55 protein-coding genes and 1 other annotated feature (1 of these 56 cut by a window edge) are annotated in these 57523 nt (G+C 56.3%); of the genes, 18 read left to right on the top strand and 37 right to left on the bottom strand.

Features of this window, described 5'->3' with window-relative positions; genetic code table 11:
- On the top strand, positions 1-897 hold the 3' portion of the coding sequence (locus HF650_RS00280; protein ID WP_187800717.1) for an AbrB family transcriptional regulator. The gene continues 162 nt to the left of window position 1, outside the view; only the last 897 of its 1059 coding nucleotides appear in the window; its start codon lies beyond the left edge, outside the window; the stop codon is at positions 895-897.
- A 60-nt stretch (positions 898-957) separates the two neighbouring features.
- Here the strand turns inward: HF650_RS00280 and HF650_RS00275 are convergent, their stop codons facing one another.
- A complete protein-coding gene (locus HF650_RS00275; protein WP_187800716.1) occupies positions 958-1851 on the bottom strand; it encodes a dihydrodipicolinate synthase family protein in 894 nt (297 codons plus the stop codon).
- 249 nt (positions 1852-2100) lie between these two features.
- Between HF650_RS00275 and HF650_RS00270 the strand changes: the two genes are divergently transcribed.
- A complete protein-coding gene (locus HF650_RS00270) occupies positions 2101-3273 on the top strand; it encodes a multidrug effflux MFS transporter (protein ID WP_187800715.1) in 1173 nt (390 codons plus the stop codon).
- A gap of 79 nt (positions 3274-3352) precedes the next feature.
- Here the strand turns inward: HF650_RS00270 and HF650_RS00265 are convergent, their stop codons facing one another.
- The 3 genes from HF650_RS00265 to HF650_RS00255 all read right to left on the bottom strand — a co-directional run bounded on the left by HF650_RS00265 (position 3353) and on the right by HF650_RS00255 (position 5823).
- Positions 3353-3763 carry a lysozyme inhibitor LprI family protein gene (locus tag HF650_RS00265; RefSeq protein WP_187800714.1) on the bottom strand — a complete coding sequence of 137 codons (411 nt, stop codon included), beginning with the start codon at positions 3761-3763 and terminating at the stop codon, positions 3353-3355.
- Between the two features lie 109 nt (positions 3764-3872).
- Positions 3873-4826: an aldo/keto reductase gene (locus HF650_RS00260; protein WP_187800713.1), complete on the bottom strand. Its 954-nt coding sequence runs from the start codon at positions 4824-4826 to the stop codon at positions 3873-3875.
- Between the two features lie 61 nt (positions 4827-4887).
- Positions 4888-5823: a LysR family transcriptional regulator gene (locus tag HF650_RS00255; protein ID WP_187802558.1), complete on the bottom strand. Its 936-nt coding sequence runs from the start codon at positions 5821-5823 to the stop codon at positions 4888-4890.
- Between the two features lie 195 nt (positions 5824-6018).
- On the opposite strand from HF650_RS00255, the gene nfsB reads away from it, so the two are divergent.
- The 3 genes from nfsB to HF650_RS00240 all read left to right on the top strand — a co-directional run bounded on the left by nfsB (position 6019) and on the right by HF650_RS00240 (position 7537).
- Entirely contained in the window at positions 6019-6672 is a 654-nt protein-coding gene (nfsB, locus tag HF650_RS00250) for an oxygen-insensitive NAD(P)H nitroreductase (RefSeq protein WP_187800712.1), read from the top strand.
- 157 nt (positions 6673-6829) lie between these two features.
- The gene (locus HF650_RS00245) at positions 6830-7135 is read left to right on the top strand and encodes a type II toxin-antitoxin system MqsR family toxin (RefSeq protein WP_076769309.1); all 306 of its coding nucleotides are present in this window, start codon (positions 6830-6832) and stop codon (positions 7133-7135) included.
- The gene (locus tag HF650_RS00240) at positions 7136-7537 is read left to right on the top strand and encodes a type II TA system antitoxin MqsA family protein (RefSeq protein ID WP_094422700.1); all 402 of its coding nucleotides are present in this window, start codon (positions 7136-7138) and stop codon (positions 7535-7537) included.
- Positions 7538-7594: 57 nt separating this feature from the next.
- Here the strand turns inward: HF650_RS00240 and HF650_RS00235 are convergent, their stop codons facing one another.
- The 6 genes from HF650_RS00235 to HF650_RS00210 form a co-directional block, all read right to left on the bottom strand.
- Positions 7595-8788 carry a zinc-dependent alcohol dehydrogenase gene (locus tag HF650_RS00235; RefSeq protein ID WP_187800711.1) on the bottom strand — a complete coding sequence of 398 codons (1194 nt, stop codon included), beginning with the start codon at positions 8786-8788 and terminating at the stop codon, positions 7595-7597.
- A 73-nt stretch (positions 8789-8861) separates the two neighbouring features.
- Positions 8862-9836: an oligopeptide/dipeptide ABC transporter ATP-binding protein gene (locus HF650_RS00230; RefSeq protein WP_187800710.1), complete on the bottom strand. Its 975-nt coding sequence runs from the start codon at positions 9834-9836 to the stop codon at positions 8862-8864.
- The gene (locus HF650_RS00225; RefSeq protein ID WP_139966572.1) at positions 9833-10816 is read right to left on the bottom strand and encodes an ABC transporter ATP-binding protein; all 984 of its coding nucleotides are present in this window, start codon (positions 10814-10816) and stop codon (positions 9833-9835) included. Before HF650_RS00225 ends, HF650_RS00230 begins: the two co-directional genes overlap by 4 nt.
- Positions 10813-11760, bottom strand: coding sequence for an oligopeptide ABC transporter permease (opp4C, locus tag HF650_RS00220; protein ID WP_187800709.1), 948 nt, complete (start codon positions 11758-11760; stop codon positions 10813-10815). Before opp4C ends, HF650_RS00225 begins: the two co-directional genes overlap by 4 nt.
- 2 nt (positions 11761-11762) lie before the next feature.
- Complete coding sequence (locus HF650_RS00215) at positions 11763-12719, bottom strand: ABC transporter permease (RefSeq protein ID WP_187800708.1); 957 nt, start codon at positions 12717-12719, stop codon at positions 11763-11765.
- Between the two features lie 47 nt (positions 12720-12766).
- Complete coding sequence (locus tag HF650_RS00210; RefSeq protein WP_187800707.1) at positions 12767-14470, bottom strand: ABC transporter substrate-binding protein; 1704 nt, start codon at positions 14468-14470, stop codon at positions 12767-12769.
- A gap of 633 nt (positions 14471-15103) precedes the next feature.
- Here HF650_RS00210 and HF650_RS00205 point away from each other — a divergent pair.
- Both HF650_RS00205 and HF650_RS00200 read left to right on the top strand, forming a co-directional pair.
- Positions 15104-15958 (top strand): hypothetical protein, encoded by an 855-nt coding sequence (locus HF650_RS00205; protein ID WP_187800706.1) that lies wholly within the window; start codon positions 15104-15106, stop codon positions 15956-15958.
- A 47-nt stretch (positions 15959-16005) separates the two neighbouring features.
- A complete protein-coding gene (locus tag HF650_RS00200; protein WP_187800705.1) occupies positions 16006-16845 on the top strand; it encodes a hypothetical protein in 840 nt (279 codons plus the stop codon).
- Between the two features lie 187 nt (positions 16846-17032).
- Here HF650_RS00200 and HF650_RS00195 read toward each other — a convergent pair whose 3' ends face one another.
- From HF650_RS00195 to HF650_RS00185, 3 genes are all read right to left on the bottom strand, one after another.
- Positions 17033-17242: a hypothetical protein gene (locus HF650_RS00195; protein ID WP_187800704.1), complete on the bottom strand. Its 210-nt coding sequence runs from the start codon at positions 17240-17242 to the stop codon at positions 17033-17035.
- Between the two features lie 122 nt (positions 17243-17364).
- Positions 17365-17808: a hypothetical protein gene (locus HF650_RS00190; protein WP_187800703.1), complete on the bottom strand. Its 444-nt coding sequence runs from the start codon at positions 17806-17808 to the stop codon at positions 17365-17367.
- Positions 17809-18008: 200 nt separating this feature from the next.
- On the bottom strand, positions 18009-18965 hold the full coding sequence (locus HF650_RS00185; RefSeq protein ID WP_187800702.1) for a LacI family DNA-binding transcriptional regulator: 957 nt from the start codon (positions 18963-18965) through the stop codon (positions 18009-18011).
- A gap of 293 nt (positions 18966-19258) precedes the next feature.
- Between HF650_RS00185 and HF650_RS00180 the strand changes: the two genes are divergently transcribed.
- The 6 genes from HF650_RS00180 to HF650_RS00155 all read left to right on the top strand — a co-directional run bounded on the left by HF650_RS00180 (position 19259) and on the right by HF650_RS00155 (position 25158).
- Positions 19259-19573 carry a PTS sugar transporter subunit IIB gene (locus HF650_RS00180; protein WP_042715075.1) on the top strand — a complete coding sequence of 105 codons (315 nt, stop codon included), beginning with the start codon at positions 19259-19261 and terminating at the stop codon, positions 19571-19573.
- An 11-nt stretch (positions 19574-19584) separates the two neighbouring features.
- Positions 19585-20916: a PTS transporter subunit EIIC gene (locus HF650_RS00175; protein WP_187800701.1), complete on the top strand. Its 1332-nt coding sequence runs from the start codon at positions 19585-19587 to the stop codon at positions 20914-20916.
- Between the two features lie 12 nt (positions 20917-20928).
- A complete protein-coding gene (locus HF650_RS00170) occupies positions 20929-22320 on the top strand; it encodes a glycoside hydrolase family 1 protein (protein WP_187800700.1) in 1392 nt (463 codons plus the stop codon).
- 5 nt (positions 22321-22325) lie between these two features.
- Positions 22326-22631, top strand: a complete 306-nt coding sequence (locus tag HF650_RS00165; RefSeq protein ID WP_094422682.1) for a PTS lactose/cellobiose transporter subunit IIA — start codon at positions 22326-22328, stop codon at positions 22629-22631.
- A gap of 144 nt (positions 22632-22775) precedes the next feature.
- The gene (locus tag HF650_RS00160; RefSeq protein WP_187800699.1) at positions 22776-24155 is read left to right on the top strand and encodes a carbohydrate porin; all 1380 of its coding nucleotides are present in this window, start codon (positions 22776-22778) and stop codon (positions 24153-24155) included.
- Positions 24156-24255: 100 nt separating this feature from the next.
- Entirely contained in the window at positions 24256-25158 is a 903-nt protein-coding gene (locus HF650_RS00155) for an EamA family transporter (protein WP_187800698.1), read from the top strand.
- 1388 nt (positions 25159-26546) lie between these two features.
- Here the strand turns inward: HF650_RS00155 and nepI are convergent.
- Complete coding sequence (nepI, locus tag HF650_RS00150; RefSeq protein WP_187800697.1) at positions 26547-27734, bottom strand: purine ribonucleoside efflux pump NepI; 1188 nt, start codon at positions 27732-27734, stop codon at positions 26547-26549.
- 83 nt (positions 27735-27817) lie between these two features.
- A complete protein-coding gene (locus HF650_RS00145; RefSeq protein WP_187800696.1) occupies positions 27818-28270 on the bottom strand; it encodes a DUF1198 domain-containing protein in 453 nt (150 codons plus the stop codon).
- 156 nt (positions 28271-28426) lie between these two features.
- Between HF650_RS00145 and HF650_RS00140 the strand changes: the two genes are divergently transcribed.
- Complete coding sequence (locus tag HF650_RS00140; protein ID WP_187800695.1) at positions 28427-30460, top strand: DUF4034 domain-containing protein; 2034 nt, start codon at positions 28427-28429, stop codon at positions 30458-30460.
- Between the two features lie 153 nt (positions 30461-30613).
- Here HF650_RS00140 and ilvN read toward each other — a convergent pair whose 3' ends face one another.
- From ilvN to ivbL, 3 genes are all read right to left on the bottom strand, one after another.
- Positions 30614-30898: an acetolactate synthase small subunit gene (gene ilvN / locus HF650_RS00135; RefSeq protein WP_187800694.1), complete on the bottom strand. Its 285-nt coding sequence runs from the start codon at positions 30896-30898 to the stop codon at positions 30614-30616.
- A gap of 3 nt (positions 30899-30901) precedes the next feature.
- Entirely contained in the window at positions 30902-32590 is a 1689-nt protein-coding gene (ilvB, locus tag HF650_RS00130; protein WP_187800693.1) for an acetolactate synthase large subunit, read from the bottom strand.
- A gap of 105 nt (positions 32591-32695) precedes the next feature.
- Positions 32696-32794: an ilvB operon leader peptide IvbL gene (gene ivbL, locus HF650_RS00125; RefSeq protein ID WP_124966939.1), complete on the bottom strand. Its 99-nt coding sequence runs from the start codon at positions 32792-32794 to the stop codon at positions 32696-32698.
- A gap of 728 nt (positions 32795-33522) precedes the next feature.
- Between ivbL and HF650_RS00115 the strand changes: the two genes are divergently transcribed.
- A complete protein-coding gene (locus HF650_RS00115; RefSeq protein ID WP_187802557.1) occupies positions 33523-34356 on the top strand; it encodes a DMT family transporter in 834 nt (277 codons plus the stop codon).
- A gap of 177 nt (positions 34357-34533) precedes the next feature.
- Positions 34534-35718 (top strand): multidrug efflux MFS transporter EmrD, encoded by a 1185-nt coding sequence (emrD, locus tag HF650_RS00110; RefSeq protein ID WP_187800692.1) that lies wholly within the window; start codon positions 34534-34536, stop codon positions 35716-35718.
- Here emrD and HF650_RS00105 read toward each other — a convergent pair.
- From HF650_RS00105 to HF650_RS00090, 4 genes are all read right to left on the bottom strand, one after another.
- Positions 35621-36709 (bottom strand): cellulase family glycosylhydrolase, encoded by a 1089-nt coding sequence (locus HF650_RS00105; RefSeq protein ID WP_187800691.1) that lies wholly within the window; start codon positions 36707-36709, stop codon positions 35621-35623. The two genes, emrD and HF650_RS00105, sit on opposite strands and share 98 nt — an antisense overlap.
- Positions 36710-36803: 94 nt before the next feature.
- Positions 36804-37154, bottom strand: a complete 351-nt coding sequence (locus HF650_RS00100; protein ID WP_187800690.1) for a DUF202 domain-containing protein — start codon at positions 37152-37154, stop codon at positions 36804-36806.
- On the bottom strand, positions 37144-37491 hold the full coding sequence (locus tag HF650_RS00095) for a DUF202 domain-containing protein (protein ID WP_187800689.1): 348 nt from the start codon (positions 37489-37491) through the stop codon (positions 37144-37146). The genes HF650_RS00100 and HF650_RS00095 overlap by 11 nt, the downstream gene beginning before the upstream one ends.
- Positions 37492-37524: 33 nt before the next feature.
- The gene (locus HF650_RS00090) at positions 37525-39195 is read right to left on the bottom strand and encodes a putative transporter (RefSeq protein WP_187800688.1); all 1671 of its coding nucleotides are present in this window, start codon (positions 39193-39195) and stop codon (positions 37525-37527) included.
- Between the two features lie 276 nt (positions 39196-39471).
- Here HF650_RS00090 and oxlT point away from each other — a divergent pair, with 276 nt between their 5' ends.
- Positions 39472-40737, top strand: a complete 1266-nt coding sequence (gene oxlT / locus HF650_RS00085) for an oxalate/formate MFS antiporter (protein WP_187800687.1) — start codon at positions 39472-39474, stop codon at positions 40735-40737.
- Positions 40738-40845: 108 nt separating this feature from the next.
- Here oxlT and HF650_RS00080 read toward each other — a convergent pair whose 3' ends face one another.
- The 4 genes from HF650_RS00080 to ibpA all read right to left on the bottom strand — a co-directional run bounded on the left by HF650_RS00080 (position 40846) and on the right by ibpA (position 43502).
- Positions 40846-41298, bottom strand: coding sequence for a PIN domain-containing protein (locus tag HF650_RS00080; RefSeq protein ID WP_249118855.1), 453 nt, complete (start codon positions 41296-41298; stop codon positions 40846-40848).
- A 14-nt stretch (positions 41299-41312) separates the two neighbouring features.
- Positions 41313-42446, bottom strand: a complete 1134-nt coding sequence (locus HF650_RS25035) for an AAA family ATPase (protein ID WP_223284236.1) — start codon at positions 42444-42446, stop codon at positions 41313-41315.
- 103 nt (positions 42447-42549) lie between these two features.
- A complete protein-coding gene (gene ibpB / locus HF650_RS00070; protein ID WP_042715111.1) occupies positions 42550-42981 on the bottom strand; it encodes a small heat shock chaperone IbpB in 432 nt (143 codons plus the stop codon).
- Positions 42982-43088: 107 nt separating this feature from the next.
- A complete protein-coding gene (gene ibpA / locus HF650_RS00065; RefSeq protein ID WP_042715112.1) occupies positions 43089-43502 on the bottom strand; it encodes a small heat shock chaperone IbpA in 414 nt (137 codons plus the stop codon).
- Positions 43496-43567: a sequence feature (ROSE (Repression Of Heat Shock gene Expression) occurs in the 5'-region of heat shock genes and acts as an RNA thermometer to modulate expression.), on the bottom strand. It overlaps the preceding gene by 7 nt.
- A 248-nt stretch (positions 43568-43815) precedes the next feature.
- On the opposite strand from ibpA, the gene HF650_RS00060 reads away from it, so the two are divergent.
- The gene (locus HF650_RS00060; RefSeq protein WP_187800685.1) at positions 43816-44145 is read left to right on the top strand and encodes a YceK/YidQ family lipoprotein; all 330 of its coding nucleotides are present in this window, start codon (positions 43816-43818) and stop codon (positions 44143-44145) included.
- Position 44146: 1 nt separating this feature from the next.
- On the opposite strand, the gene HF650_RS00055 is transcribed toward HF650_RS00060, so the two are convergent.
- From HF650_RS00055 to dnaA, 11 genes are all read right to left on the bottom strand, one after another.
- Entirely contained in the window at positions 44147-45373 is a 1227-nt protein-coding gene (locus HF650_RS00055) for a DUF3748 domain-containing protein (protein WP_187800684.1), read from the bottom strand.
- Positions 45374-45424: 51 nt separating this feature from the next.
- Complete coding sequence (locus tag HF650_RS00050) at positions 45425-46762, bottom strand: MFS transporter (protein ID WP_187800683.1); 1338 nt, start codon at positions 46760-46762, stop codon at positions 45425-45427.
- Between the two features lie 109 nt (positions 46763-46871).
- Positions 46872-48020 carry a galactonate dehydratase gene (dgoD, locus tag HF650_RS00045; protein WP_187800682.1) on the bottom strand — a complete coding sequence of 383 codons (1149 nt, stop codon included), beginning with the start codon at positions 48018-48020 and terminating at the stop codon, positions 46872-46874.
- The gene (locus HF650_RS00040; protein WP_094422665.1) at positions 48017-48634 is read right to left on the bottom strand and encodes a 2-dehydro-3-deoxy-6-phosphogalactonate aldolase; all 618 of its coding nucleotides are present in this window, start codon (positions 48632-48634) and stop codon (positions 48017-48019) included. Before HF650_RS00040 ends, dgoD begins: the two co-directional genes overlap by 4 nt.
- A complete protein-coding gene (locus HF650_RS00035; protein ID WP_187800681.1) occupies positions 48618-49496 on the bottom strand; it encodes a 2-dehydro-3-deoxygalactonokinase in 879 nt (292 codons plus the stop codon). The genes HF650_RS00040 and HF650_RS00035 overlap by 17 nt, the downstream gene beginning before the upstream one ends.
- Positions 49493-50182: a D-galactonate utilization transcriptional regulator DgoR gene (gene dgoR, locus HF650_RS00030; protein ID WP_042715123.1), complete on the bottom strand. Its 690-nt coding sequence runs from the start codon at positions 50180-50182 to the stop codon at positions 49493-49495. Before dgoR ends, HF650_RS00035 begins: the two co-directional genes overlap by 4 nt.
- Before the next feature lie 243 nt (positions 50183-50425).
- Positions 50426-51238 (bottom strand): sugar-phosphatase, encoded by an 813-nt coding sequence (gene yidA, locus HF650_RS00025; RefSeq protein ID WP_042715125.1) that lies wholly within the window; start codon positions 51236-51238, stop codon positions 50426-50428.
- Between the two features lie 127 nt (positions 51239-51365).
- Entirely contained in the window at positions 51366-53780 is a 2415-nt protein-coding gene (gene gyrB / locus HF650_RS00020) for a DNA topoisomerase (ATP-hydrolyzing) subunit B (RefSeq protein ID WP_187800680.1), read from the bottom strand.
- A 28-nt stretch (positions 53781-53808) separates the two neighbouring features.
- Positions 53809-54882, bottom strand: a complete 1074-nt coding sequence (gene recF, locus HF650_RS00015) for a DNA replication/repair protein RecF (RefSeq protein WP_187800679.1) — start codon at positions 54880-54882, stop codon at positions 53809-53811.
- Between the two features lie 138 nt (positions 54883-55020).
- Entirely contained in the window at positions 55021-56121 is a 1101-nt protein-coding gene (gene dnaN, locus HF650_RS00010; protein ID WP_042715130.1) for a DNA polymerase III subunit beta, read from the bottom strand.
- A 4-nt stretch (positions 56122-56125) separates the two neighbouring features.
- On the bottom strand, positions 56126-57523 hold the full coding sequence (gene dnaA / locus HF650_RS00005; protein WP_187800678.1) for a chromosomal replication initiator protein DnaA: 1398 nt from the start codon (positions 57521-57523) through the stop codon (positions 56126-56128).

Below are 57523 nucleotides of genomic sequence, written 5' to 3'. Positions count from 1 at the left end.
AATAAACAGGGGTTTAGCGCCGCGCAGGCGGTGGTCGGCGCGATGATTGCCCACGCCATTCCGCCGTCGGTGTTTGGTCGCATTGCCGCTGACTGGCCGCTGTTTGTGATCTGTATTTTCTCCGTGATTTTTGCCAGCGCCATTCTCGGCTGGATAATGGCGAAATTGCAGGTTTTTCCCGGCTCGACCGCCATCTGGGGTTCTTCGCCCGGCGCGGCGGCGGCGATGACAATAATGGCAGAGAGTTTTGGCGCCGATGTGCGGCTGGTGGCGTTTATGCAGTATCTGCGGGTGATGGTGGTGGCGCTGGTTGCAGTGCTGGTTACCCGCCTTGGCATGGGGGCGGAGAGCGCCGAGCATGCGGTGGCAGCCTTCACGCTGTTTGGCCCGCTGCGGGCGTGGCCGTTTATCGCCACATTAATACTGATTGCGGTCGGCTTTGTTATTGCCCGACGCGTAAAAATGCCCTCCGGGCCGCTACTGATTACGCTCGCGCTGGGGATTATTGTCGAAGATAGCGGCTTACTGACGCTGGAGTTGCCGCCGTGGCTGCTGGCGCTCTCTTACGCGCTTATCGGCTGGAGTATTGGCCTGCGCTTTACGCGCGAGATTGTCTTCTACGCCGCCCGCGCTCTGCCCCGCGTGCTGCTGTCGGTATTGACGCTGGTGACGATCTGCTGCGGTTTCGCCTTTCTGCTGGTGAAATTCGCCGGCATTGATCCGCTCACCGCCTATCTTGCCACCAGCCCCGGCGGTGCCGATACGGTAGCGATTATCGCCTCATCAAGCCATGTTGATATCGCCTTTGTAATGGCGATGCAGACCGGACGCTTTATTGTGGTGCTGATTACCGGCCCGGCGATCTCACGGTTTGTGGCGAAGCGGCTAAAGCGTTAACGCAGGCGCCTGGCAGCTTTTGTAGGCCGGATAAGGCGCAGCCGCCATCCGGCAATCCTCTCACGCTGTTAATCGCAGTTGCTCAATAACCTGAGCAATCTCGCGCCGCGCGTCGCCTTGCAGCGTCTGCAAAGGCGCGGGTAAACACGGCGCTTTCACCACGCCGAGCAGCTCTGCCGCGGTGGCGATAACGCGCAGGCTGCCGCCATAGCGTTTAAACAGATCCCATAGCGGCTGGAGCGCGGCGGTATGCTGGCGCGCCTGTGCGACATCGCCCGCCATCGCCGCGCGGGAAATAGCCAGTGCCGCCTGCGGGAAAAGCCCGCCGAACACCGAATACCAGACGCTGCATCCGGCATTCAGCGCTTCAACCGCTGTGGCGTCGCCGCTGATGCCGAGGCGGATCTCTGCCGGGATGTGCGCACGCAGCGCGTTTATCCGCTCTGGGGCAAGCTCGGCGGCAAGGGGCGGGATTTTGATCGAGCCAATATTCGGCAACTGAGCGATACGGGCAAGCAGCTCGTCGCTGAAGGTAAAGTGTGTGGCACTGGGGTTGTTATAGATACAGAGCGGCACCGACAGTTCGCGGGTGACAGTGGCAAACAGATCAAAGACCTCATCTTCCGTGAGCGGATGATAGGAGACCGGCGCCAGCAGCACGGCGCTGACGCCCGCTTTCTGCGCATCCTCCGCCAGCCAGAGCACATCGCGCTGGCGCAGTGCGCCAATCCCGGCGATCACCGGCACCGCACCGGAATACTCCGTTGCCAGACGCAGGACGCTGGCGCGTTCGCTGCGGCTAAAGTAGGGATAACATCCCGTAGAGCCGAGCGCGCCGATGGAGTCGACGCCAGCAGCGCGCAGTTTTTCAATGATGGTGATATAGGTCGCCTCATCCAGGCGGTCATCGAGAAGCGGCGTCAGCGCAAAAGCGCTTAATCCTGTGAAGTCCATTCTTGTTCCCTCATTAGGCATTTTTAGTGTGGCAACCCGGCATCATACGGCCTGATCCGCCGACGGGTTCGTTGTGTGCCTCACAAAAAGCGTCAGCAGACTCTCAAGAATAAACCACATTTCGCGCCCTGCGGGACGGAAAAACACGCTGCGTTGAGGCGGGATTTAATGGCGTTACGCTTTGTGTCGCCCTGCTTAAATTAACGCGCCGCGCTGTCGGCACCCTCTTTGTGACTTAATCAGGATTTTATGCAAACCAAGCTACACGGGCCGCTGTTTCTCGCGATCCTCAGCGCGCTGATGGCCTTCACCTCTCTGTCTACGGATATCTACCTGCCCGCAATGCCGCTGATGGCGCGCGAGCTGCAAGGCGATGTCGAACTGACCATCACCGGCTTTTTGATGGGCTTCGCGCTGGCGCAGCTGGTGTGGGGGCCGGTGAGCGATGCGATTGGCCGCCGCAGGCCGCTGTTTATCGGCATGGTGCTGTTTATCATCGGCTCGGCGGGGTGTGCGTTATCGACGGAGATCCACCAGATGGTCTTCTGGCGTGTGTTTCAGGCATTTGGTGCCTGTACCGGGCCGATGCTGGCGCGGGCGATGATCCGCGATCTCTTTGTGCGCACCCGCGCGGCGCAGATGCTCTCGACACTGACCATTATTATGGCGATCGCCCCGATTATCGGGCCGCTGGCGGGCGGGCAGATTATCAAGTTCACCACCTGGCATGCGGCTTTCTGGATCCTGGTGGTGATTGGCGGGCTGATGTTTATCTCCCTCTTTGCGCTGCCGGAGACCCTCCCCGCAGAGAAACGCATTCATGCTTCACTGGCGGGCGTATTTCGCAACTACATCACGCTGCTGCGTAATCGCACGTTTATGCGTTACACGCTGTGCGTCACCTTTTTCTATGTCTCCGCCTACGCTTTCGTTACCGGCTCGCCGTTTGTTTATATCGGCTATTACGGCGTCGCGCCGCAGTATTTTGGCTGGCTGTTTGCGCTCAATATTGTTGGCCTGATGGGGATGAGCGCCGTTAACCGGCGGCTGGTGCAGCGCCATCCGCTCGATAAGCTGCTGAAGATTGCCGTCACGCTGGCCGCGGTCGCGGGCGTGGTGCTGGCGCTGCTGGTGAAACTGCAATTCGGCGGCCTGGTTGCCGTGCTGGTTACGGTGTTTATCTTCTTTTCGATGAACGGCATTATCGCTGCCGCTTCAACCGCTGCCGCGCTGGATACCGTCCCGGCCTTTGCCGGCTCAGCCTCGGCGCTGATTGGCTCCCTGCAATATGGCAGCGGCATTATCTCATCCCTGCTGCTGGCCGCGTTTCGCGATGGCACGCCCTGGACGATGGCGTGGATCATGGCGCTATTCGCCATCGCCAGCGCCGCGATGGCCTGGCGGGTCGGCTCAGCGCAATAAGGGCGATGCCGGATGGTGGCTCACGCCTTATCCGGCCTACAGGGTTTGTAGGCCGGATAAGCATCGAGGTATGGCGGGTTTAAAGCCGGATTTTATTAATCTGATCAATACGCAACGTATTCATATTGAGAACGCAACCTAACATAGCTTCACCAAATGCATGGGTGCCCATCGCTTGTGTGCTCACCAGTTCGCAGTAATTGTTTCTGTACTGAAGCCACTCTTTCTGATTCTGCTTATAGGTTGCCAGCATGCGATCTTTCTGCTCCTGAGAGCCTCGCCACCAGCGCGTGTAGTCAAAAGAGGAGATCTCTTTCAGCTTCGCTTCATAAGCCTTATTCAGCGCAGCCTCAGAGGTATCGTTTACATCCTCTAAACACTCATCATCGTTTTCGCCATATTTTTCGATGCAGTGGGAAAGGCTTTTTTGCGCGGAATAAGCGTGATGACTAAACAGCAGGAGCAGGGAAATTAGGGCGTAAGCTTTCATAATCTTTATTTCAGCCGACAGTGAAGATGGCGCGATTATAAAGCCTTATTTTATGAAGTGGAGAAGTTCGTAGGCCCGGTAAGCAGCGCGCCACCGGGCATTTAGCAGTTTACGCGCCAGCTTTATTCAGCGCGGCGATCTCGTCGGTGGAGAGGTTCAGCGCCACCGCGGTCGCGAAGCTCTCGACGTGCGCGGTTTTGGTCGCGCTGGCAATCGGCGCAGTCACGCCCGGTTGGTTAATAAGCCAGGCGAGCGCCACTTCGGCGGGTTTCACATTATGATGCGCCGCCACCTTGTCGAGGGCGTCGAGAATGGCAAACCCGCGCGGATTCAGGTATTTGGCAATGCCCTGCCCGCGCTGGCTCTGGCTAAGATCGCTTTCGCTGCGATATTTTCCGGAGAGGAAGCCGGAAGCGAGGCTGTAATAGGTCACGACACCAATATTTTCCCGCACCGTTAAATCCTGCAACGCGCCTTCGAAACTCTCGCGATCGTAGAGGTTATATTCCGGTTGCAGCACCTGGTAGCGCGGCAAACCTTTCTCATCTGCCACTTTCAGCGATTCGGCCAGCTGTTGCGCATCAAGATTGGACGCGCCAATCGCGCGGATTTTCCCCGCTTTCAGCAGTTTTTCATAAGCGCTGAGGGTTTCGTCATAAGGCGTTTCGCTATCAGGCCAGTGGGAGAAGTAGAGGTCGATATAGTCCGTTTGCAGACGGCGCAGCGAGTCCTCAACCGCCTGCTCAATCCAGCGTGCCGACAGCCCCTTTTTGCCGGGTTCGCCCATGTCGGCGCCCACTTTAGTAAACAGGGTGATCTTGTCGCGATGACCCGGGTGCGCCGCCAGCCATTTACCAATAATGGTTTCCGATTCACCACCCTTATTGCCCGGTGCCCATGCGGAGTAAACGTCGGCGGTATCGATCGCCGTAAAGCCCTTTTCCAGTAACGCATCCAGCAAACTGAAGCTCTGCTGCTCATCGACGGTCCAGCCGAACACGTTGCCGCCAAAAACCAATGCCGGGATCTGTAACCCCGTGGTGCCTAATGAACGTAATGCCATCGCCACTTCCTCCTGTGAAGGTCAAACTTTAAGCCTGGCGCGTAATGGCGATCGCTTTTGGTTATCCGTGCGGTTTTTCCGTCGCCAGGCTGCGCAGCTGTGCGGTAATGGGTTTTAACGCTTCCCGCAAAACCGCGTGCAGGTGACGAATCGCCGGAGAGAACTGTTTGCGGTGCGGGCAGATCAGGTTAAGCGGCGCAGCCTCGCCGGGATGCTGCGGCAGCAATATCTCCAGCCGCCCGGCCAGTACATCGTCGCTGACGTCGATCCACGATTTATAGACAATACCCATCCCTTCTACCGCCCAGCGGCGGGCGACATCCGCGTCGTCGCACAACATGCGGCTTTTGACAATCAGCTGCCGACGCAGGCCATTTTCCGGAAAGCTCCATTTGTCATACACCTGGTTGTTCATGGTGAAGAGCAGACAGTGGTGATTCACCACCTCATCGAGGGTTTGCGGCCTACCGTGCTGCGCCAGATACGCGGGCGAGGCGGCAAGCACCCGGCGGTTATCTTCAGCAATCGGCAGCGCCACATAGCTACTGTTATCCAGCACGCCGTAGCGGATAGCGACATCCACCGGATCGCGAAACACATCGCTCAACTGATCGGAAAGGGAGAGGCGTAAAGAGACCTTCGGGTACTGGGCGCAAAAACGGGTGATGATCGGCAACAGCACATTGCGTCCCAGATCGGATGGCACCGCCATGCGCAGCTCGCCCTGCGGTTCGTTATCGCCGCTGTGCAGGCTCTCTGCGCCGGCGCGCACCACCTCCAGCATCTCCTGGGCGAAGGGGAGATATTTTTCGCCTTCGGCGGTTAAACGCAGGCTGCGGGTTGAGCGCACAAAGAGGCGCTTATCGAGATCGCGCTCCAGGCGGTGTACCGCTGCGCTGACCTGGCCGGGCAGCAGCCCGGCTTCGCGCGCGGCGTTAGAAAAACTGCCCAGCAGCGCCGAGCGAACAAACAGCGTGACATCTTCCAGCCGAATCATCATCTCTCCGAACGGCAAATAACAAGCGCTTCTGTTGTGCCAGAAAAACGGGCGCAGGCAAACCGCATTTTCACTTAGCGAGTGAAAGTGTTGCCGTTTTTCAGCGATTTATCTTCGAAAGCGTTGCGTTTATCCTCGGCGACTCTACGGGACGGTGCGCCCCGCGTTATTTGAATGTTCGCCAGGAGAGAGAGAATGACCCTTGATGAAGCCGTAATTTCCCGCCATACCGTCAAAGCCTTCGACCCCACTCAGCGCGTGCCGCAGGAGAAGATCGACACCCTGCTCAATGTGCTGCACAACAGCCCCTCTTCCGTTAACTCGCAGCCGTGGCACTTTGTTGTCGCCTCAAGCGAGGAGGGGCGCGCGGCGATGGCGAAATCCGCCACCAGCAACTTCATCTATAACAAACCGAAAATTGCCGATGCCTCGCACGTGATTGCGCTCTGCATGCGCAGCGATCTGGATGAAGCCCACCTGCAAAAGGTGCTGGCGCAGGAGGAGAAAGATGGCCGTTTTGCCTCCGAAACCGCGAAAGCGGGTCAGGATAAGGGCCGCCGCTCTTATGTCGACCTCCACCGCTATGAGCAGCGCGATCTGCCGCAGTGGATGGAGAAACAGGTCTACCTGGCGCTCGGCGGCCTGCTGCTGAGCGCGGCGATGCTCGGCATTGATGCCACACCGATGGAGGGGTTTGACGCGCGTGAACTCGACCTGGCGCTGGGCCTGCGTGAAAAAGGGTTGACCAGCGTCGTGCTGGTATCGCTCGGCGTGCGCAGCGAGCAGGATTTTAATGCCGCACTGCCTAAATCCCGCCTGCCGCGCGACGAGATCTTCACCTTTATCTAAAAATGGAAGCCCGGTTCACCGGGCTTCTTATTTGTTGCATTCTCTTGCAGGCCAACCAGTTCATCACCCGCATTTCCCTACTTTCCCGCTTTGACCAGGACATTGCATGCGGTAGCTTTTTACCCTATTTGCATAATTTAGCTTTTAGGTTAAAACTATGGAGAAAGGAACTCCCCATGTCCGCTTACATATCGTCAAGCGGATGGTGCTTGAGGGAAAGGTCAGAACCACGGCCAGCGCTGTCGCGGGAGCGATTGAATTAGGCTTTAATCCACCACCATTTGACGAGATGTGCGCAGTAATTCAGGCGCTCACTTCAGAAGATTTTTTTAAAAGCATGACGGCATATGTCGATCATACGGTGTGGCACGATGTTTACCGGCCAGTCTGGAAGAGGCAAAAACTTTATCTAAAGTTAATCGTCTCTGACGATGTACTGATCGTGTCATTTAAGGAGAGATAAATGAAATGCCCTGTTTGCGGCGCTGCGGGACTTAAATATGACACCCGCAACATTGAATACCGTTACAAAGGGAAAGTGACTACGCTCACTGCGATCACAGGCGATTACTGCGACGCATGTGGAGAGATCATTTTTGACCGTCTGAACGGTGAACTTTACTCAAAACAGGTTGCGGCTTTTGTCCGCAAAGTTAACGCAGAAGAGGTTGATCCTCAGTTTATTGCCACTATCCGAAAGCGGTTTAATCTCGATCAGCGCCAGGCAGCAGAGATGTTTGGCGGTGGCGCAAACGCCTTTAGCCGGTACGAAACCGGACGTGTTGCACCGCCAAGACCTTTAGTTTTGCTCTTTAAGGCGCTGGACAAACATCCAGAGCTTTTCGAGGAGCTAAAACATGCCTGAAAGCCCGGTTCCCCGGGCTTTTTGCTTGTCTGCCCGGCGAGCCGGGCATCGGCGGCGTTAGATCGTCGCTTTCGCAGCGTTAAGCCCAGGAACGAGGATCACTTTGCGGCAATCTTCCGCATGCTTATCGAAGATCTCATAGCCGCGGGCGGCCTCTTCGAGCGACATATGGTGCGTGACAATCTCTTCCGGTTTGAGATGGCCGGACTCAATCAGCGGCAGCAGATCCGGCAGGAACGCGTGCACATGGGTCTGTCCCATCTTGAAGGTGATCCCTTTATCGAAGGCGTCACCAAACATAAAGGCGTGAATAAACCCGGCGTAGACGCCCGGCACGCTGACAATCCCACCGCGCCGCACGGCGGCAATCGCCTGCCGCAGCACCTTGCCGCTGCTGCCCTCAATTTTCAGGGTGCTGAGCACCGTTTCGGTGGTGCTGCCTTTGGCTTCAAAGCCCACGGCATCAATCACCGCATCGACGCCGCGATGACCGGGCGTGTTTTCGATAATCCACTCAGCCGGATCGTCATTTTTATCAAAGTTGATAGGAATAACGCCGTAGCGGTCGCGGGCAAAGGCGAGCCGGTAGTCGCTGTCATCAATCATGAAAATCTGTTCGGCCCCTTCCAGACGGGCGCACGCCGCCGACAGCAGCCCGACCGGACCCGCGCCGTAAATCGCCACGCTTGAGCCCTGCTTAATTTCAGCGTTTTTCACCGCCTGCCAGGCCGTAGGCAGAATATCGGAGAGGAACAGCACCTTCTCGTCAGTGAGGGTATCCGGCACTTTAAACGGCCCGGTGTTGGCCTTTGGTACACGGACATACTCCGCCTGGCCGCCGGGGATCCCGCCATAGAGATCGCTGTAGCCAAACAGCGCCGCCGGCGGCGTAATGCCTTTTCGGTTTAGCGCCGCACCCTTGCCTTCGTTTGTCTCCGAACAGGCGGAGTATTGATGGAGCTTACAGAAAAAACATTCGCCGCAGGCGATAACAAACGGGATCACTACCCGGTCGCCTTTGCTGACTGCATGCACGCCTGCTCCGGTCTCGACCACTTCGCCCATAAACTCGTGGCCGAAGATATCACCGTGATGCGTGCCGGGAATTTTGCCGTGATAAAGGTGCAGATCTGAGCCGCAAATCGCCGTGGCGGTCACGCGCAGGATAATGTCATCCGCCGCCTGGATAACCGGATCGGGGTGGTTATCAACGCTGACTTTATGTGAACCGTGATAAGTAAGTGCTCTCATGTACCGTGCTCCCAACAGTTTCAGACAGGAGTGATAAGCATAGAACAGCCTGCGGGAGCACGGCGAAGCGGCACTACATCTTACCCACCCAGTGGCAGGCAACGTGATGCCCGGAAGCCACTTCACGTAGCGCAGGTGCCTGCTCACGGCAGATCTCCGTGGCATGCGGGCAGCGCGACGAAAAGCGGCAGCCCGGCGGCGGGCGCGAAGGGTCGGGGATCTCGCCCTGCACCGCCGCTACCGGTTCGCGCAGCGGATCGAGAGTTGGTACGGCGGCCAGCAGCGCGCGGGTATAGGGGTGCAGCGGCTGGTTAAAGAGCGTGTCGCGGCTGGCGGTCTCCACCAGTTGCCCGAGATACATCACCGCCACGTCATCACACAGATGTTCGACAACGCCGAGATCGTGGGAGATAAAGAGAAAGGTAACGCCCAAGTCGTCGCGAAGATCGGCGAACAGGTTAATAATCTGCGCCTGAATGGAGATATCCAGCGCCGAAATCGGTTCATCGGCAATAATAAAATCGGGGTTAAGGATCAGCGCACGGGCAATGCCAATCCGCTGGCGCTGGCCGCCGGAAAACTCATGGGGAAAGCGGTTGTAGTGCTGCGGTGCCAGCCCGCAAATCTTCATCACCGCAATCACTTTGTCATACAGCTCCGCGCGGGTGCAGAGCTTATGCTCCAGCATCGCTTCACCAATCGCATCGCCGATGCGAATGCGCGGGTTGAGTGAGCTGTAGGGATCCTGAAACACCAGCTGGATTTTCGGTCGCAGGGCGCGCAGCGCCTTCGCCGGGAGATCGCCCAGCTCCTGGCCGCGATATTTCACGCTGCCAGCGGTTTTGTCGTACAGCCCCAATAGCGTACGTCCGACGGTAGTTTTGCCGCTGCCGGATTCGCCGACCAGGCCAAAAATAGTGCCAGGGCGAATGTTAAAACTGACGCCATCAACCGCGCGCACCTCTCCGGTCTGCTGACCAAACAGCCCGTCGCGCAGCGGGAAGTACTTCTTCAGGTCGTTAACTTCAATCACATACTCTGCGCTCATGCCTGCGGCTCCGTTAACGCACTGTGAATACAGGCCGCCTGCCGGGTCTCGTCGCCCACCAGCGGCGGAATGCCGCGCCGACAGGCGTCGGTCGCGCGCTCGCAGCGATCGTAAAATGCGCACCACGGCGGCAGTTCAGCCAGATCGGGCACCTGGCCGGGAATCGAGTAGAGCCGACGCCGCCGCTCGCCCGGCACCGGACGCGAAGCGATCAGCCCTTTGGTGTAGGGGTGCAACGGATGACGTAACACGTCGGCGGTTGGCCCCTGTTCAACAATCCGCCCGGCGTACATCACCACCACATGCTCCGCCATCTGCGCGATCACGCCCAGATCGTGAGTGATCAACATCAGCGCCATATGGTGCGCCTGCGCCTGGTCGCGCAACAGCCGCAGGATCTGCGCCTGCACGGTGACATCCAGCGCGGTAGTTGGCTCATCGGCGATCAGCAGCTTCGGCTGGCAGCTCAGGGCCATGGCGATCATGATACGTTGCAGCATGCCGCCAGAGAGTTGATGCGGATAGCTGCTCATCAGGCTCTCTGCCCGCGCCAGACCCACTTCAGTAATTAACTGCGTTGCGCGCTGCCAGGCCGCTTTCGGCGACAGACCACGATGGCGGATCAGCGGCTCGCACAGCTGCTCACCGATGGTCAGCACCGGGTTGAGGGCGGTCATCGGCTCCTGGAAAATCATCGCCAGCTGGTTGCCGCGCAGATCGGCCATTTTCGACGGCTTCAGGCGCAGCAGATCCTCGCCCTGAAAGCGGATTTCCCCTCCATCGATGCGCGCCGCCTGCGGTGGCAGCAAACCCATCAGCGACATCGCCGTGACGCTTTTTCCGCAGCCGGATTCACCGACCACGCCGATAGTCTGCCCGGCCTGAATGGCAAAGGAGACCTCCTGCACGGCGCGCACACGCCCCTGCTCTGCGGCGAAAGAGACGGAAAGTTGGTTAAACGTGACCAGCGGTTCGCTCATTTCAGGCTCCGTTTCATCTTCGGATCGAGCGCATCGCGCAGGCCATCGCCCAGCACGTTAATGGCAATCACGGTAATAAAAATGGCGATCCCTGGCGGCATCCACAGCCACGGACGGCGTTGAAAATCGATCAGGCTGTTGGCGGCATCCATCATATTGCCCCACGACGGTGTTGGCGGCACCACACCCATGCCAAGGTAGCTGAGCGCCGACTCCATCAGAATAGCGTTCGCCACCGCCATCGTCGCCATCACCACCAGAATCGGCACCGTGTTGGGCAACAGGTGACCAAACAGGCGGCGACGCGAGGATAAACCCAATACTTGAGTGGCCAGCATAAAATCGCGCTCGCGCAGGGAGAGGATCTGCCCGCGCACCAGCCGCGCCAGCTTTGGCCACTCCAGCAGGCTGAGCATCACCACCACCATGTAGATGCGCGATTCGGCAGGGAAATCGAGTTCCGACAGCATCGCCCCGGCGACAATCAGTAGCGGCAGGCTCGGAATGGTCATCACCAGATCCGCCAGCCGCATAATCACTTTATCGGCCCAGCCACCCGCATAACCCGAGAGCGCGCCAAGCAGATAGCCAAGCGCCACCGAAAGCAGCATGGTCAGCAGGCCAATAATCAAAGAGATACGCCCGGCCAGCAGCAGGCGGGTGTAGACATCGCGCCCGAGGAAATCGGTGCCCAGCCAGTGCTCCGCACCAGGCGGTTTATTGATCATCAGCGCGTCGGTAGCGTCGTTTTTCCACGGCGACCAGATGGGCCCAACGATGCACCAGATAGCCATCACAATCAGCGCCAGCAGGCAGAGCATCGCCAGCCGGTTATGACGCAGTGCCCGCCACGCCTGGCGCCACGGCGAAGGGGTCGCCTGCGCCAGCGCCGGGATCTCCGCTTTGCGCAAGCGGCGGTTGGTTGAGAAGAGTGAACCCAGCATTATCACCTCACCCGGATACGCGGGTCAGCCCACGCGTAGAGCACATCGGCAATCAGATTGCCGACAATGGTTAATACCGCCAGGAAGAGGGTGAAACCCATCAGCACGGGGTAATCCCGCGCGGCCAGCGAATCGATATGAATATGGCCAGCACCCGGCCAGTTAAACACTTTTTCGGTGATAATCGCCCCGGAAAAAAGCCCCGGCAGCTCAAAACCGAGCAGGGTAATAATCGGCAGCAGCGCATTGCGCAGCGCGTGTTTGAAGATCACCGTGCGCTCGCGCAGCCCTTTAGCGCGGGCGGTGCGGATAAAGTCCATCTTCACCACATCCAGCATGCTGGCGCGGAAGTAGCGCGTCAGGCTGCCCGCCTGCAACATCACCAGCGCCAGCACCGGCAGCGCCAGATGCGCGGCAACCTGCATCACCCACGCCCAGCCGCTTTCATCGCTGCCGGTATTGGTCATGCCGCCCACCGGCAGCCAGTGCAGATCGACGGCGAACCACTTAATCAGCAGCAGGCAGAGGAAGAAGGTGGGAAAGGACATAGCGGCAAAAACCACCACGCTCACCACGTGGTCAAAGAGTGAATTGGGTTTCAGCGCTGAAGCAATGCCGACTGCGAGGCCAATCCCCCAGTAGAAGACCAGCGCCACGCTTGCCAGCAGGAAGGAGTTCCAGATGTACTGGTTCAACAGCTGGCTGACCGGGATCTGGTATTGCAGCGAGAAGCCGAGATCGCCGCGCAGCAGCTGGCCGAGCCAGTGCAGATAGCGGGTAAAAAGGGGCTGATCGAGGCCGTAAATCGCTTTCAGCTCCGCGGCGCGCGCGGCAGTCAGGGTGATATTGCCATCGATAAAGTCGCCGGGTGTTTTGGCAAATAGCATAAAGATAATCAGTGAAGCCAGCAGCAGCATCGGCACGGTCTGCAGCCGCCGCCTGAGGATAAAGTTTCCCATAGTGCTCTCATGCCCGCCGCCGGGCATTTCCGGCGGCGGTGAAGGACTTACTTAACGATTTTGACATCCGGCAGGCTGCCGGTCAGGCCGTTATAGATATCCGGTTTAAAGCCGGTCACGCGGGCACTGCTGGCTGACAAGATCTCACGATAACCGAGGAGGATCACCGGCGGATCGTCGGCCAGCACTTTATAGAGCTGGTGATAGATCGGTTTGCGTTTCTCGGTATCCAGTTCGGCGTTGCCTTCGTTAATCAGCTTATCGACCTGCGGATTGTTATAGCCCGACTCTTTCGCTTCCGTGCTGTAGTAATCCCAGACGCCATCATGGGGATCGTTCAGCGTGCTGGTGCTAAAGGAAGCAAGATCATAATTACCCGCTTTGCGCTGGGACATCAGGGCGTTGAAATCCACCACCTGCGGCTTCAGCAACACGCCAATCTGCTGCCAGTTCTCTTTAGCGATGGGGATCAGCGCATCATTCAGCACTTTCTTGCTCACCAGCAGTGTCAGCTCAAGACGTTTGCCATCTTTTACGCGGATGCCGTCAGGCCCCGGTTTCCAGCCAGCTTCATCCAGCAGCTTTTTCGCCTGGGCCGGATCGTATTTATAGGGGTTCACGCCATCGGCGTTATAGGCCCAGGAGATGGGCGCGATCGGCTCAATCGCGACTTTGCCGTAACCCTGATAGACCACATCGATCAGCTTCTGGCGATCGAGGCCGTAGATCAACGCCTGGCGCACTTTCGCATCCTGCAACGCCGGGCGATGCACGTTGAACTCCACTTTGCTGTAGTCGCTTGAACCGTAGAGGTTGATATTGGCGAAGCCCAACATTTTGAGCTGCTCAATATCATCCGGCCGCGAGGTAAAGGCGTCGTAATCGGTCTCGCCGGTCTGGAAAAGCTGGAAGTTGGTCGACGGATTGGTTACACGATAGATAAAGCGCGGCGTCGGCGGTGTACCACGGTAGAAATGGGTGTTGGCGTGGAAACGGATCTCCTGACCAGGGATGTACTTGTCGTAGATATAAGGCCCGTTGCCAAGCGGTTTGCCATGCAGCGTGCGTAAATAATCGAGATTGCCGCGCTGATACCCTTTGCCGTAATAGGCTTTCGACAGTACCGGCCCGCCAATTTTCGCCAGCGTCGTTGCGCCCGGCTGGCTGGTGGTCACTTGCAGCGTCTGGGCATCGATCACTTTCAGGCCGCTGACGCTCTCCGCTTTGCCCGCTTTGTACTCCGCGCCGCCCGCAATATTCGCCAGCGTGATATCGGTATCGCCATCATATTTCGGGTCATAGAGTACGGTTAAGGTGAACGCCACATCTTCCGCAGTGAGCGGTGAACCGTCGCTAAAGGTCAAATTGGGGCGCAGCTTGATGGTGTAGACCTTATTGTCCGGGCTGATGGTCCAGCTCTCTGCCAGACCCGGTACCAGCTTGCCGTGGCTATCCCAGTCAATCAGGCGCGAGAAGATGACGTTAGTGACGTTCTCATCCCACCCGTTCACGAAGAAGTAGGGGTTAAAGATGCCCTGCGGCTCGGAGATACCGGCCACCACGGTCTCTTTACGTAATTTCGCTGCCGTCGGGATCTGGCTGGCATCCGTGGCGGGTGTGATGCCCTCTTTTAAGGGTTCATCGGCGAAAGAGGCGGTCGAGAACGCCACCATGCCGCTGAGCAACGCAATTTTCAGCGCAAGGGTGAAGTGCGTGGGCTGTGTTGTTAAGCGATTCAGTAACCTGGCCAAAATTGCTCCCTCATCAAGTCATTGCAGTAAATTTACAAATCATGACGAAAGATAAGAGTCGCACATCAGCCTGTCTAACAACGAAAAAATATGGCTTATAGCAAACTGACCTTAGCAATCTTATGGCTAACCAGGTGATTTTTTTAGCTAAGGATTAACCTGGTGCTTCTTTAATAAAGAAAAAATGCATTAAACCGCGCGTATGAGTGCCCGGCCGACCGGTGGGAGAGTGTGACAATGGCTTAGCAAGCTGGTTAGTCAGCCAGGCAAAATAAAAATAACCGTTTGAGATTATTTATTGAACAGGCCATTATTATTTGCAGACAAAAAGAAAAAACAGAAGAATATTCTTAACGCTAGCGTAATTCCTGCTAATTATCCACACAGAGATTATTATCACTAAAAGCATTTTTAACTGAGATAATAAATTCCTGGTTTTACTTATCGCTTTATTACTGCCTGAATCACGCTATTCTGAGATCGAATACACATTTTTATGTGACGCAGATCACATAAAATTCTCTTTTTGCTGCTAACCCTTTTTTTGCCGATTTGAAAAAAGCAGCAACAAAAAATATCTTACTTAACAGACCAGGAGGTTGCTTTAACCATTTAACAACGAGGGTTAAATAAATGGCATCACAACAGTGCCGCATGGAGAATAGTAATAAAAGCAATCACACTTCAGGATTATTAATTACTCTTTATCACGCCCGCCGCGACATCATTTGCTCTGGTATAGTGGGTTTTATGTTAGCGATACTGAGTACATTTTATTACCCTCAACAATGGCTAACATCACTCACCATCAGTTCTGCAGAAAAATTTTCTCTTTACCCGCTGATGGCCTGCATACAAAACTTTTATGGAGCTGAAGTAGTGATTGAGGCTGACGATTTTTTTAATGATTATCTTATTTACTTAAAAAAAGTTATTGCTCGCGGCGAGTGGCAAGATATCAATCTTGATGACTCTAATCCTCATCAGATTAGAATATCCCTTCTTTCTTGGTTCGCCGGCGCGCAAAATACGTCAATTCAGCTTGTGCTGCAGCAAGCTAATAATGAGCAGCAGAGCATGATCAACGAAATCAGCAAATGTTATTTAGAAGATATTAACCACACGTTTTACCGTATTGATAGGGAGTCTTATCAACTCTACCCCGTGCGTATGCGCTACAGCTTACGGATGTTCGTTGCTACTGCTATGGGGGTGATTAGCGTCAGCTTATTTGTTCTTCTCAGGGAAAAATGGCGGCAGCTTGCGAGATCCTTTTACTATCAAAGAGACGAGGACGTTATGGAACAGAATAACCATGAGCTGGATAGGTTCAAAGAAAATTGTTCAGAAGAAAAATACTGGCAAGATCAGGAGAATAATAAGAATAAAAAGTTCGCCGATGGAACGGTTGCGGCAATAACCATCTATTTGATTATGCTGGTTGTCAGCTTGATTTGGCTCGGTCTGGAGATTTATACCGGGCTTTAAAAGGAAGTACCCCTCGTACTTGCAGGTGTAAATAAAGGGAGTTTTGTATGTCTGCTGAGATCATCGTCTTTAGCTATTCGTGGCCTGCGCTCCTGGCCATCACTGCTTTTTTTGAAAAAAACAGTTATATCGTTATAAAAATATATCAGGATGAGCAGAAGCTTTTAGAGGTTCTGCATAAAAACACCTCCCTCCCTTTAATTATTGATGCTTCACCACACCGCAAAGTATTACTTATTGCGGCGATTGCCTCGACTTCACGCCTGCGCGCGGTTTTCTTTACCGCGCGGAAAATCCATCTTAATGACAAAGTTGTTGCTGAATTTTATTTTGAAGAGAAGCGCTGCATAACGCATTCGAAACTGATTACTCTGACGCGCGCGGAGATAGAGACCGCAATGCGTGTGGATCGCTCGCCGGTCTGTCTCTCACCAGGCATTATGCGCCCAAGAATGATGAATCTGCTCTATGACAGGCAAACGTTATATAAAGAGATTCAGGATAAGATCTATCACCGACTTTATTTACTGGGCGCCACGCCTAATGAAATTAACACGCTGCGACTGCTTATTGCTGGTTTCTCCATCCAGAAAATCGCGGAGTTAAAAAGTCTGCAAATCAAAACGATTTACGCCTATAAATCGCAACTCGCGCAAAAAATTGAACATACCATGTCTTCACGCGAGTTAATCAGGGTATTAAGCGTCGAGGATAAAAACCAGGATAACGAATGCCTTAATCATATTTACAAAACGCGTTGTAACAATGAGAGAGCGCTTTGCGAAACCTGTCCGCTATACCATTTCTGTTACGATTCAGAATCTGATAAATGTAATTTACCCTGTCATGAAAGGTGTAAAAAAGATAATGATGAGAACGCTCACTGAGCAGGTTATTTTGTCTGATAGTGAAACCCAGGGCTTTATGGCATACGGGTATGTCGCTATATTTCAATAATCTTTTTTGTGCTTTCAGAACGCATTCGTCTGGGCATTGTGGGTCATTCCCAGCCTTCGTTTTACGCTGAAGGTAGTGCCCAGACGAATGCATTTTATTTTTGCATATTTGCCTGTTTCAGGATTTCTCATCTGCCTGATTTTTAATCAGACTTACTGCCACCACCTCTATCTCGCGTAACGTCATATATCTCAACCGATCCCCATCAAGCTCCAGCCGGACGGTGCGAAATACGCGACCATCCGTCAGGGAGACCAGCGGACAATAGAGGCGGCTGGCGAGATTAGTTATGCCGGCAACTTTCCAGATGCTCTCTCTCTTTTCCACGACACTTCTCCTTGGCTCTGCGGCGACCTGCCAAAAAAAAGCCGGTCCACAGACCGGCAAATCTAACAAGTCGTACAAGTCAGACCATCAACGCAGGGTATATGAAAAAACGCACTCTCAATTCAATAACACGCCGCCATTCGCACAGTGTGGCAGCAGGGGGAAAACCATTCGATATCACCGGAATAACTTCTCTTCTCTGGTTTTAACGGCACGCTGTAGCTGGTCAGCCGTGAAAGACGAACGCCAGAGCCTATAAAACAGGTGCAGCAGGATGCGCACAGATCGCATGAGAGAGGGCACTCCGTCAGGTTACGGAAATAATCCCGATGCCTTAGCCCATCATGGTCGATATTTTTTTGCTTTTCGCCAGCGATACGCAAGAAAGGTCTGGCTGCGGTATTACGGCCAGCAAAAGGAAGGGCGATGGATGAATCCGTTGACAGCTGAACGATGGCGGCGGATGCAGGCTTCTGAATATGTGAATCCGCAGGCATGGCGACCGTTATTATAATAAAGGCGAACAGGATTTTTATTCCTGACTCACATATAGTCGAGTACCGCATAGCTACCTTCCTTATAAAAAGAATGGATTTTACTGGTATCACTCGATAGCGATTAATTCTCTTAAAATCGTTGTGTTATAGATTTGTTTATTTAATTTTATATTTCAATAGTGAAAGGAGAGTTTGGGAGAGGTTAACCGCCGGAAAGAGTATTCTTATTCGATATAACATTAAAAAGCCTCCCGCTGGAGGCCTGTTATTTAGCGCTTTCTGACATCCGGAATAATTAAATCCCCGCGGACACGATATGTCCCTAATACGCTCTGCGTTTTCTCATTAAGCCACGACACAATACGCGCTGCCATCGCATCCATTGAATATTCAATCGCCGGTATTGTCGGAATACCCGGCAGATGCAGCGAGCCGGCAAGGCTAAAGACCATAATATCTTCCGGTACCGATTTATTAAACGCCTGTAACTGAGGGATCACACGCTGCGCTTCCTGCTCATCGGCAACCAGTAGGGCGTTGAAATTAAGCGTGGTGGCGTTGTTCAGCAGCACCTGCAGCGCCACGGATGATGAGGTGTCATCCATAAAGACCAGGTTGCGGTTAAAGGGTAGGAAATTGTTTTCCAGTGCCAGCTTATAACCGTGCAGCACCTGTTCGGCGGCGGCATTATGCGGATGAATAAGCGCGATCTGACGGCGGCCCTGGCTTGTCAGGTAATTACAGGCGGTTTCGGCGGCAAAAGCGCGATCGAACTGAATGCTATTGAGGGTGGTATCGGCAGACTCGACGCAATCTACGAGGATCACATTCTCGTCATCAATGGATAGCGGAAAACGGGCGCCAATGATCAGCACATCGTCACACAGCCCGCAGGTGAGCTCGTCCAGCGCGCTCATCACCTCTGCCTGGGTGTTAGCGAAGCGGAGCAGCAGGTGTTTCTGGCTCTGGCTGAGATGCTTCTCCAGCGCGTAGAGGTAACCGGTGGTCTGGTTAACATTCTCTTGCGCGCAGATCACACCGATGCAGCCTGTCGACTGGCTGAGCAGCGACTGGGCGATAACATTGGGCCGATAGTTCAGCTCGTCGACCGCTTTCAGTACTGCGAGGCGGCTGGCTTCCTTAACGCCGCGCGAACCGCTCAACACCCGTGAGACTGTGGCTTTCGACACCCCAGCTAAACGTGATACATCGTTGATTGTAGACATCTTTCTCCCCTGGCTGGCGCAAGGCGCGCCCGCAAAAAAACAGACACTGCAATGGCTAATCTATAACCATCGCGAGTATAGCCGTTTCTTTTTTTCATGGAAACCGATTTTCCATTTGCGTCGTTTCGCTTATTAAAAAGGCGCAATTTCGTGACGGAAATCCAATAACTCAGCCTTATTATTTACAGATATTGATAGCTATCACACTTCTACGGCGAATTCATGGAAACCGGTTTCCATATGATATCCAATCGTCTCCGCAATAACTTTTTACACTTCGAGGACGGTTAACGATGTTCAGGATCATGTTGTGTTGCTCAGCCGGTATGTCCACCAGTCTGCTGGTCAGAAAAATGGAAGAGGCGGCGAAAGCCCGCGATATTCCGGTTGAGATCGACGCGTACGGCGTAGCGGAGTTTGATTTGCAGTTCCCGCGCTACCAGGTCGTGCTTCTCGGTCCACAAGTTAAATACATGTTAAAAACACTGGCAGAAAAGGCCGCCGCCCAGGGCATTCCGGTTCAACCCATCAACCCGATGGATTACGGCATGCAACGTGGCGACGAGGTACTGGACTATGCTCTGTCGCTGATTGAAGCGGCACATTAAAAGGTGTTCTTATGCGTTCCCTCTACCAATCCATGATTACGGTGATTGAACAAAGCATCACGCCGCTGGCCGGTCGCCTGGGTCAGCAAAAGTACGTTATCGCCATTCGCGACGGCTTTACCGCCGCGCTGCCGTTTATGATCATCGGCTCGTTTATGCTGGTGTTTATCTTCCCGCCCTTTTCAGCGGATACCACCGTCGGCTTCGCCCGCGCGTGGCTCGATTTCTCCACCGAATACCGCGAACAGCTGATGTTGCCGTTTAACCTCAGCATGGGGGTGATGACCTTTTTTATCTCTGTCGGTATTGGTGCCAGTCTCGGTCGCCAGTTTAATCTCGACCCGGTGATGACCGGCCTGCTGGCGTTTATGGCCTTTCTGCTGGTTGCCGCGCCTTACAAAGATGGCACCATCTCGACGCAGTATCTCTCGGGCCAGGGCATCTTTACTGCGCTGATCACCTCGATCTACTCGTCACGGGTTTATGCCTGGCTGAAGCAGCACAAAATCACGATTCGCCTACCGAAAGAGGTCCCGACCGGCGTCGCCCGCTCGTTTGAGATCCTCATTCCGGTGTTGGTGATTATCGCCACGCTGCACCCGCTCAACCTCTTTATCGAAGCGCAAACCGGCATGATTATGCCGCAGGCGATTATGCACCTGCTGGAGCCGCTGGTATCTGCTTCCGACTCGCTGCCTGCGGTGCTGCTCTCTGTGCTGCTGTGCCAGATTTTCTGGTTCGCCGGCATCCACGGCTCGCTGATTGTCACCGGCATCATGAACCCGTTCTGGATGGCCAACCTCTCCGCGAACCAGGCCGCTCTGGCGGCGGGCGCAGCGTTGCCGCACGTCTATCTGCAGGGCTTCTGGGATCACTATCTGCTGATTGGCGGCGTCGGCTCCACGCTGCCGCTGGCCTTCCTGCTGCTGCGCAGCCGCGTTACGCATCTGCGTACCATTGGCAAAATGGGTGTGGTGCCGAGCTTCTTTAACATCAACGAACCGATTCTCTTTGGCGCGCCGATCATCATGAACCCGATGCTGTTTGTGCCGTTTGTCTGCGTTCCGCTGATTAATGCCGTACTCGCCTGGACCGCCACCAAAATGGGGCTGCTGGCACAGGTGGTCTCCCTGACGCCGTGGACAACGCCTGCGCCAATCGGTGCTTCATGGGCGGCAAACTGGGCCCTTAGCCCGCTGGTGATGTGCCTGGTCTGTATGGTGATGTCCGCCCTGATGTATCTGCCTTTCCTGCGCGCTTACGAGCACTCGCTGATGAAAGCAGAAGAGGAAAAAGCCGCGCAGAGCAGCGCCCCGATGGCGGAAACCGTCAGCAGTAATTAAAAGGAGCCGGTAATGAAATATCAATTTCCCGCAAACTTCTGGTGGGGCAGCGCCTGCTCTGCACTGCAAACCGAAGGGGAAAGCGAACAGGGCGGCAAAAGTGCCACCACGTGGGATGCCTGGTTTGCCCGTCAGCCGTGGCGTTTTCATCAGCAGGTGGGGCCGCAGCAGACCTCGACTTTCTACCGCCACTGGCGGCAGGATATCGCCCTGCTCAAACAGCTTAAGCACAACAGCTTTCGCACCTCGCTGAGCTGGGCGCGCCTTATCCCGGATGGTACCGGCGAGGTGAACCCGCAGGCGGTAGCGTTTTATAACAGCGTGATTGACGAACTGCTGGCGCAGGGTATTACGCCGTTTATTACCCTGTTCCACTTCGATATGCCGATGGTGATGCAGGAGAAAGGCGGCTGGGAGAGCCGCGAGGTGGTCGACGCCTTCAGCCGCTATGCACAGATCTGCTTTGAGCTGTTCGGCGATCGCGTGCATCACTGGTTCACCTTCAACGAGCCGATTGTGCCGGTGGAAGGCGGGTATCTTTACGATTTCCACTACCCGAACGTGGTCGATTTTAAACGTGCGGCCACGGTGGCCTACAACACGGTGCTGGCTCACGCCAGCGCGGTGCGCGCCTTTCGCGCCGGGCATCATCCCGGTGAGATTGGCATTGTGCTCAACCTGACGCCCTCCTATCCGCGTTCGCAGCACCCGGCGGATGTGAAAGCGGCGCACTACGCTGACTTACTGTTTAACCGCAGTTTTCTCGACCCGGTACTGCGTGGCGAGTATCCCGCTGACCTGGTGGCGCTGCTGAAAGAGCACAATCAGCTGCCCGCCTGCCAGCCGGAGGATATTGCGCTGATCGCAGAAGGGAAGATCGATCTACTCGGCATCAACTATTACCAGCCGCGGCGGGTAAAGTGCCGGGAGAGCGCGGTCAATCCCGAATCACCGTTTATGCCGGAGTGGTTGTTTGATTATTACGATATGCCGGGCCGTAAAATGAATCCTTATCGCGGGTGGGAAATTTATGAACCGGGTATTTACGATATTCTCACCAACCTGCGCATTAATTACGGTAACCCGCGCTGTTTTATTTCTGAAAACGGTATGGGTGTCGAGAATGAACAGCGGTTTATTGAAAATGGCCAAATAAACGATAGCTACCGAATTAATTTCGTTCGCGATCACCTTATCTGGCTGCATAAAGGGATTAGCGAAGGCAGCAACTGTCTTGGCTACCATATGTGGACCTTTATTGATAACTGGTCGTGGTGTAATGCCTATAAAAACCGCTACGGTTTTGTGCAATTAGATCTCGACACCCAACAACGCACCGTTAAAAAAAGCGGAGAGTGGTTTGCCACCACCGCTGAGAATAATGGTTTCACTACTCAGGATTGAAAATTATGGTCGCACTTGAAGAGGCGGTAATGGAGATTATCGTCAACGCCGGGCAGTCGCGCAGCCTCTGCTTTGAAGCCCTGCGCTCCGCGCGCGAAGGCAACATTGATGAAGCGAAACTGCTGTTGAAAGAGGCCGATGGCTATGCGCGCCAGGCGCACCAGATGCAAACCAAATTAATCGAACAGGATGCTGGCGAAGGCCGCCAGCCGATGACCTTAATTATGGTGCATGCGCAGGACCATTTAATGACGTCGTTATTAGCTCGTGAATTATCTGAGGAGATCGTTCAGCTTTATCAGCGTAACTGAATGGAGAAGTGATTACGGTAAATCTTAATACGTCTGTACCCAACTTAATAAAATAAAGCAGTCTGTTTTGATGATGGCAATATTCCTCTCTGTAACGGAGCGGAAGGTTATTGTCTGAGAACAACTTACTATATTGAGATAACCATGAAGATAAATAAAAAACTTCCAGTGGCGCTGGCGGTTGCGGCTACACTTTGCTCTGGTTCCGCCCTCGCCCAGGAGTTTACGCAAGAGCAAATTGACGCCATTGTCGCAAAAGCGGTGGATAAAGCGCTGGCGGAACGCCAGGCGAAAATGGACGCCGCGATGAATAAAAAAGCCGATGTGGTGGTTGAGCCGCAAAGCGCGGCGCAAACGCCCGATATGGCGATCCCTTACGGCGTGAAATTTACCGGTTATGCCCGCTATGGCGCGCACTACCAGTCCGGCGATCAGAAATATGTCGGCGTTGACGGCTCCTACAACGGCGCGTCGGCAATTGGTCGTCTTGGCAACGAAGGCAACGGCGGCGAATTCCAGCTTTCGAAAGCGTTCAAAGGCGATAACGGCGCGATCTGGGACATCAACGTGATGTTCGATCACTGGGGCGATGAAGTTAACCTGAAAAAAGCCTACGCTGGCGTGACTAATCTGCTGGCCTCCAACCCTAACGCCTACTTCTGGGCGGGGCGTGATTTCCACCAGCGTCCACAACAGGGAATCAACGACTACTTCTGGATGAACCACGATGGCCAGGGCGCGGGGGTGAAAAACTTCGACATTGGCGGCGTGCAGTTTGACGTTGCCGCCGTTGGCTCCATCGAATCCTGTAGCCCGGAAGTGCTGGAGGATGAATCTAATCCGTCGCGCATCACCTGTACCGGCAGCTCTAACGTTGGCGATAAAGGCAACTATGCGGTCACCTCCAAAGTGCACGGCATGAAAGTCGGCCCGCTCGATCTGGAGATTTATGCCAACTACGGCTTTGACTCGAAAGCGGTGGATCGCGACGAGCGCCTGCACGCCTGGCAGGGCGGCGCGGTGCTGAGCCATACCTACGACAGCGGCATCAACAAGCTGATCGCCCGCTACTCCGATAACTCGGACAACAGCGTCTTTAACAAAACCGACGATCTGAAAACCATCTACACCAGCTTTGAAGGGACCTATAAATTCACCCAGCAAACTCAGGTGGATTACCTGCTCGCCTTCCATGATTACGACAACAGCAGCATACAGTCGGACAACCGCCGCAACTACGGTGCAATTGTTCGCCCGATGCACTGGTGGAACGATGTGCACTCAACCTGGCTGGAGCTGGGCTACCAGCGCGTGGATTATGATGATGGCGGCGACAACCACGGCTGGAAAGCTACGCTATCGCAGAATATCTCTATTGCGATGGGGCCGGAGTTCCGCCCGATGCTGCGCTTCTACGTGACCGGCGGCGAAGTGGATAACAAACGCACCGCACGCGTCAACGGCACCAACGATACCTCCCTCGACTCGCTCAACATCGGCGCGATGTGGGAAGCCTGGTGGTAAGGTGACAACCCGGGGGCGGTTCCCCTCAAGCCGCCTCCGGTTCCCGCCCGGGCCTGTGTTATGCTTCTTGACCTGTTAATAAGTTATCAACGGGTTAGCGATGAGTTCGATGAAAAAAGGGATGCTCTGCGTGCTCGCAGCGGCAGTGTTGTGGGGCAGTTCCGGCGTATGCGCGCAGTTTATTATGGAGAAGAGCACCATCTCTGCGCAGTGGTTAACCATGACGCGCCTGCTGTTTACCGGTGTGATCCTGCTTACGCTGTCGTTTTTCCACGGCGACAAGATTTTTACCATTCTGAAAAACCGTAAAGACGCGCTGAGCCTGCTCTTCTTCTCGCTGTTTGGTGCGATGGTGGTGCAACTGAGCTTCCTGGTGACCATCGAGAAATCCAACGCCGCCACCGCCACGGTGCTGCAATTCCTCTCGCCGACGATTATCGTCGCGTGGTTTGCGCTGGTACGCAAAGCGCGGCCGACGCTGCTGGTCTCAGCGGCGATCATGACCTCGTTAATCGGCACCTTCCTGCTGGTGACGCACGGCAATCTCACCTCACTCTCTATCTCCTCCGGCGCGCTGGTATGGGGGATTATTTCCGCCTTTTCCGCCGCGTTTTACACTACTTACCCTTCGGCGCTGATTGCCCGCTACGGCACGCTGCCGATTGTCGGCTGGAGTATGTTGCTGGCAGGGTTAATGCTGACGCCGTTCTATGCCGGGCAGGGGAGTGACTTTGTGATCGACGGCGCGCTGTTGATCGCCTTTTTCTATCTGGTGGTGATTGGCACGGCGGTGACGTTCAGCCTCTATCTGAAGGGGGCGCAGATGATTGGCGGCTCGAAAGCGAGCATTTTAAGCTGCGCCGAACCGCTCAGCAGTGCCCTGCTATCGGTAGCGCTGCTCGGCGTGGTCTTTACGCTGCCGGACTGGCTCGGCACGCTGCTGATTGTCTCGTCGGTGTTGCTTATCGCGCTGGATTCACGCCGCAGGGTGCGCGCCGCATAACAAATATCGGCATATTGCCCGATGGCGGCTGCGCCTTATCGGGCCTACGCAATAGTGCATCAGGCAGAAGCCGTAGGCCGGGTAAGCGCAGCGCCACCCGGCACATTGCCCGATGGCGGCTGCGCCTTATCGGGCCTACGCAATAGTGCATCAGGCAGAAGCCGTAGGCCGGGTAAGCGCAGCGCCACCCGGCACATTGCCCGATGGCGGCTGCGCCTTATCGGGCATACGCAATAGTGCATCAGGCAGAAGCCGTAGGCCGGGTAAGCGAAGCACCGCCCGGCATATTGCCCGATGGCGGCTGCGCCTTATCGGGCCTACGAAGTAGTGCATCAGGCAGGCACCGTAGGCCGGGTAAGCGCAGCGCCACCCGGCACAATGCCCGATGGCGGCTGCGCCTTATCGGGCCTACGAAGTAGTGCATCAGGCAGGAACCGTAGGCCGGGTAAGCGCAGCGCCACCCGGCACAATGCCCGATGGCGGCTGCGCCTTATCGGGCCTACGCAGTAGTGCATCAGGCAGAAGCCGTAGGCCGGGTAAGCGAAGCACCGCCCGGCACATTGCCCGATGGCGGCTGCGCCTTATCGGGCCTACGCAATAGTGCATCAGGCAGAAGCCGTAGGCCGGGTAAGCGAAGCACCGCCCGGCATATTGCCCGATGGCGGCTGCGCCTTATCGGGCCTACGCAATAGTGCATCAGGCAGAAGCCGTAGGCCGGGTAAGCGAAGCACCACCCGGCACATTGCCCGATGGCGGCTGCGCCTTATCGGGCCTACGAAGTAGTGCATCAGGCAGGCACCGTAGGCCGGGTAAGCGAAGCACCGCCCGGCACATTGCCCGATGGCGGCTGCGCCTTATCGGGCCTACGCAATAGTGCATCAGGCAGAAGCCGTAGGCCGGGTAAGCGAAGCACCGCCCGGCACATTGCCCGATGGCGGCTGCGCCTTATCGGGCATACGCAATAGTGCATCAGGCAGGAACCGTAGGCCGGGTAAGCGCAGCGCCACCCGGCACAATGCCCGATGGCGGCTGCGCCTTATCGGGCCTACGCAATAGTGCATCAGGCAGAAGCCGTAGGCCGGGTAAGCGCAGCGCCACCCGGCACAATGCCCGATGGCGGCTGCGCCTTATCGGGCCTACGAAGTAGTGCATCAGGCAGGAACCGTAGGCCGGGTAAGCGCAGCGCCACCCGGCACAATGCCCGATGGCGGCTGCGCCTTATCGGGCCTACGCAATAGTGCATCAGGCAGAAGCCGTAGGCCGGGTAAGCGAAGCACCGCCCGGCACATTGCCCGATGGCGGCTGCGCCTTATCGGGCCTACGAAGTAGTGCATCAGGCAGGAACCGTAGGCCGGGTAAGCGCAGCGCCACCCGGCATAAAGCGGCGTTTAGGCTGATTTGACCTTCACTTTGGCCGCCACCAGCAGCGCGGTGAGCAGCATCAGGCCGCCGGAGAGCATTAACGGCGAGAGCAGTCCGTAATGATCGAGGGCGAAACCGCCAATCGCCGCGCCGCAGGTATTCGCCAATTGAATAACCGCCACCTGAATTGAACCAGCCTTCTCTGCCTGGTCGGCAAGGGTACGGGTGATCCACGTTGACCAGCCCACCGGAATCAGGGCGAAGCCCAGCCCCCAGACAATGGCAATTCCTGCCGCCACGACCTTATCGTTGCCCCACAAAATCAGCACCAGCGCGCTTATCGCCAGCGTCAGCGGCGCAAGGGCCAGCGTCATTTTCACCGAGCGCTTCATCACCACCGACGAGAACGAGGTACCGACAAAGCTGGCGATACCGAAACTGAGCAGCACCAGCGTCAGCCCATCAACACTGAATCCGGCGAGGGTCGTATAGACCGGGCGAATGTAGGTAAAGAAGGAGAACTGCCCGGCGAAAACCATAAAAATCGCCAGCATCCCCGCCGTAACGCCGGGGCGTTTCAGCAGGCCAAACATATTCTGATGCTGCTCGGTCTGCCCGGGCAGCGACGGCAGCGCCATCCACACCCAGATAATGCAGGCCACGCCCATCAGCGCTGCGCCGTTAAAGACGTTACGCCAGCCGATAATCCCGCCAAGAAAACTGCCCAGCGGCGCGGCAATCACCAGCGCAATCGACACCGCGCCAAAGATAACCGACAGCGCTTTCGGCACCGTGCGCATCGGCACTAAACGCATGGTCAGCGAGGCGGACATCGCCCAGAAGCCGCCGAGCGCCAGCCCAAGACAGGCACGCCCGATTAACAGCAGGGTAAAACTGGTGGCAAACGAGACCAGCAGGCAGGAGAGGGTCAGCAGCAGCGCAAAGGCGAAGACCACATAGCGGCGGTCGGTGGTGCGAATGATGCTGGTGATAAAGAGGCTGGCGAACATCGCCACAAAGGCGGTCACGGTGACGGTTTGCCCGGCAAGCCCTTCGGAGACACCCAGATCCAACGCCATTGGCGTCAGCAGGCTGACCGGCAGAAACTCAACGGTGATCAAGCATGCTACACAGAAGGCCACGGCGAAAACGGCGGACCAGTTCGGCCGCGTGACCGGATCGGCTGAAGATTGCGCCATACTTTGCTCACTCATTGATTACCTGCTTAATTGTTAAACGTGAAAGTCGCGCAGTGTAACATTCATAAAGTGTGACGCAATTAACAATTCAGCAACTCTCACTGCAGCCAGTAGACACCCTCTTGCGGGGCGAAGAGCGCGTTATAGCGCATCTGGAAATTGCTCAGTTCGGCTTTATCCGGATCGATTTCACGCAGAAAGCCGAGCACCAGGCGTAATTGCGCATCGGTAATCGGTGCCGCAAGCCGCGCTTTCTGCATCAGACGGTGCCAGTAGTGAAAATTTTGCTCACCGCTATCGACAATCGCCACCTGCCAGATCAGCAGCAGCTGCGCCGCGTTTTGCAGGTGCGCCTCATCGGGACGCGCTAAGTAGCGCAGAAATTCGTTGCCTGCGGTTTTGCCCATCTGATCAATCATCGACTCCACCGGCACGGGTTGAATATTCAGCCGATCGGTAAGACGGCGGATCGCACGGCGGGAATCGGAGGTTAACACCCGAAAACCAATCACAAAGACCACCACCAGCGTGGCCAGCATCAACCAGATCATACGTTCTCCCGCAGCGAAAAGAGGCTCATCATACGGGCAAAACGGCGTCGACTAACAGCGCTAAGTGCGCTCAAACACCTAAATCAGGGGTTTGTTCCTGCCGCTTTTTTCTGGACAATGGGCAACATTTTTCTTACATCTCCCTTATGAGGCACCATGATTTCACTGGATGAGATTTTTTCTGTCCGCCAGCAGCTGCGCGATTTGATGCAGGCCGGGGAGTTTGAAGCCCTTACCCGCTACTATGCGGCCGCCGAGGCCCGCTGGCAGCAGGATCGCGATGATGCGTTTTTTCCCATCATCAGCCAGTACACCTTTCTCTTTACCCCGCAGCTGTTTAGCGAGAAGAAGATTGTTGAGCTACTGACTGCCTGGCATCAGCAGCAGCCGCAGGCCCACTATCCCTGTGCGATGTTGGCGCAGCGCTGGCTTAACATTGCTGGTGACGCGCGCGGCGGCCATTACGCAGACCGGGTGACCGCAACCCAGTGGAGCCGCGCCCGCATCAGCAGCGATCTGCTGTTTTACTGGGCGGCAAAAGCGATCTCCCTGAATAACCAGACGTCCTGGCTCTATTATTTACTGCTGACGGCGAGCGGGCACTTTAATCAACCCGCGTGGTTCGAGGAGCCGCATCAGCCGATAGCGCTCGATCTGAACGCTTATTCAGACGCGGCGCTGGCCTTCGCCCGCGAAAAAGGCGGTTTACCGCTCTCCAGTGAGCCGATTTACACCGGTCTGCCCGTCGCCGATGAGCAGGAAGCGGAGATGCCGCCGCTTTACTGGCTCAACCGCGCGCTTGAGTGCGACCCACAAAGCATGCCGGTGCGCGAGCAGTTTATCTATTACCTCTACCCGCGCTGGTATGGCGATGATGAGCATCTCGCCATCGATAACTTTTTAGCCAGTAACTACTGCACCGTGCTGCCGGAGCTTAAGCGCAACAAACTCTACAGCGTGAAGTGGCTGGATAAGCTCGGTAATCCCGAGCACTGGCCCGATAAGCACAGCGGCAAAGCGATCGGCGCATTCGATGAGGAGTTCCAGCAGATGCTGGCCCTGCCGATGGAGCCGGAAGATAAGGCGGCGCTGCACCTCACCTGCCTGGACACCTACGTCCATTTCCTGCTGGACGACGATTACACTTTCTACGCCCATAGCCCGCTTTTCGCACGGCGCATTTATGAAAGTATTGAGTTTATGCTCAACCACGGTTCAGTCCGCTTGCTGTTTGCCCAGGAAGGGGCATTACTCTTCTGGCTGCTGTCGGTGCTGTGCCATAAAGAGTACGCGCTGCAAGATGAGAAGGGGCTCTTCCCGCGCTATATCGCGCTGACCGGCGCGCGCTGCGAAAACGACACCGAGCTGCTGCTAAGCGCCTATTTGCGTTTGCAGACGCTGGAAGGTGTGCATCTTCCTGGTCCGGCGGAGCCGTGGCTTGTGCGCCTGAAGCAGACAAAGGATCGCATCGGGCCGGACAAGCTGAACGTGCTGCTCAACCGTCTCTGCTTCTTCCAGCAGAAAGCGCAGGCGCAGGCGTTTTTAACCCTGCTCGCCGAACATGACGTGATCCCCGCTCTGCTGCTGTTAAGCGATATTCACAGTGGCCTGGCTCCGGTTGCGGCGACCAACTTGCTGATTACCCCCTCCGCAGAGACGGCGGCTGCAATGCTTGATCGCGCCTGCCAGAACCGCTCGCCGGAAGCGCTGTTCCGTAAAAGCCGCATTCTGGAAGCGCAAAACGAGAGTGCTACGCTGCCGGAGCGCCTGACGTTGTTAGAGGAGGCGACTCGCCGCGGCCACGCGCTGGCGCATTATGATTATGCCTGCGCGCTCTTCTGGTCCCCTGATGCGGAGCATCAGCGGCTGGCGGTGGAAAAAGTGTGTGCGGAGGTGCTGCTTGAGGCGCGTGTTGAAGAGGAGAAGCGAGCCTATATCGCCTATCTCTACGCGTTTGGCGTGCTGAACCAGCGCGGCGGTATGCGTAAAAATGTCTGGCTGTTTATCCGCTGGATCAACTATGCCATCGAGCTTTGGCCAGACGAGCACTACCAAAAAATGCAGCAGTTCTTCGAATCGCGCTACGTTAACTTTTTAGTGGTTCGCTTCCTGGCGAAGCGGGATAGAAAAAGGGCACCCGAGTGGCAAGTGGAACTCCTGGGCAAGCTTGGCATACTGGAGGATGAGTAATGTCTTATATCGGTTATATTCTGTTTATCGCAGCGCTGGTGGTCTTCGGCGTGAGAACCAATAAGAAGTCGCGCTACTACCTCAGCACTCCGCTGCCGCGCAAAAAATAGCGTGTAGCGCGCCGCCTTAACGGGCGGCGTGCCGCTTTAGCGCTTACTCAAAAAAGAGCCCCAGCTTGTTGAACACGCCGGGATCGCTCTGATGACGGATGATGTTCACCACATCTTCCAGCTTGTCGATCTGGCTTATCATCTGCTCGAGGCGCTGATCGTTGGCGACCTGAAGCCAGATGCGGCTCTGCTCGCCGTTTTGGAGCGGTAAACAGAGAATGCCCTCCACGTTGAATGCCCGCCGGGCAAATAGCCCGCAGACGTGGGTCATTACGCCCGGGTGGTTACGCACGGTGAGTTCAAGAATGACGTTATCACTGCTCTGCATGGCTTATTCCCCCACCATTTCTGTATTCGCCGCGCCCGGCGGCACCATCGGGTAGACTTTCTGTTGTGGATCGATGCGCACATGCACCAGCGCAGGGCCTGGGCGGTCAATAATCTCCTGCAACGCGGCCTGCGGATCGGCGGCGGCGTTTAAATCGCAGGTATGGAGGCCAAACCCGGCGGCAATCTGCATAAAGTTAATCATGCCTGGATAGGTGGCGGCAAAGACGCCGGATTTATAGAACAGGCTCTGCTGCTGATGCACCAGCCCCAGCGCCTCGTTATTCATCAGGATGATTTTGACATCGAGATTGTTCTCCGCCGCCGTCGCCATCTCCTGAATATTCATCATCAGGCTGCCGTCGCCGGAGAAGCAGATCACCTTCCGCTCCGGGTTCGCCAGCGCCGCGCCGATCGCCGTCGGCAGGCCAAAGCCCATAGTACCGAGGCCGCCGGAGGTGAGCCACTGGCGTGGGCGGTTGAGCGGATAGGCCTGCGCCGTCCACATCTGATGCTGTCCGACGTCGGTGGTGATAATCGCCTCATCATCAACGCAGGCTGCCACCGCGTTAATCAGCCCATAGTGGCTTAAGGGATCGCTGTTCTGCGCAATGGAGGAAGGGAACTCCGCTTGCAGCTGTTCGACGGTGTTGCGCCAGGCGTGGCGCGCGTTCGCCTCAATCTGCGGGATCAATACATCCAATACTTCACCGACATCGCCCTGGATCGCGACATGTGCCTGCTTCACTTTCCCCAGCTCGGCGCGGTCGATATCGACATGAATAATCTTCGCGTTCGGGCAGAACTGCTCGGTTTTGCCAATCGCCCGGTCATCAAAACGTGCGCCCAGCACAATCAACAGATCCGCCTCTTGCAGAATAAAGTTGGTGCTGCGCGCGCCGTGCATGCCGAGCATGCCGAGGGAGAGCGGGTGGTGTTTTGGCAGCATACCGAGCGCCATCAGCGTCATGGTGGTCGGCAGGCTGGCTTTCTCCGCCAGCAGGCGAATTTGCTGCGGCGCGTTGATTACTCCGCCGCCCAGGTAGAGCACCGGGCGCTGCGCGGCGTTGATCATCTCCGCTGCGGCACGAACTTCCTGCGCATTCCACGCTGGGGCCGGGGCTTTAACGCCCGGTTCCGGCAGCTCGCTTAAGATGATCTCCGCAGTCTGCACATCTTTAGGAATATCTATCCACACCGGGCCAGGGCGGCCAGACTGCGCAATGCGAAACGCATCGCTGATCACCTGCGGCAGTTCGGCAATGTCGCGGACCAGATAGTTGTGTTTGGTGATGGGGATAGAGATGCCGTAAGTGTCCACTTCCTGAAACGCGTCAGTGCCGATCATTGAAGCAGGCACCTGGCCGGTAATGCAGACCAGCGGAATGGAGTCGAGGCGCGCGTCGGCGATGGCGGTGACCAGGTTGGTTGCTCCCGGCCCGCTACAGGCGAGACAGACCGCCGGTTTGCCCTGCGTGCGCGCCATCCCCTGGGCGATAAAACCGGCTCCCTGTTCGTGGCGTGCCAGGATGTGGCGAATCTGTGTGCTTTGACTCAGCGCGTCATAGAGCGGCAGCACGGTGCCGCCCGGAATGCCGGTAACGGTGGTGATGCCCTGTCGCTCGAGTAAATGAACAATCAGCTGTGCGCCAGTGTAGCGCGTGGATTGAGGCGTACTTTCCGAACTTGCCATGCTCCAGTCCTTCTTATTCTGGGCCGACTTTCCGGGAGGGATAAAACTAGAAACCCCGCCCGGTTTGCGCCGGCGGGGTTTTGGAATCGTGTGTTGTTCCGGACCCTACGGCGCATTGCCGACGACCACCACCACACGCACGACGACCACCGCGGCGTTGTGCGCGGTTTTTAGTAGGTTCATCGGTTTAGTGGCAGCGTTCATGGGGGACCTGTTGTTGTGTGAACAATCGTTTTGTCTTAACGAGATTTATACAAACACAGGAATGATTCGCCGACAACTGCTTTTTACGCACCGGCAGCGAAGTGGGCCATTGATCACATTTCTTAGTGTGGCGATGAAAACAAAAAACCCCGCCGGAGCGAGGTTTTTTTTGCAGCTTTTGCGGCTGGTGACCGCAATCACACTGCGTTACGTCAACAGCGGAACTATACGCTATATCGTCTGATTGCGCAATTTCCAGGCGTAATCATCCGCATTAAGTATGGTTCAACGTCGCAAAAACAACCAATAATTACTGTATATAAATACAGTGCTCGCATATACTGATGTTGCGCATCTGTGTGGGGGCCGCAACTACGGCGCGCTAAGTCCTGGCTGAAACGGGTGGTGCCGTCAGCGCCTTAACCCCTTGAGAGCACACTGCGTTACGCCAACAACACGGCTGATAACAGGCAGCGGAAAGGTAAGTCAGCCGGTGCTCCTTTACCTGAGGAGATGCGTATGGGCCAGACGGAGATGGTTATCCTGATCCTGAAACTCATTGTTGCCTTGTTGCAACTACTTGAAGCAGTCCTGAAGTTTGTTCGTTAACTCAGGTTCAAGTCGCACCAAAGGGGGGTGGGCAACCGCCCCCCTTTCACATTCGCGTTCTGGCGCGCCTTGCGCCGGTCATGTTACATTTTGGTGACATTTCCCGTGCGCAGGTCGCCATGACGCTTTCGGTTTTCTGCATACTGCTCTTCGCCGCGCTGCTCCACGCCAGCTGGAATGCCATCGTCAAAGCGGGCAGCGACAAGCTCTACTCCGCCATTGCCGTGAGCGGCTTCGCTGCGCTGATCGCGCTGGTACTACTCCCTTTTTCTCCCCAGCCTGCGCTTGCCAGCGCGCCGTATCTCGCGCTCTCCTGCGCGTTGCAGGTGATTTATACCGTGCTGGTCGCCAAAACCTACCAGGTCTCCGAGATGAGCCAGACCTACCCGCTGATGCGCGGTACCGCGCCGCTGCTGGTGGCGCTAGTCAGCGTGCTGTTTCTCGGTGATGCCCTGAGCGCGCTAGCGTGGGGCGGGATTGCGGTGATCTGCCTGTCCATTCTCGGCATGGCATTCAACGGGCGCAGCCAGTCGCGCACCGGGATCTGGCTGGCGCTGCTTAACGCCTGTTTTATCGCCAGCTATACGCTGGTAGATGGCACCGGCGTGCGTCTCTCCGGTACGGCGCTCGGGTACACCCTCTGGACCTTCTTCCTCAACGGTTTCTGCCTGCTGCTATGGGCGATGGTGGCGCGCCGCCACGCTGTTTCCCGTTATCTGATCGCTAACTGGAAATCAGGCCTGCCTGGCGGCATCGGGACACTCGGCTCCTATGGCCTGGCGCTATGGGCGATGACGCAAGCCCCGCTGGCGGTAGTCGCTGCGCTGCGCGAAACTTCGATACTCTTCGGCGCGCTGCTGGCCTGTTTTGTGCTCAAAGAGCGCGTAGCGGGCGTGCGCGTTGTCGCCGCCTGCGGTATTGCCGCCGGCGCGATCCTGCTGCGCCTCTCGTAGATCATTATGGCAACAAAAGTTGCCGATAATTGTTTAGAAATCCTGCCTGGCAGCCTCTGCCAATTACTCAGTCACCTGGTGGCTCACCTCGCGTGTTGTGGTAGATTCCTCCGCAAATCAGGCTGAATTGCAGCTATATATTCTTTAATTTTCCCATTTTTAAAAGTAATCATCGATATGAAAAGGCAGAGAAACGTCAATTTGTTATTGATGCTGGTGCTTCTGGTCGCGGTCGGCCAGATGGCGCAAACCATCTATATTCCAGCGATGGCCGATATGGCGCATGACCTGGCGGTAAATAAAGGGGCGGTGCAGAGCGTGATGGCAGCCTACTTGCTGACCTATGGCGTCTCGCAGCTCTTTTACGGCCCGCTGGCCGACAGAGTGGGGCGCCGCCCGGTGATCCTCGCGGGCATGTCCATTTTCATGCTGGCGACGCTTATCGCTATCACCACTAACAGTTTACTGGTGCTGATCCTTGCCAGTGCCCTGCAAGGCGTCGGCACCGGCGTCGGCGGCGTGATGGCGCGTACCCTACCGCGCGACCTCTACGCGGGCAGCGAGCTTCGTCATGCCAATAGCTTGTTAAATATGGGGATTCTGGTCAGCCCGCTGCTAGCACCGCTGATTGGCGGCGTGATCAATACGCTGGTGAACTGGCGCGCCTGCTTTATCTTCTTGCTGGTGCTGTGCGTGATTGTCACTTACAGCATGGCGCGCTGGATGCCGGAAACGCGCCCGTTGGATGCGCCGCGCTCGCGGCTTATCACCAGCTATAAAACCCTGCTCGGTAACGGTGCGTTTAGCTGTTATCTGCTGATGCTGATTGGCGGCCTGGCGGGCATTGCGGTGTTTGAGGCCTGCTCCGGGGTGCTGATGGGTGGCGTGCTGGGGCTGAACAGTATGATGGTGAGCGTGCTGTTTATCCTGCCTATTCCGGCGGCATTTTTCGGCGCGTGGTTTGCCGGGCGGCAGAATAAACGCTTCACCACGCTGATGTGGCAGGCGTCGTTAAGCTGCCTGTTGGCCGGTATTCTGATGTGGATCCCCGGAATTCTGGGCGTGATGACTATCTGGACCTTAGTGGTGCCCGCTGCGCTCTTCTTCTTCGGTGCCGGGATGCTCTTCCCGCTGGCGACCAGCGGTGCAATGGAGCCGTTCCCCTTCCTGGCAGGCACGGCGGGCGCGCTGATTGGCGGCCTGCAGAATATGGGCTCCGGCGGGCTGGCGTGGCTTTCCGCACAGCTGCCGCAAAACAGCCAGTTTAGCCTTGGGATGCTGATGACGCTGGCCGGGCTGCTGATTGTGCTGTGCTGGCTACCGCTGGCGTCGCGCCCTGGCCACCACGAACCGGCGGTTTAACCTCATGATGGCCCGGCTTCAGGTCGGGTTTTTCACAGGTTGGCGTAATCATCTCTTTTAGCAGTGGCGCGGGCGCAGGCCGCCATGCGCCCTCTTCCCCATCATAAAACTGCGTATCGGCATTGATCGCATACGGGATTTTTGCCCGGTTCAGCTCGCAGGCCATAAAGCGGGCGAAAGCCATCTGCGAGGCGGTCGGTGCATTTTTTATCGACTCGCCTACCGCCCAGCCACCGACCCAACTGGCGTGACCGGTTTTTTGCTGCCAGCGCAGCGCCGCAGCAATGCGGGCGCGGATCGCCGCTTTTTCTGCCGCCGTACCGGAAGTCCACGGGTATTTGCCGTTGGTTTTCAGCGGCCCCCACGGAAAGATATGCCACTCCGCCAACAGGTAGTTCTGGCTGTGCGCCGGCAGACGCAGCGATGAGAGATCTTCAGGCGCGGCGCGCAATCGCGGGGCAATGAAGATCATGCGCTGGGCATCAATCTGATGCAGGGTGCGCACCACGTTGTCGTAAGTGCGGTTTAAAGCGGGCAGATCGCGGTTCAGTTTGTCGGCGGGTTCATAAATGACATCAAAACCGAGCGTCGGATGCTCGCTACCAAAAAATTGCCCGACCGTCTTCCACCAGGCCACCAGCTGCGCTTCAGTTTTGGCGTTGGGATCGGCCTTAAAGCCATCAGCCTGATAAGCGATGATCGGCGTTACACCATAGGCTTCGCAGGCTTCGACCAGCTTACGCAGGTGGATCAGCCGCGCTTCGGTCATATTATCCGCCACGCGAATACGCACATGGCGAATACCCGCATTGTAAAAATCACGCACTACCAGCGGATCAAATTCGCGTATACCGCGTTCGGTGCGCGCCCAGTCAACATCCATGCCAACGCCCAACTGCTGCGCGTAACGCGCCGCCGTCAGCGGAGTATCGGCGGCATTTACAGCGGTTGCCGCCAGCAACATAACAACAGCAATCAGTGGCTTTAACACGGTTGACCTTGCGAAAATCGGGGGTGATTACATGTATTTAGCATGCTTTTGCCCGGCGCGCGTAGCGGCAAAGCGTAATAAATTCTTCCCGCACTCAGAGCAGAAGCCATAACTGGCGAATATGAGTGACGGCGAACAGCAGGGCGAGAGAGAAGACGCCAAGGGCGATAAGCAACTTATCACGCACGCTGCCGGGTAGCGCAAAGTCACCGGCGTTAACATCCATTCGCTGCCGTAGATGGGTGTAACGCCAGAGAATACCCGCTACCAGCGCCAGCAGCGCGAGGGAGATCCAGAACGGCGTGCCCGATTGCTGCCAGTTATGCTTTACTGCCAGCGCCATCAACGCGCCATAGCCGAACAGCGTGCGTAGCCAGGCGAGGGACGTGCGCTCCGGCTGCAAACCGGGATCGACGGCGCGGCGCGCTTTGCGGCTATCCGGCATAGAACACCAGCACCATTACCACCGCGGCGACCACCGCCAGCGCCACGCTGATGAGCAGTAGCGTGCGGGTGTAGGGCAGATCCTCTTTTAAGCGCATCGCTTTCTCATTACGCAACCAGCGCAGATAACCATAGAGCGCCAGCGCCCCGGCGAAGAGGCAAAGCAGCAGTGCCAGCGTTTCGCGTATCAGTGGCGTGGCAAACTGCGGCGCCAGCTGATCAAGCCCGACGCCCGCAGCGAGAAAGCCCAGCGCGGTGCGGATCCAGGCAAGAAAGGTGCGTTCGTTGGCCAGAGAAAAGCGGTAATCGGGCGCTTCGCCAACGCGGGAGATTTTCATCAATACTCCTTATAAAGCAGGCCATTCGCCAGGCTAAAACGCCTGGCCCAGCCCCCAAAATAGCACCGCCAGCAGCTGCGGGGTAATAATGCGCAAAAACATCACCAGCGGATAAACCGTCGCATAGGAGAGCGCCGCCGCGCCGCTGGTGGCATGCAGATTGTTGGCGAAGGCCAGCGCCGGCGGATCGGTCATTGACCCGGCGAGCATACCGCAGAGGGTTAAGTAGTTCATGTTGCCGAGCATCCGCGCCAGCACGCCGACGGTCAGCAGCGGAATGGCGGTAATAAAGATGCCGTAGCACATCCACGTCACGCCTTCGCCGTGAGTTAGTGTGGCAAAGAAATCACCGCCGGACTTCAAGCCGACAACGGCCAGAAACAGCACAATGCCGAGCTCGCGCAGCGCCAGGTTGGCGCTCGGCGGCATAAACCAGTAGAGCTTGCCGAGGGTGCCGATGCGCCCGAGGATCAGTGCCATAATCAGCGGCCCGCCCGCCAGCCCAAGCTTTAAGGCTACCGGAAAACCGGGAATGAACAGCGGCACCGAGCCGAGCAGCACACCGAGGCCGATGCCGATAAACACCGGCAGCATCTGCACCTGCTGTAATTTTTGCTGCGCGTTGCCCACTTCGCTGGCTACCGCCTCAATCGCCGCCGGGCGGCCAACCAGATTGAGGATATCGCCAAACTGCAGGCTGGCATCGGAGCTGGCCACCAGCTCCACCCCGGCGCGATTAAGGCGTGAAATTACCACGTCGTAGCGCTCTTTCAGTTGCAGATCGCGGATCTTTTTCCCCAGCACTTTTTCATTGGTCACCACCACCCGCTCAACGCGCAGATCGGTGCCGCGCGTCGAGAGCGAGGTCTCCACCTCTTTGCCAATCACTAACTGGGCGTTATGCAGATCGCGCGGCAGGCCGACCAGGTGCAGCAGATCGCCCGCCTGAATTACCGTGGTGGGCGAGGGCACCATCAGCAGCTCGTCCCGTTTCAGACGGGAACAGATGATTTTGTCGCTGTTAAGCAGCGGCACATCCTGAATCGCCATATTGTTAAGGTTGCTGTTTTCCACCCGAACATTGATGGTGCGAATATGCGAGACGCCGCTATTGAGGGTGGTGTCGTGCTTGCGGGCCTCCTCATCCACATTGACGCGAAACAGCACCCGTAGCAGCCACATGCTCAGTAAAATGCCGCAGATGCCGAATGGGTAGGCCATCGCATAGCTGGTGCCCATCACATCCAGCTGCTCGGTAGAGAGGCCCAAATCACGCAGGATCTGCTGCCCGGCGCCAAGGGCGGGCGTATTGGTCACCGCGCCGGAGAAGATACCGAGCACCACCGGCAGCGGAATGGCGAAAAGTTTATGCAGGATCGCCGTCACCAGGCCGCCGAGCAGCACAATCAATATGGCGAAGAGGTTGAGGCGCAGGCCCGAGACGCGCAGCGAGGCAAAGAACCCCGGCCCGACCTGGATGCCAATGGTGTAGACGAAGAGGATCAGGCCGAACTCCTGCACGAACAGCAGCATCGGCCCGCTTAAGGTCATTCCCAGCCGATCGGCGATGTGCCCAACAATAATCCCGCCAAACAACACGCCGCCAATACCCAAGCCGATGCCGCGTATTTTGATATTGCCGATCCACAGCCCGACCACTGCTACCAGCGCCAGCACGCTAACCATTAACGCTATCTCACTCATGATCGAATCCCTTTCCATGATGATCAGGCTAATTCTGGCAGAGAAGAGGGCGGTTTTATGGGCGATGGCGCACAAAGTGCAGGGCTATTTGCGCCCTCTAATGTGGCGAGCAGCGCACCATAGAATGTGATGCTGCTCTCAATTAACGCATAGCTGAGGCCTTTATCCGCAGGAGAAACCCTGTGCCTGCGAACGATCCCCTGATGAGTCGTGTGCTGGCAGGTTATGGCACGGTTAATGCACCACTCCGTTTTTGTTAACAACAGGGGTGGCAGAATGACAAATACAACCTTAACCAGCGTAGTAGTAGAGAGCCCGTCGAAGAAATGGGTGCAACTGGCGCTGGGCTTACTGTGCATGATCTCTATCTCCAGCCCGCAATATGTCTGGGCGCTACTGGCAAAACCGTTTATGGCCAAGCTGGGCGTGCCGCTGGCGGAGATCCAGCTCACCTTCTCACTGCTGATTATTCTGCAAACCTTCTTTTCCCCCTTTCAGGGCAAGCTGATTGATAAGTTTGGCCCACGCCGGTTGATTGCCATTGGTACCGTGCTGAGCGGCGCAAGCTGGATGCTGACGGCGAACATCAGCAGCCTGACGGGGCTTTACCTCTGTTACGGCGTGATCGGCGGCCTCGGCACCGGCATTGTTTATATTGGCGTGGTCGGTTTAATGGTGCGCTGGTTCCCCGAAAAACGCGGCTTTGCCACAGGGATGGTGGCGGCAGGCTACGGTATGGGTGCTATCCTCACCACTTTCCCGGTGACGCAATCGCTGGCCGCCAAAGGGCTGGAGAGCACGCTGTGGCAGTTCGGCCTGCTGATGGCCGCCATCGGTTTTATCGCCAGCCAGGGGTTACGCGCGCCGCAGCACGCCAGCGCGCAGCCGGTGGATAGCCCGCTAAAAATGAGCGAGAAGAGCTTCGCGCCAAAAGAGATGCTGCGCAAACCGCTCTTCTGGCTGATGTTTTTGATGATGGCCATGATGTCCACCTCCGGGCTGATGGTTACCTCGCAGATGGCGATTTTCGCCGACGATTTCGGCATTACCGCCGTCACGGTGCTCGGCATGGCGGCGCTGCCGCTGGCGATGACCATCGACCGGTTTATGAATGGCTTAACGCGCCCCGTGTGCGGCTATATCTCGGATCGCATTGGGCGCGAAAACATGATGTTTGTCTCCTTCGGTCTGGAAGGGTGCGCGATGGCGCTGTGGCTGTTGTGCAAAGAGGATCCGCTGCTGTTTGTGCTGCTCTCCGGGGTGGTCTTTTTCGGCTGGGGCGAAATTTTCTCGCTCTTTCCGGCAACCCTTACCGATACCTTCGGTACGCAGCATGCCACCTCTAATTATGGCTGGCTCTATATCTCGCAGGGAATTGGCTCGATCTTCGGTGGCCCGCTGGCGGCGCTTCTCTATCAGCAGACCGGTAGCTGGAACCTGGTGTTTGGCTGCGCGATCACGCTGGATATTCTCTGCGCGCTGCTCGCCTTCTTTGTGCTGAAACCCTGGCGCCAGCGCTTTTTGCAGAGCGTGCAGGCCTAAATAAAAAAGGCTCCGCATGCGGAGCCTTATCTGCCGGGTGGCGGCGATGCCTTAGATTGCATCCTGCTGTAGGCATGATAAGCGAAGCGCCATCAGGCAGTGGGGTTGTCAGAGGTTACTGGCCGCTAAATCATAGGATTGATGTAGCAGACGGATGCGCCCGATATCGGAATCGTTGGAGCAGAGCTCAAGGGTGTTGCAGTGCGCGCTACTGAAATGAAACACGTCAAACTTTCGTTTCTCCAGGTTACGTGCTGCAGCACCAGGTTGGGCCGCTTGCCAACTATCGAAACGGAACAGATTGGCCAACAGTTCAGAGATATCGCGCGTAATATCCAGCTCGGGAAAACCATTCAGGGTGGCCTGAAGTTCATCAAAGTCCGCTTTATTTGACCAACTGACGCCGCGCAATACTTCATAGCGAATCAACGGTGTAATAAACAGCGCCACATCATCGTCAGCCAGTAGCTGAGTGAGTATAGCTATCGCGGAGGTTTTCATTTCCACAGATGTTCTGCCGCTTTTATCAAATGCTGCAATCAGAAGGTTGGTATCCAGCAAAACTCTCCGTGTCATTACTCTTTCTCCTGCTGGTTAAGCAAGCGTAATAAGTTCGCTTTTGCATCCTGCTGCTCGTCGGCGCTGCTGTTCTCAAGCTTCATCTGGTTTAGATCAACGCTGAATACATCTTTCAGGATATCGGCCAGCGCGGCTTTATTCGGCGCGGCGATTTTTTTCGTCTTCACAACGCCATCACCGTCGCGATAGAGTTTATACGCTTCACCCTCTTTAAGCTGCGCGAGAACAACAGAGGAGTGCGTGGTGATGTAAAAGGTCGTATTAGGAAACAGCTTCTTGAGCAACGGCACGATATTCGCCTGCCAGGAGAGGTGCAGGTGGCTCTCTATTTCATCGATAAAGACAACGCCTTTCACCTTTTGAATATTGTTTTCATTGGTGAAATAGCCGTAGCCGGAAACAATCGCCTGAATCAGTTTGAGGATGGAGGTAAAACCGGAGCTGAGCTGGCTGATTTCTCTCACCTGCCCGTCAACTTTCAGGCTCACCCGATCATCGCCGCTGATTTCCAGGAAGTGCGGGTCGATGCGTTGATCGATTTCATGCAGCAGGCCCAGCACCGTCGAAATCTCGACTTCACGGTTGTCTTCGCTCTTCTGCCAGCGGTTAGAGGAGCGGGCGATGGAGATAAACCACTCCTGAATGCTGGCTGACATATTCATGGAGCCGAAATCGAACTGCATCTGTTTCGCCAGAGACTGGAAATAAACATTTCTGCGTGTCTCAAGCCCGCCGAAAGCGATGTTTGGAATATCGTTTATTTGAATGATCATCCCTCGAGATTGCGCGCCAAGAAACACAACAGGAAGAGGATGACTTAATAAACCAGGCAAAAATTTGCGCGCAACCGGCCATGGCGGTGAATAGCTGCCTTGATTTTCAAGTATGGTTTTTTCAGGCCGATTTGTGGTGAATGATTTGAAGAACAAAAAAGCAGAGTCATGAGAAGTCAGCGATTTTTTTACCAGTTCATTATTAAAAAATAAGACCTGGAACATAGCTTCCAGCATTTTGGTTTTACCGACGCCGTTGGGGCCGATAAAGGTATAAATCCGCTGGTTAGGCTCAAGCCTCAGCTGCGCGCGCCCAACGCCGATAAGTCCTTCAATCTCAAGCTCTTCGCCAAGCATAGCCGTCTCCTGAATGCCGCAATGGCTCCAGTGTATACCAGCCTGCAAAAGAAACAAAAAAGCCCTGCTCAGAAAGCAGGGCTTAGCGGTTTTATGCGCTGTTTTAGCTATTTAACGCCGGGCGCGAGCTGATGGCAATGCGCTGTGGTTCGGCGCTTTCAGGCACATTACGCAACAGGTCGATATGCAGCAGGCCGTTCACGAACGTTGCGCCGGAGACCTCCATAAAATCGGCCAGCGTAAAGCTCAGAGTAAAGGGCTGGATCACCAGACCCTGATGGAGCCACTTCGGCTCGTTGGCCGGTTTTTCCGGCGTGCCTTTAATGGTCAGCCGACCATTTTCCAGCTGAATATCGAGCTCTTGCTGGCGGAAACCGGCCAGCGCAAGGGTAATGCGGTAGTGGTTGTCGTCGCTCTTTTCGATGTTATAGGGCGGGAACGCCTGCTGATCGACATTGGTAGTTTGCAAAGCGTTTGCCAGTTTGTCGAAGCCAATCCACTGACGCAGAAGCGGGGATAAATCGTAGTTACGCATTGTGTTTCTCCTTCAAAGAAGCGAGTGAATACCTGCGAGCTTTCGGCTCACATATGCCCCCTGTCGGCGAGCATGTCGGAGTGGGCCGCGCGAGCGACCCGACGTAATTAGTTAATTTCGATACGGCGCGGTTTTTTCTCTTCCGGGATCACGCGCTCCAGTTCGATATAGAGCAGGCCGTTCACCAGGTTGGCGCCTTTGATTTGAATATTCTCTGCCAGCTGGAATTTACGCTCGAAGTTACGCTCGGCGATACCCTGGTAGAGATAGGAGCGCTCTTTCTGTTCAGCCGCGTGGGAGCCTTTCACCACCAGCAGGTTATCCTGGGCAGTAATGTCCAGCTCGCTTTCGGCGAAGCCGGCCACGGCGATAGCAATGCGGTAGTGGTTTTCATCCACTAACTCAACGTTGTACGGAGGGTAACCGTTATTGCTCTGGTTCGGGTTGTTTTCCAGCAGGTTAAACAGGCGGTCAAAACCGATAGCTGAACGATAAAGCGGAGAGAGATCAAAATTACGCATAGTTAAAGCTCCTGAAATCAGCGAGTGTATAAGACCTTCCATAATGGACCGATCTTCATGCCATATAGCCCAACACCCTTGCGGCGTGTTCTGCGGCTACAGTGATAAAGTGTGGTTGCGGCGAATTTTTTCAAGGGCGAAATTTTGACTTTTTTTGCACTTTCTCTGACAGGGCATAGACTGGGGGGTGAGCGCACAAAGGGTTAAAGTGCGAATGCCGCCACAGAGCGGAGCGCGAATGCTGTTGTTTTCGCAGGCGTAGGTCTATAAACGCCGTGACAGCATTCAGATAATAAACAACGATGATTAATCGATGATGAAAACGCATTTGATAGTTTCTGCACTGGTTTGCGGAGTGATGGTCTCGGGCTGCTCCAGCGTGATGTCGCATACGGGCGGTAAAGAGGGGCTTTATCCCGGCACAAAAGCGAGTTCGTCGATGATTTCCGATGACGATACCGGCATCGGTATGAAATCGCTGGTGGCGCTGGATATGCCCTTTACCGCCCTTCTCGACACGCTATTAGTGCCATGGGATCTCTTTCGCCGGGATAACTCGGTGAAAGCTCGTGTCGAAAAAAGCGAGCGGGAAAACGAGGCGATTAATTCACTCATCCCGCCCGCGCCGATGCCGGTGCACTGATTCAGTCACCTGTCTGCGTCATCCAGAGCTGGCGGAAACCGTCAGTCTCCTCCATCCAGGCTATCTGCTTACCATCCGGTGAGAAGACCACCGCATCGCCGGAAGGCGGGTTTACGTGATCGGCCGTCAAAAAGGTTATCTCTCCACGCGTCGTGTCGCACAGCGCAATGCGGTTATCCAGCACAAACCCCAGCGCCTCGCCAGAAGGGTGCCAGTTAAACGCCGACTGAATCCCCGTCTCGCAGTGGGTTAACTGTCGCGGCTCGCCGCCATTCGGACTGATTAACCAGAGCTGCACAACGCCATTGTCGTCACGCATCAAAAAGGCAATCTCGCTCGCCTGCGGGTTGCTGCGCACCCAGTGGCGCGGCGCGTTGACCAGCCCGGGATAACGCCGGTGATGGGTGAAAGTGAGGCGCTGCTGCTGTACCCCTTTTGGCGGCGCGGGTAGCGTCTGCTCTGTACCGGCAAGCGGCGCGTCGCCCGCAGTTTTCCAGCCCTGCTCATCAGTGGGAAGATCGACAATAAACAGCTCCGGCACTTTTTCGCCGCTATTGGAGAGCGTATCGCCAATAAACGCCAGCCGCTGATTGCCGACCCACCCCTCTTCATACGCGCGGTTGATCTCATCACTGCCGGGCGCAGGCGCGGGGGTCGTGCGGCTCACCAACACGCACCAGTGGCTGCCGCTATATTCACGCGGATGGGTGCAAGGCGGCGTCACCGGGCCAAACGGCACCGCGACGCCAACGTTGCGCAGATCGCGCGCCGGGTCGAGTTCATGCATTACGTGATCGTTATAGGTAAAGCTAATGTTCTGCCCATTCGGGCTAAAGACATGCACGTGGGAGCCGCCGCGCAGCGCGCCGGGCGTGTAGGGCGCGGTGATATCCAGCGCATCGAGATTGGTTGTGCAACCCTGCTCGGTTATCACGCCGCGCCGATGGTGGAAATCATACTGCCACGCATCATCCGGGTTTTCCGGGCCGTGAATAAACACATACTTCTGCGTTTCAGGATGAACGGTCACCACGCCGACATGCGCGCCATCCGTGGCGGTATAGATCACCTCAACGTCGCCGGAGTGAACATTGACGCGTTCGATGGTTTTGCCGGTAAAGGAGGCGCCGGAGGGACGCACATCGAACACCAGCCACTGGCTATCCGCCGTCCAGGTGTTGATATTGGTCAGTTGATGATTGCGCGGGGCGAAAGTGAGCTGTTTCATGAAAGTACCCTGAAGCCATAAACAGGCCTCAGGGTATAAGATTGCGCGGTATTAGCCTACTCGCTTCACCTCACCGACCAGCAAAATGTAGGAGAGCGCGCCAATCAGCGCCACGGCGGAGATATAGACCAGCGCCGGGCCAAAGCCATAATCCTGCGCCAGATAGCCAATCACCAGCGGCACGGTGATACCGCCCAGCCCGCCGACAAAGTTAAACACCCCGCCGGTCAGGCCAATCAGACGCATCGGTGCCAGCGATGACACCAGCGACCAGGTGATCGAGGCAAAGCCGTTGCCGAAGAAGGCCAGCGCCATCAGCGACATAATCCACACGGGATCGTTGGTGTAGTTTGCGCCCATGATACAGGTGGAGATAAGCAGGCCGCAGATAATCGGCGTTTTACGCGCGATGCCCAGCGAATAGCCCTTTTTCACCAGCGTATCGGCGACCCAGCCGGAGAGCAGCACGCCAAAGAAGGCCGCCAGGAACGGCACGGTGGTCATAAACCCGGCTTTCAGCGCGGTGATGCCCTTCTCCTGCGTCAGGTAGTTCGGGAACCAGGTGAGAAAGAACCACAGCGTTGAGGTGACGGCGAACTGGCCGAGATAGACGCCAATCAGTTTGCGGTGGAAAACCAGTTTCCACTCCGCTTTGGTCAGCGGCTGGCGCGCCTCTTTTTTCACCGGTGCGTCACCGTCAATCAGGCCACCGCCTGCTTTGATGTACTCCAGCTCCGCCTGGCTGATGTTTTTGGTCAGGCGCGGCGGCTGGTAGACCTTAATCCAGATCAACGACCAGATAATGCCGATGCCGCCGGTGACGATAAACACCCAGTGCCAGCTCAGCAGCTCCTGGATCCAGATCAGCAGGGGCGTGAGAAAAGCCAGCCCAACAAACTGCCCGGAGGTGTAAAAACCGACCGCCGAAGCGCGTTCCTGTTCCGGAAACCAGCTGGTCACCATACGGTTATTGGTCGGGAAAGCGGGCGCTTCGAAAATGCCGGTAATCGCACGCAGGCCAATCAGCGACAGCAGACCGCTGGCAAAGCCCTGAAACAGCGTGGCGACGGACCAGCCAAAGATGGCGATGAAATAGGTGAGACGCGAACCGACACGGTCCAAAAACCAGCCGCCGGGGATCTGGCAGAGAGTATAGAGCCAGGCGAAGGCAGAAAAGACGTAGCCCATCTCCGCTTTGGTAATGCCGAACTCCTCCTGAATATGGGCAGAGGCCACGGCGAGGTTGGCGCGGTCGACATAACAAATGACCACCGTGATAAAGATCATCAGCAGCGTCAAATAGCGGCGACGCCCTGTTTTTGCAGTCGTTACAGAAATATCCATAACTGTCTGTCTCCGGGTTTTGGGCATGGCGAAGCCGCTCACCATGCCCTGTTAAATACAGAGGGTGTAGGAAAAAAATTATTTTTGATGTTCTAAGTGCGCTAAATAGTTTGGTTAACCGCCAACGCACCGGCGGCGCAAAATAGGACGAGCATTACCACTCGGCGACGGTACCGTCCGCATGTCGCCACACCGGGTTACGCCAGTCCGGCGCATTTTTACTTAGCGCAATGACTTTCTCTTCGTCGATCTCCACGCCAAGGCCCGGCTTCATCAATGGCTTAAAGAAACCGCCTTCCATACTGAAGTCCTCTTTGTTCTTCACGAAGTCGAGCAGTTCGGCACCTTTGTTGTAGTGAATGCCCATGCTCTGTTCCTGGAACACCGCATTGTGCGAGACGAAGTCGACATGCAAGCAGGCTGCGAGCGCGACCGGGCCAAGTGGGCAGTGTGGAGCCAGCGCCACATCGTACGCTTCCGCCATACCAGCAATTTTGTAGCACTCGGTAATACCGCCCGCATGGGAGAGATCCGGCTGCAGAATCGCAATGCCGCCCGCTTCCAGCACGCGTTTAAATTCGAAGCGCGAGAACATACGTTCACCGGCGGCAATCGGAATATGGGTTTGCGCGGCCAGGCGCGGGTAATACTCAGCCTGCTCGGCCAGCACTGGCTCTTCAATAAACAGCGGGCGATAGGGCTCCAGCTCTTTAATCAGCACTTTCGCCATCGGCGCGCTGACGCGGCCGTGGAAGTCGAGGCCAAACTCAATCTCGTTGCCGAACGCTTCGCGGATCTGCGCCACGGTATTGACCGCCGCATCGACTTTGCGCGAATCAGCGATAATGCCTAACTCTTCGCAGCCGTTTAATTTAAAGGTGTCAAAGCCGATGGTGCGCAGGGTTTTGATGCCATCAATGACCTCTGCCGGACGGTCACCACCGACCCAGCTGTAGGCTTTGATTTTGTCGCGCACCAGGCCGCCCATCAGCTGCCACACCGGCGCGTTGAGCACTTTGCCTTTGATATCCCACAGCGCCTGGTCAATCCCGGCGATGGCGCTCATCAGGATCGGGCCACCACGGTAGAAACCCGCGCGGTACATCACCTGCCACAAATCGTTGATACGGGAAGGGTCCTGGCCAATAAGGTAGTCGCCCAACTCATGCACCGCTGCTTCCACGGTGCGCGCACGCCCTTCGATCACCGGCTCGCCCCAGCCAACTACCCCTTCATCGGTTTCGATTTTTAAGAACATCCAGCGCGGCGGTAAGCGGTAAGTCGTCAATTTGGTTATCTTCATTGCACAGCCTCTTGATACGCGTTAACAAATGCTTTCGCCTGCTCGATGGTGCGGCTCACCGGCTGCCCGGCGCGATAAAGATCGCTGCCCAGCCCGGCGCCGACGCAGCCTGCCTGTAGCCACAGGTGCAGGTTTTCCGGCGTCACGCCGCCGACGGCAAACACCGGGACGTCCGCTGGCAGAACCGCTTTCAGCGCTTTGATGTAATCCGGGCCAAAGGCGGAGGAGGGGAAAATTTTCAACGCCTGCGCACCGGCTTCAAGCGCAGTGAAGGCTTCGCTGGCGGTGGCGCAGCCTGGGCAGACGGTCATGCCGTGGCTGACCGCGCGGCGGATCACCTCGGGTTGCGTATTCGGCGTCACAATCAGCTTGCAGCCCATCTCTGCCAGCCGATCGACCTGCTCCGGTTTTAGCACCGTACCGCCGCCAATCAGCGCGCGATCGCCGAAGTTCGCTACGATATCGCCAATGCTGGTCTCCCAGTCGGGGGAGTTAAGTGGGATCTCGACGGCGTCGAAACCTGCGTCGAGTATGGCGGCGACGTGCTCGCGCGCCTCATCCGGGGTGATGCCACGTAAAATGGCGATCAGCGGAAGCTTAGTTTGCCACTGCATGGGCAATCCTCCTGATACCTGCCTGAAATGCCGTGTCGCCATCCAGCGTGTTTACCGCCCGCCCGATGGCGCGAAATGCGCGCTGATAACGGGCAGAGAGGGACGGGCTGGCGACCAGCGTGATTGCCTGCGAACCGGCGAAGCGGGCGTGCATGGTCGCCACCTCACCGCCAATCAGCAGGCCCGAAAGGAATTCGCTCACCTGTTCGCGCGCAAGGGTGCCCAGCACATGGGCGGCGCGAACTTCAAAAAGCTGCGGCAGGATCTCAGGTGACGCGAGGCCGCGCGTCAGGCCTGCGTCGAAGGCATCATCACTGGCGGTTTGCTCCGGCAACCCTGCGCCCACCAGCGAGTGGCGCAGCAGGAGATGATGCAGTTCACCGGTCATTACGGTGCGGAAATCACGGATCTGCTGGCTATCAGCCTCGACCCATTTGCAGTGGGTGCCGGGCATCACATACAACGCAGCGGGGGCAAGCGCGCTGGCACCGAGCAGTTGGGTCTCTTCGCCGCGCATCACGTTGTGATTGTCATCGCTGGAGACGCACAGGCCGGGGATGATCCAGACATTCTCTTTCACTTGGGTGAGCTGCTCGCCGATGCCATCCAGCGAAGTCGGGCAGGGCAGATAGGGGGCAATTTTCCAGCCCGCGTTACTGCCGACCATGCCCGCCATTACCACCGGCGTGGTGTCGCTGCTCCAGCCCTCAGTCACTTCTGCTAACACCGCTTCGGGGGATCGGCCGTTAAGTCGGGTTACACCCGCCTCAGAGTGCCTGCTCTCCAGGCAAACGCCATCCTGAAAGTGCCAGGCGCGTAAGTTGGTGGATCCCCAGTCGATTGCGATGTAGCGAGCTGTCATGTAATTTCCTTCAACCTTCGTGTTGAGCTGGCGATCATGGTGAGCGCCGCCTGCTCTGCCGCTGTGCTGTCCTGATGCCGGATCGCATCGAACAGCGCCTTATGTTCTTGCAGGGTTTTCGGCATGTTCGCCTCATCCCCCATCCAGGTTCGTTCAAATACCGCCCGTTGCAGTGAGCTAATCGCCACACTCAACTGTTGCAGCACCGGGTTGTGTACCGATTGCAACACCGCTTCGTGGTAGCGGATATCGGCCTCGTTAAAGGCGTCCCGATCCTGGTTGTTGGCGATCATGTCGTTGAGCGCCGACTCAATATTCGCCAGGTCGCTGGAGGTAGCGCGCTCCGCCGCCCAGCGGGCGATGGCCGGTTCCACCAGATTTCGCACTTCGCTCATCGCGCTGATTAAGCGCGGGTCGTAGTCGTGCTCCAGCACCCATTGCAGCACCTCGGTGTCGAGGTAGTTCCACTGGTTACGCGGGGCGACAAACGCGCCGCGATAACGCTTCATTTCAATCAGCCGCTTTGCCATCAGCGCCCGATAGACCTCGCGGATGATGTTGCGCGAGGTTTCAAACTCTTCGCACAGCTCAGCTTCGGCGGGTAACGCCGAGCCGGGGACATATTTACCGCTAATAATCTGGCGGCCCAGTGAGACGATAATGCGGTCGGTTTTATTCATGGTCATAACGCGTCCTTAGCAACGGTTTCTCTGCCACTACTTTATCGCCTCTGCCGCAATTTCCCTCAACATTGAAGTACAAATATGCTGACTTCACCGCAAGAGATGTCGCAATCGTAGTACAATCACTTTGTGTTGTACTACAATTTGGATCACAAAAACGACAATTGGTAAGCAAATTGTTATCAGAACGGCGCGCGGGGTAAAAAAAACCCGCGCAGAGCGCGGGTCAGGAAGAGTGCGAGGGGCTTAGTTGAGGGCGAACTTCTCAATGGCGTAAGCAACGCCATCTTCGAGGTTGGTTTTGGTGACAAAATCTGCTGCCTCTTTCACCGACGGAATGGCGTTTTCCATCGCCACGCCAACGCCTGCGAACTCAATCATGGCGATATCGTTCTCCTGATCGCCAATCGCCATAATCTCTTCCGGCTTGATGTTTAACACATCAGCAAGGGCTTTGACGCCGGTACCTTTAGTGACGCTTTTATGCAGGATTTCCAGGAAGTAGGGCGCGCTTTTCAGCACCGTGTACTTCTCTTTCACCTCCTGCGGAATGCGGGCGATCGCCTGGTCGAGGATCGTCGGCTCATCAATCATCATCACTTTCAGGAACTGAGTCTGCGGGTCCATCTTCTCCGCTTCACAGAAGACCAGCGGAATGGTCGCCACAAAGGATTCATGCACGGTATAAGGGCTGATATCGCGGTTTGCGGTGTAGAGCGTGTTGCGATCCAGTGCGTGGAAGTGCGAGCCGACCTCGCGGGAGAGTTGTTCCAGATAACGGTAATCGTCATAGCTCAGCGTGGTTTGCGCTACGGTACTGCCGTCGCTGGCGTTCTGCACCAGCGCGCCGTTATAGGTAATGCAGTAGTCACCTTCCCGCTCCATATGCAGCTCTTTCATATAGCTATGTACACCCGCGTAAGGGCGTCCGGTGGTCAGCACAACATTGATGCCGCGTTCGCGCGCGGCGGCAATCGCATTTTTTACCGCAGGAGAGATAGTGTGGTCGGGCAGCAGCAGCGTGCCGTCCATATCGATTGCAATGAGTTTGATAGCCATGAGATCCCCAGATGAGAAGTGTTTGACCTCATGCTAACGCGATTCCGCTCAAAAAACAGCAGCGCGCCGGGGAGAAAAGGGGGAGAGAAAGGGGGATACGGCATCCCCCTTTTGATGCAGGATTACCTTAGATATCGATATTCGCCGCTTTCAGGGCGTTCTCTTCGATAAAGGCGCGGCGCGGTTCAACGGCATCGCCCATTAAGGTAGTGAAGAGCTGATCGGCAGCGATCGCATCTTTCACGGTAACGCGCAGCATGCGGCGGCTTTCCGGGTCCATGGTGGTTTCCCACAGCTGATCCGGGTTCATCTCGCCGAGGCCTTTATAACGCTGAATGGAGAGACCGCGACGCGACTCTTTCACCAGCCACTCCAGCGCCTGCTCGAAGCTGGTCACCGGCTGGCGGCGCTCGCCGCGCTCGATAAAGGCATCTTCTTCAATCAGGCCGCGCAGCTTCTCGCCGAGCGTGCAGAGACGACGGTATTCGCCGCCGGTCACAAACTCGTGATCGAGCGGATAGTCGGTATCCACGCCGTGCGTGCGCACGCGAATAATCGGCTCGAACTGGCTCAGCGCGCTGTTCACCCGGACATCATATTTCCAGGTGCTGCCGTGGGCTTCGTTCTCATTCAGCACGGTAATCAGCTGAGAGACCCACTGCGTAACGGTTCGCTCATCGGCGAGATCCGCTTCTGCCAGCGTCGGCTGATAGACCAGCTCTTTCAGCAGCGCGCGCGGGAAGCGGCGCTCCATGCGGCCAATCATCTTCTGCGCAGCATTGTATTCGGACACCATTTTCTCCAGCGCTTCACCCTGCAGCGCAGGCGCGCCTTCGGTGGTGTGCAGCGTTGCGCCATCGAGCGCGATGGAGATCTGATACTGATCCATCGCCTCGTCATCCTTGATGTACTGCTCCTGCTTGCCTTTCTTCACTTTGTAGAGCGGCGGCTGCGCGATGTAGACGTGGCCACGCTCAACGATTTCCGGCATCTGACGGTAGAAGAAGGTCAACAGCAGCGTACGGATGTGCGAACCATCGACGTCCGCATCGGTCATGATGATGATGCTGTGGTAGCGCAGTTTATCCGGGTTGTACTCGTCACGACCGATGCCGCAGCCGAGCGCAGTGATAAGCGTCGCCACTTCCTGAGAGGAGAGCATCTTGTCGAAACGCGCTTTCTCGACGTTGAGGATTTTACCTTTCAACGGCAGGATTGCCTGGTTCTTACGGTTACGGCCCTGTTTTGCAGAACCGCCCGCCGAGTCCCCTTCCACTAAGTAGAGTTCGGACAGCGCCGGGTCACGCTCCTGGCAATCCGCCAGTTTGCCGGGCAGACCGGCCAGATCGAGCGCGCCTTTACGACGGGTCATTTCACGCGCTTTACGCGCCGCTTCACGGGCACGCGCAGCGTCAATGATTTTGCCGACGACAATCTTCGCATCGCCCGGGTTTTCCAGCAGGTATTCGGCCAGCAGTTCATTCATCTGCTGCTCTACCGCCGATTTCACCTCAGAGGAGACCAGCTTATCTTTGGTCTGCGAGGAGAATTTCGGGTCCGGCACTTTTACCGACACCACCGCAATCAAGCCTTCACGGGCATCATCACCGGTGGCGCTGACTTTGGCTTTCTTGCTGTAGCCCTCTTTGTCCATGTAGGCATTCAGCGTACGGGTCATCGCCGCGCGGAAGCCTGCAAGGTGGGTACCGCCATCGCGCTGCGGAATGTTGTTGGTAAAGCAGTAGATATTTTCCTGGAAGCCGTCGTTCCACTGCAGCGCAACTTCGACGCCGATACCATCTTTTTCGGTGGAGAAGTAGAAGATATTCGGGTGGATTGGCGTTTTGTTTTTGTTGAGGTACTCAACAAACGCCTTGATGCCGCCTTCGTAGTGGAAGTGGTCCTCTTTGCCGTCGCGCTTGTCGCGCAGGCGAATCGACACGCCGGAGTTCAGGAAGGAGAGCTCACGCAGGCGTTTCGCCAGAATTTCATATTCAAATTCAATAACATTGGTGAAGGTTTCGTAGCTCGGCCAGAAACGCACCATGGTACCGGTTTTTTCCGTTTCGCCCGTCACTTCCAGCGGAGCCTGCGGCACGCCGTGGGTGTAGATCTGACGGTGAACTTTGTTATCGCGCTGGATAACCAGCTCCAGTTTCTGCGACAGGGCGTTGACCACTGAAACGCCAACGCCGTGCAGACCGCCGGAGACTTTATAGGAGTTATCGTCGAACTTACCGCCCGCATGCAGTACGGTCATGATCACTTCCGCGGCGGAAACACCCTCTTCCGGGTGAATGCCGGTCGGAATACCACGGCCATCATCCTGTACGGAGACAGAGTTATCGCTGTGAATGGTGACGATAATGTCTTTACAGTACCCTGCGAGCGCTTCGTCGATAGCGTTATCTACTACCTCGAATACCATGTGGTGCAGACCGGTGCCGTCATCCGTATCGCCGATATACATACCCGGGCGCTTACGCACTGCATCCAGCCCTTTGAGGACTTTGATACTGGAGGAGTCATAAGAATTCGACATCAACGTTTCTCGCTCATTTCAACTTGGGTTAATCGGCTATTTTACCCTTTTCCACGGTGAACATCTTCGAATTTTTGTCCGACATGTCCATAACGTGTTCAGCGCTGATGGCGCTGACGAAAACCTGTGACTGGGTGGCTTTTAACCGGCTGGCTAACAGCCCGCGCTTTTCGTCATCAAGCTCCGAGGCAAAATCATCTATCAGGTATAAACAGCGTCGCCCGCTTTCACGGGTTAAGAACTCCCCCTGCGCCAGGCGCAGCGCGCACATCAGGAGTTTTAACTGCCCGCGCGAAAGGGTGTCTTCAACGGGCGCGCCATCCGCACGAATGCGGAAATCCGCTTTATGCGGGCCGTGCGCGGTGTAAGTGAGCATGCGGTCGCGCTCGAAACTGCGCGCCAGCACCTCTTCATAATCGGTCTCTTTCTCCCAGCCGCGCTGGAAAGAGAAGGTCAGGGAAAATTCCGGTAAGAACTGCCGGCAGGTGTCGGCCATATCTTCTGCGATAGCAGCGCTGTACTCTGCGCGCCAGCGGCTGATCTGCTCGGCGAGCGGCACCAGCTCTTTGTCCCACGGACGCAGCTGACTGTATTGAGTCACCTGTCGTAAGGCGGCGTTGCGCTGTTTTAACAGGCGCTTGAGGTTGCTCCAGGCGGTAAAAAAGCCGCTTTCGTTGTGAAAGCATCCCCAGTCGAGAAAGGCCCGACGGTATTTCGGGCCGCCGTTGAGTAAGGTAAACCCTTCAGGAGTAATCAGCTGCATCGGCATTAGCAGCGCCAGCTCGGCCACTTTATGACCGTCGGTGCCGTCGATGCGCACTTTGCTGTCGCCGAGCTTATCTTTGGTCAGGCCAATGGCGATTTCGCGCGATTCACCCTGCAAACGCCCGTGCAGGGTAAATGCCTCCTGCTCATGGCGAATAACGCGACCAATTTGCAGGCTGCGAAACGCCCGACCATGCCCAAGGGTGTAGATCGCCTCCAGCACGCTGGTTTTCCCGCTGCCGTTAGCACCCACCAGAAAGTTAAAGCCAGGGGAGAGCGCGAGATCCGCGCTTTCGATATTGCGGAAATCTTTAATCAGTAAGCGGGTTAGCGACATGATTCACTCATTACCAGGGCGTATCGTCGCAGTTAATCTGGTTACGGCCAGCACAGAGCAACCGGAGCGTACTGAAGTACGTGAAGATTGCGAGCGCTGCCCGAAGCCAGAGTAACCAGAAAGGTAGCCCGCTATTTTCTACAACCGCATTGGCATAACGACGTAGGCTGCGCTCTGGCTCGCCGCGTCTTCAATCTGCACGCTGGAGACGGAGTCGGTCAGCAGAATGCGCACGTTCTCGCACTTCAGCGCGTTCAGCACATCGAGCACGTAGCTGACGTTAAAGCCGATCTCCATTTCGCTGCCGCCGTAGGTGACATCGAGAAACTCTTCCGCCTCTTCCTGCTCCGGGTTGTTGGCGGTGATTTTGATCTGGTTCTCGCTGACGTAGAGGCGCACACCGCGGAACTTCTCGTTAGAGAGGATCGCCGCACGGGCAAAAGCCTGCTTCAGCGAATCGCAGCCCGCTTCCAGCGTTTTGTCCGGGTTTTTCGGCAATACGCGGCGATAATCGGGGAAACGACCATCAACCAGCTTCGAGGTGAAGATAAAATCGCCGACATGCGCGCGGATGTTGTTGCTGCCAATCTGCACGCGCAGCGGCGTGTCGCCGCCGTCGAGCATACGCATTAGCTCAATCACCCCTTTACGCGGCACGATCACCGAATGGTTCGGCAATGTTTGCCCAATCGGCATCGAGCAGACGGCAAGACGGTGGCCGTCGGTAGCGACGGTACGCAGCTCTTCACCTTCGGTTTCAAACAGCATGCCGTTTAAGTAGTAACGGACGTCCTGGTGCGCCATCGAGAACTGCGTCGCTTCGATCAGGCGCTTCATGGTGGCTTGCGGCAGCGTGAACTCCACTTCGCTTTGCCAGTCATCCAGGTTAGGGAAATCCGCTGCGGGCAGGGTTGAGAGGGAGAAACGGCTGCGCCCGGAACGGATCAGCATGCGCTCACCCTCCAGCTGCATCGCAATTTCCGCCCCTTCCGGCAGGCCGCGACAGATGTCGAAGAATTTACGTGCCGGTACGGTTGTCGCGCCCTGTTCATGAGGCTGGACAAGCGCCACGCGGGCAACCATCTCCATTTCAAGATCGGTGCCGGTCAGCGAGAGCGCGCCGTCGGTAACCTGAAGCAGCAGATTACCGAGAATAGGCAACGTCGGGCGTCCGCCCAGCGGGCCGCTAACTTGTTGCAGCGGCTTTAATAAATGTTCACGTTCAACGGTAAATTTCATAGCGTCACGAAGAGAGAGTTCGGATTAAATTGGAAAAATCTTCTTTGATATCATGGCTTTCTTCACGCAACTGCTCAATCTTACGGCAGGCATGCAGTACGGTGGTGTGGTCACGGCCGCCAAAGGCATCGCCGATTTCCGGCAGGCTGTGGTTGGTCAGCTCCTTGGCCAGCGCCATCGCCATCTGGCGCGGGCGGGCAACGGAACGGGAGCGTCGCTTCGACAGCAGATCTGCCACCTTAATCTTGTAATACTCCGCCACCGTCTTCTGAATATTGTCGATGGTGACCAGCTTCTCCTGCAGCGCCAGCAGATCGCGCAGCGCTTCGCGCACGAAATCAATGGTGATGGCACGCCCGGTAAAGTTGGCGTTGGCGATAACGCGGTTCAGTGCCCCTTCCAGCTCACGCACGTTGGAGCGCAGGCGCTTGGCAATAAAGAAGGCCACTTCGCCCGGCAGACGGATATCGTTCTCGTCGGCCTTTTTCATCAGGATCGCTACGCGGGTTTCCAGTTCCGGCGGTTCGATCGCGACGGTCAGCCCCCAGCCGAAGCGGGATTTGAGACGATCCTCAACACCATTGATCTCTTTCGGATAACGATCCGAAGTAAGAATGATCTGCTGATTGCCTTCCAGCAGGGCGTTAAAGGTGTGGAAGAACTCCTCCTGGGATCGCTCTTTATTGGCAAAGAATTGAATATCATCGATCAGCAGGGCGTCAACGGAGCGGTAGTAGCGTTTAAACTCTTCGATCGCATTGTTTTGCAGGGCTTTTACCATGTCCTGGACAAAGCGTTCGGAGTGCATATACACCACTTTGGCATTCGGCTTACGCGCCACAATGCCGTTACCCACCGCGTGCAGCAGGTGCGTTTTACCGAGCCCCGTGCCGCCATATAAAAAGAGCGGGTTGTAAGCGCCGCCGGGGTTATCTGCCACCTGGCGCGCTGCCGCGCGGGCCAGCTGGTTCGACTTACCTTCGACGAAGTTGTCAAAGGTGTGTTTGACGTTGACGTTCGAGCGGTAGGTCGGTTCTGCCGGCGCGGGCACGTTGTCCCAACCTGAACGAGCAACAGGCGCAGCGCGCGGAATCACTACCTGCTCCGCCTGAGCGGGCGCGGCAACGGTGGCCGGCTCTCTCATTGTCTGGTTGGCCGGACGAGCGCCCACTTCAAAACGCAGCTGTGGCGTGTCCGCCCCGCAAAACTCATTAAGCAGGCCGTTGATATTATTAAGGTATTTGTCTCTTACCCAATCAAGCACAAAACGGTTTGGCGCATACAAAGCCAGCGTGTTGTCACTCAGTTCCGCCTGCAACGGGCGGATCCACATACTAAATTCAGTGGCTGGTAACTCATCCTGCAATCGGGCAAGACACTGCTGCCAAAGCGAAAGTGACAC

The organism is Kosakonia sp. SMBL-WEM22 (genome assembly GCF_014490785.1).
Lineage (GTDB): Bacteria > Pseudomonadota > Gammaproteobacteria > Enterobacterales > Enterobacteriaceae > Kosakonia.
The sequence above is the reverse complement of the archived record's forward strand: the minus strand, read 5'-3'. Positions and strand labels throughout refer to the sequence as shown.

Bases quoted from the DNA above. Each gene is read 5' to 3' on its own strand.
- HF650_RS00275 (WP_187800716.1), bottom strand. From the start codon at position 1,851: ATGGACTTCACAGGATTAAGCGCTTTTGCGCTGACGCCGCTTCTCGAT.
- HF650_RS00270 (WP_187800715.1), top strand. From the start codon at position 2,101: ATGCAAACCAAGCTACACGGGCCGCTGTTTCTCGCGATCCTCAGCGCG.
- HF650_RS00265 (WP_187800714.1), bottom strand. From the start codon at position 3,763: ATGAAAGCTTACGCCCTAATTTCCCTGCTCCTGCTGTTTAGTCATCAC.
- HF650_RS00260 (WP_187800713.1), bottom strand. From the start codon at position 4,826: ATGGCATTACGTTCATTAGGCACCACGGGGTTACAGATCCCGGCATTG.
- HF650_RS00255 (WP_187802558.1), bottom strand. From the start codon at position 5,823: ATGATTCGGCTGGAAGATGTCACGCTGTTTGTTCGCTCGGCGCTGCTG.
- nfsB (WP_187800712.1), top strand. From the start codon at position 6,019: ATGACCCTTGATGAAGCCGTAATTTCCCGCCATACCGTCAAAGCCTTC.
- HF650_RS00245 (WP_076769309.1), top strand. From the start codon at position 6,830: ATGGAGAAAGGAACTCCCCATGTCCGCTTACATATCGTCAAGCGGATG.
- HF650_RS00240 (WP_094422700.1), top strand. From the start codon at position 7,136: ATGAAATGCCCTGTTTGCGGCGCTGCGGGACTTAAATATGACACCCGC.
- HF650_RS00235 (WP_187800711.1), bottom strand. From the start codon at position 8,788: ATGAGAGCACTTACTTATCACGGTTCACATAAAGTCAGCGTTGATAAC.
- HF650_RS00230 (WP_187800710.1), bottom strand. From the start codon at position 9,836: ATGAGCGCAGAGTATGTGATTGAAGTTAACGACCTGAAGAAGTACTTC.
- HF650_RS00225 (WP_139966572.1), bottom strand. From the start codon at position 10,816: ATGAGCGAACCGCTGGTCACGTTTAACCAACTTTCCGTCTCTTTCGCC.
- opp4C (WP_187800709.1), bottom strand. From the start codon at position 11,760: ATGCTGGGTTCACTCTTCTCAACCAACCGCCGCTTGCGCAAAGCGGAG.
- HF650_RS00215 (WP_187800708.1), bottom strand. From the start codon at position 12,719: ATGGGAAACTTTATCCTCAGGCGGCGGCTGCAGACCGTGCCGATGCTG.
- HF650_RS00205 (WP_187800706.1), top strand. From the start codon at position 15,104: ATGGCATCACAACAGTGCCGCATGGAGAATAGTAATAAAAGCAATCAC.
- HF650_RS00200 (WP_187800705.1), top strand. From the start codon at position 16,006: ATGTCTGCTGAGATCATCGTCTTTAGCTATTCGTGGCCTGCGCTCCTG.
- HF650_RS00190 (WP_187800703.1), bottom strand. From the start codon at position 17,808: ATGCGGTACTCGACTATATGTGAGTCAGGAATAAAAATCCTGTTCGCC.
- HF650_RS00185 (WP_187800702.1), bottom strand. From the start codon at position 18,965: ATGTCTACAATCAACGATGTATCACGTTTAGCTGGGGTGTCGAAAGCC.
- HF650_RS00180 (WP_042715075.1), top strand. From the start codon at position 19,259: ATGTTCAGGATCATGTTGTGTTGCTCAGCCGGTATGTCCACCAGTCTG.
- HF650_RS00175 (WP_187800701.1), top strand. From the start codon at position 19,585: ATGCGTTCCCTCTACCAATCCATGATTACGGTGATTGAACAAAGCATC.
- HF650_RS00170 (WP_187800700.1), top strand. From the start codon at position 20,929: ATGAAATATCAATTTCCCGCAAACTTCTGGTGGGGCAGCGCCTGCTCT.
- HF650_RS00165 (WP_094422682.1), top strand. From the start codon at position 22,326: ATGGTCGCACTTGAAGAGGCGGTAATGGAGATTATCGTCAACGCCGGG.
- HF650_RS00160 (WP_187800699.1), top strand. From the start codon at position 22,776: ATGAAGATAAATAAAAAACTTCCAGTGGCGCTGGCGGTTGCGGCTACA.
- HF650_RS00155 (WP_187800698.1), top strand. From the start codon at position 24,256: ATGAGTTCGATGAAAAAAGGGATGCTCTGCGTGCTCGCAGCGGCAGTG.
- nepI (WP_187800697.1), bottom strand. From the start codon at position 27,734: ATGAGTGAGCAAAGTATGGCGCAATCTTCAGCCGATCCGGTCACGCGG.
- HF650_RS00145 (WP_187800696.1), bottom strand. From the start codon at position 28,270: ATGATCTGGTTGATGCTGGCCACGCTGGTGGTGGTCTTTGTGATTGGT.
- HF650_RS00140 (WP_187800695.1), top strand. From the start codon at position 28,427: ATGATTTCACTGGATGAGATTTTTTCTGTCCGCCAGCAGCTGCGCGAT.
- ilvN (WP_187800694.1), bottom strand. From the start codon at position 30,898: ATGCAGAGCAGTGATAACGTCATTCTTGAACTCACCGTGCGTAACCAC.
- ilvB (WP_187800693.1), bottom strand. From the start codon at position 32,590: ATGGCAAGTTCGGAAAGTACGCCTCAATCCACGCGCTACACTGGCGCA.
- ivbL (WP_124966939.1), bottom strand. From the start codon at position 32,794: ATGAACGCTGCCACTAAACCGATGAACCTACTAAAAACCGCGCACAAC.
- HF650_RS00115 (WP_187802557.1), top strand. From the start codon at position 33,523: ATGACGCTTTCGGTTTTCTGCATACTGCTCTTCGCCGCGCTGCTCCAC.
- emrD (WP_187800692.1), top strand. From the start codon at position 34,534: ATGAAAAGGCAGAGAAACGTCAATTTGTTATTGATGCTGGTGCTTCTG.
- HF650_RS00100 (WP_187800690.1), bottom strand. From the start codon at position 37,154: ATGCCGGATAGCCGCAAAGCGCGCCGCGCCGTCGATCCCGGTTTGCAG.
- HF650_RS00095 (WP_187800689.1), bottom strand. From the start codon at position 37,491: ATGAAAATCTCCCGCGTTGGCGAAGCGCCCGATTACCGCTTTTCTCTG.
- HF650_RS00090 (WP_187800688.1), bottom strand. From the start codon at position 39,195: ATGAGTGAGATAGCGTTAATGGTTAGCGTGCTGGCGCTGGTAGCAGTG.
- oxlT (WP_187800687.1), top strand. From the start codon at position 39,472: ATGACAAATACAACCTTAACCAGCGTAGTAGTAGAGAGCCCGTCGAAG.
- HF650_RS25035 (WP_223284236.1), bottom strand. From the start codon at position 42,446: ATGCTTGGCGAAGAGCTTGAGATTGAAGGACTTATCGGCGTTGGGCGC.
- ibpB (WP_042715111.1), bottom strand. From the start codon at position 42,981: ATGCGTAACTACGATTTATCCCCGCTTCTGCGTCAGTGGATTGGCTTC.
- ibpA (WP_042715112.1), bottom strand. From the start codon at position 43,502: ATGCGTAATTTTGATCTCTCTCCGCTTTATCGTTCAGCTATCGGTTTT.
- HF650_RS00060 (WP_187800685.1), top strand. From the start codon at position 43,816: ATGATGAAAACGCATTTGATAGTTTCTGCACTGGTTTGCGGAGTGATG.
- HF650_RS00055 (WP_187800684.1), bottom strand. From the start codon at position 45,373: ATGAAACAGCTCACTTTCGCCCCGCGCAATCATCAACTGACCAATATC.
- HF650_RS00050 (WP_187800683.1), bottom strand. From the start codon at position 46,762: ATGGTGAGCGGCTTCGCCATGCCCAAAACCCGGAGACAGACAGTTATG.
- dgoD (WP_187800682.1), bottom strand. From the start codon at position 48,020: ATGAAGATAACCAAATTGACGACTTACCGCTTACCGCCGCGCTGGATG.
- HF650_RS00040 (WP_094422665.1), bottom strand. From the start codon at position 48,634: ATGCAGTGGCAAACTAAGCTTCCGCTGATCGCCATTTTACGTGGCATC.
- HF650_RS00035 (WP_187800681.1), bottom strand. From the start codon at position 49,496: ATGACAGCTCGCTACATCGCAATCGACTGGGGATCCACCAACTTACGC.
- dgoR (WP_042715123.1), bottom strand. From the start codon at position 50,182: ATGACCATGAATAAAACCGACCGCATTATCGTCTCACTGGGCCGCCAG.
- yidA (WP_042715125.1), bottom strand. From the start codon at position 51,238: ATGGCTATCAAACTCATTGCAATCGATATGGACGGCACGCTGCTGCTG.
- gyrB (WP_187800680.1), bottom strand. From the start codon at position 53,780: ATGTCGAATTCTTATGACTCCTCCAGTATCAAAGTCCTCAAAGGGCTG.
- recF (WP_187800679.1), bottom strand. From the start codon at position 54,882: ATGTCGCTAACCCGCTTACTGATTAAAGATTTCCGCAATATCGAAAGC.
- dnaN (WP_042715130.1), bottom strand. From the start codon at position 56,121: ATGAAATTTACCGTTGAACGTGAACATTTATTAAAGCCGCTGCAACAA.